General features: G+C 54.2%; 47 protein-coding genes, 1 tRNA gene and 8 pseudogenes (2 of these 56 running past the window's edge). 35 read left to right on the plus strand and 21 right to left on the minus strand.

Annotated elements, in window-relative coordinates:
• A protein-coding gene (locus BRW62_RS11980; protein WP_099799606.1) for an IctB family putative bicarbonate transporter crosses the window boundary here: on the plus strand, positions 1-1,047 show its 3' portion. It extends 315 nt beyond the left edge of the window; the window shows 1,047 of its 1,362 coding nt (coding positions 316-1,362); its start codon lies off the left edge, out of view; it ends in the stop codon at positions 1,045-1,047.
• Positions 1,048-1,104: 57 nt separating this feature from the next.
• Here the strand turns inward: BRW62_RS11980 and BRW62_RS11985 are convergent, their stop codons facing one another.
• Complete coding sequence (locus tag BRW62_RS11985; RefSeq protein ID WP_099799607.1) at positions 1,105-1,341, minus strand: hypothetical protein; 237 nt, start codon at positions 1,339-1,341, stop codon at positions 1,105-1,107.
• A gap of 685 nt (positions 1,342-2,026) precedes the next feature.
• Here BRW62_RS11985 and BRW62_RS11990 point away from each other — a divergent pair.
• Positions 2,027-3,127, plus strand: a complete 1,101-nt coding sequence (locus tag BRW62_RS11990; protein ID WP_099799608.1) for a Get3/ArsA fold putative tail anchor-mediating ATPase NosAFP — start codon at positions 2,027-2,029, stop codon at positions 3,125-3,127.
• 14 nt (positions 3,128-3,141) lie between these two features.
• On the opposite strand, the pseudogene BRW62_RS11995 reads toward BRW62_RS11990, so the two are convergent.
• The 4 genes and pseudogenes from BRW62_RS11995 to BRW62_RS12010 all read right to left on the minus strand — a co-directional run bounded on the left by BRW62_RS11995 (position 3,142) and on the right by BRW62_RS12010 (position 7,403).
• Positions 3,142-4,450 (minus strand): annotated as a pseudogene (locus BRW62_RS11995) (RNA-guided endonuclease InsQ/TnpB family protein).
• 113 nt (positions 4,451-4,563) lie between these two features.
• Positions 4,564-5,859 carry a histidinol dehydrogenase gene (gene hisD / locus BRW62_RS12000; protein WP_099799609.1) on the minus strand — a complete coding sequence of 432 codons (1,296 nt, stop codon included), beginning with the start codon at positions 5,857-5,859 and terminating at the stop codon, positions 4,564-4,566.
• A gap of 165 nt (positions 5,860-6,024) precedes the next feature.
• Positions 6,025-6,375 carry a hypothetical protein gene (locus BRW62_RS12005; protein ID WP_099799610.1) on the minus strand — a complete coding sequence of 117 codons (351 nt, stop codon included), beginning with the start codon at positions 6,373-6,375 and terminating at the stop codon, positions 6,025-6,027.
• Between the two features lie 14 nt (positions 6,376-6,389).
• On the minus strand, positions 6,390-7,403 hold the full coding sequence (locus tag BRW62_RS12010; RefSeq protein ID WP_099799611.1) for a zinc-dependent alcohol dehydrogenase family protein: 1,014 nt from the start codon (positions 7,401-7,403) through the stop codon (positions 6,390-6,392).
• 233 nt (positions 7,404-7,636) lie between these two features.
• Between BRW62_RS12010 and BRW62_RS12015 the strand changes: the two genes are divergently transcribed.
• The 3 genes from BRW62_RS12015 to sipA all read left to right on the plus strand — a co-directional run bounded on the left by BRW62_RS12015 (position 7,637) and on the right by sipA (position 8,732).
• Positions 7,637-8,254: a transposase gene (locus tag BRW62_RS12015; protein ID WP_157768370.1), complete on the plus strand. Its 618-nt coding sequence runs from the start codon at positions 7,637-7,639 to the stop codon at positions 8,252-8,254.
• The gene (locus BRW62_RS15390; RefSeq protein WP_376787922.1) at positions 8,239-8,376 is read left to right on the plus strand and encodes a DUF3122 domain-containing protein; all 138 of its coding nucleotides are present in this window, start codon (positions 8,239-8,241) and stop codon (positions 8,374-8,376) included. Before BRW62_RS12015 ends, BRW62_RS15390 begins: the two co-directional genes overlap by 16 nt.
• A gap of 140 nt (positions 8,377-8,516) precedes the next feature.
• Positions 8,517-8,732 carry a regulatory protein SipA gene (gene sipA, locus BRW62_RS12025; protein ID WP_099799614.1) on the plus strand — a complete coding sequence of 72 codons (216 nt, stop codon included), beginning with the start codon at positions 8,517-8,519 and terminating at the stop codon, positions 8,730-8,732.
• Between the two features lie 39 nt (positions 8,733-8,771).
• Here the strand turns inward: sipA and BRW62_RS12030 are convergent, their stop codons facing one another.
• Entirely contained in the window at positions 8,772-10,055 is a 1,284-nt protein-coding gene (locus BRW62_RS12030) for an RNA-guided endonuclease InsQ/TnpB family protein (RefSeq protein ID WP_099799615.1), read from the minus strand.
• A gap of 187 nt (positions 10,056-10,242) precedes the next feature.
• Here BRW62_RS12030 and BRW62_RS12035 point away from each other — a divergent pair, with 187 nt between their 5' ends.
• Together BRW62_RS12035 and BRW62_RS12040 are read left to right on the plus strand one after the other, a co-directional pair.
• A complete protein-coding gene (locus tag BRW62_RS12035) occupies positions 10,243-10,929 on the plus strand; it encodes a DUF3153 domain-containing protein (protein WP_198406042.1) in 687 nt (228 codons plus the stop codon).
• A complete protein-coding gene (locus BRW62_RS12040) occupies positions 10,926-11,969 on the plus strand; it encodes an AI-2E family transporter (RefSeq protein ID WP_099799616.1) in 1,044 nt (347 codons plus the stop codon). Before BRW62_RS12035 ends, BRW62_RS12040 begins: the two co-directional genes overlap by 4 nt.
• On the opposite strand, the gene fmt is transcribed toward BRW62_RS12040, so the two are convergent.
• Entirely contained in the window at positions 11,966-12,943 is a 978-nt protein-coding gene (gene fmt, locus BRW62_RS12045) for a methionyl-tRNA formyltransferase (protein WP_198406043.1), read from the minus strand. The two genes, BRW62_RS12040 and fmt, sit on opposite strands and share 4 nt — an antisense overlap.
• 99 nt (positions 12,944-13,042) lie before the next feature.
• Between fmt and lepB the strand changes: the two genes are divergently transcribed.
• The 9 genes and pseudogenes from lepB to BRW62_RS12090 all read left to right on the plus strand — a co-directional run bounded on the left by lepB (position 13,043) and on the right by BRW62_RS12090 (position 22,815).
• On the plus strand, positions 13,043-13,675 hold the full coding sequence (lepB, locus tag BRW62_RS12050; RefSeq protein WP_099799618.1) for a signal peptidase I: 633 nt from the start codon (positions 13,043-13,045) through the stop codon (positions 13,673-13,675).
• A gap of 76 nt (positions 13,676-13,751) precedes the next feature.
• Positions 13,752-15,754 (plus strand): annotated as a pseudogene (bchD, locus tag BRW62_RS12055) (magnesium chelatase ATPase subunit D).
• Between the two features lie 90 nt (positions 15,755-15,844).
• Positions 15,845-16,798, plus strand: a complete 954-nt coding sequence (locus BRW62_RS12060; RefSeq protein WP_099799619.1) for an SPFH domain-containing protein — start codon at positions 15,845-15,847, stop codon at positions 16,796-16,798.
• Positions 16,799-16,808: 10 nt separating this feature from the next.
• On the plus strand, positions 16,809-17,081 hold the full coding sequence (purS, locus tag BRW62_RS12065; RefSeq protein WP_099799620.1) for a phosphoribosylformylglycinamidine synthase subunit PurS: 273 nt from the start codon (positions 16,809-16,811) through the stop codon (positions 17,079-17,081).
• Between the two features lie 7 nt (positions 17,082-17,088).
• A complete protein-coding gene (locus BRW62_RS12070) occupies positions 17,089-17,694 on the plus strand; it encodes a hypothetical protein (RefSeq protein WP_099799951.1) in 606 nt (201 codons plus the stop codon).
• An 8-nt stretch (positions 17,695-17,702) separates the two neighbouring features.
• Positions 17,703-18,403 (plus strand): annotated as a pseudogene (purQ, locus tag BRW62_RS12075) (phosphoribosylformylglycinamidine synthase subunit PurQ).
• Between the two features lie 119 nt (positions 18,404-18,522).
• On the plus strand, positions 18,523-18,942 hold the full coding sequence (locus BRW62_RS12080) for a VOC family protein (protein ID WP_198406270.1): 420 nt from the start codon (positions 18,523-18,525) through the stop codon (positions 18,940-18,942).
• A gap of 109 nt (positions 18,943-19,051) precedes the next feature.
• Positions 19,052-22,060, plus strand: a complete 3,009-nt coding sequence (locus BRW62_RS12085; RefSeq protein WP_099799622.1) for a DEAD/DEAH box helicase — start codon at positions 19,052-19,054, stop codon at positions 22,058-22,060.
• Between the two features lie 131 nt (positions 22,061-22,191).
• Positions 22,192-22,815, plus strand: coding sequence for a DUF3727 domain-containing protein (locus tag BRW62_RS12090; protein ID WP_099799623.1), 624 nt, complete (start codon positions 22,192-22,194; stop codon positions 22,813-22,815).
• Here BRW62_RS12090 and BRW62_RS12095 read toward each other — a convergent pair.
• Entirely contained in the window at positions 22,812-24,218 is a 1,407-nt protein-coding gene (locus tag BRW62_RS12095) for an aminotransferase class I/II-fold pyridoxal phosphate-dependent enzyme (RefSeq protein WP_099799624.1), read from the minus strand. The genes BRW62_RS12090 and BRW62_RS12095 overlap by 4 nt on opposite strands.
• Before the next feature lie 58 nt (positions 24,219-24,276).
• Here BRW62_RS12095 and BRW62_RS12100 point away from each other — a divergent pair.
• The 4 genes and pseudogenes from BRW62_RS12100 (at position 24,277) to BRW62_RS12115 (ending at position 28,770) form a co-directional block, all read left to right on the plus strand.
• Positions 24,277-24,350, plus strand: a tRNA-Pro gene (locus tag BRW62_RS12100).
• Between the two features lie 56 nt (positions 24,351-24,406).
• Positions 24,407-25,051, plus strand: a complete 645-nt coding sequence (locus BRW62_RS12105; RefSeq protein ID WP_099799625.1) for a class I SAM-dependent methyltransferase — start codon at positions 24,407-24,409, stop codon at positions 25,049-25,051.
• A 36-nt stretch (positions 25,052-25,087) separates the two neighbouring features.
• A pseudogene (gcvP, locus tag BRW62_RS12110) lies at positions 25,088-27,954 on the plus strand (aminomethyl-transferring glycine dehydrogenase).
• Between the two features lie 9 nt (positions 27,955-27,963).
• Positions 27,964-28,770: a hypothetical protein gene (locus BRW62_RS12115; RefSeq protein WP_198406044.1), complete on the plus strand. Its 807-nt coding sequence runs from the start codon at positions 27,964-27,966 to the stop codon at positions 28,768-28,770.
• On the opposite strand, the gene BRW62_RS12120 is transcribed toward BRW62_RS12115, so the two are convergent.
• Together BRW62_RS12120 and BRW62_RS12125 are read right to left on the minus strand one after the other, a co-directional pair.
• Complete coding sequence (locus BRW62_RS12120) at positions 28,767-29,273, minus strand: alpha/beta hydrolase (protein WP_157768371.1); 507 nt, start codon at positions 29,271-29,273, stop codon at positions 28,767-28,769. The genes BRW62_RS12115 and BRW62_RS12120 overlap by 4 nt on opposite strands.
• A 163-nt stretch (positions 29,274-29,436) precedes the next feature.
• A complete protein-coding gene (locus BRW62_RS12125) occupies positions 29,437-30,606 on the minus strand; it encodes an RNA-guided endonuclease InsQ/TnpB family protein (protein ID WP_099799628.1) in 1,170 nt (389 codons plus the stop codon).
• A gap of 99 nt (positions 30,607-30,705) precedes the next feature.
• Between BRW62_RS12125 and BRW62_RS15470 the strand changes: the two are divergent.
• Positions 30,706-32,378: pseudogene (locus BRW62_RS15470) on the plus strand (DNA polymerase III subunit gamma/tau).
• A gap of 179 nt (positions 32,379-32,557) precedes the next feature.
• On the opposite strand, the pseudogene BRW62_RS12135 reads toward BRW62_RS15470, so the two are convergent.
• The 3 genes and pseudogenes from BRW62_RS12135 to mfd form a co-directional block, all read right to left on the minus strand.
• Positions 32,558-33,541, minus strand: a pseudogene (locus tag BRW62_RS12135) (IS110 family RNA-guided transposase).
• 293 nt (positions 33,542-33,834) lie between these two features.
• Positions 33,835-34,113 (minus strand): hypothetical protein, encoded by a 279-nt coding sequence (locus BRW62_RS12140; RefSeq protein WP_099799952.1) that lies wholly within the window; start codon positions 34,111-34,113, stop codon positions 33,835-33,837.
• Between the two features lie 106 nt (positions 34,114-34,219).
• Positions 34,220-37,648 carry a transcription-repair coupling factor gene (gene mfd / locus BRW62_RS12145; protein WP_099799629.1) on the minus strand — a complete coding sequence of 1,143 codons (3,429 nt, stop codon included), beginning with the start codon at positions 37,646-37,648 and terminating at the stop codon, positions 34,220-34,222.
• Between the two features lie 501 nt (positions 37,649-38,149).
• Here mfd and BRW62_RS12150 point away from each other — a divergent pair.
• Entirely contained in the window at positions 38,150-38,389 is a 240-nt protein-coding gene (locus tag BRW62_RS12150) for a hypothetical protein (RefSeq protein WP_099799630.1), read from the plus strand.
• A 20-nt stretch (positions 38,390-38,409) separates the two neighbouring features.
• On the opposite strand, the gene BRW62_RS12155 is transcribed toward BRW62_RS12150, so the two are convergent.
• The 3 genes from BRW62_RS12155 to BRW62_RS12165 form a co-directional block, all read right to left on the minus strand.
• Positions 38,410-39,396, minus strand: a complete 987-nt coding sequence (locus BRW62_RS12155) for a CHAD domain-containing protein (protein ID WP_099799631.1) — start codon at positions 39,394-39,396, stop codon at positions 38,410-38,412.
• A 281-nt stretch (positions 39,397-39,677) separates the two neighbouring features.
• Positions 39,678-40,127, minus strand: coding sequence for a type IV pilin-like G/H family protein (locus tag BRW62_RS14825; protein WP_099799632.1), 450 nt, complete (start codon positions 40,125-40,127; stop codon positions 39,678-39,680).
• 184 nt (positions 40,128-40,311) lie between these two features.
• The gene (locus tag BRW62_RS12165; RefSeq protein ID WP_198406047.1) at positions 40,312-41,355 is read right to left on the minus strand and encodes a hypothetical protein; all 1,044 of its coding nucleotides are present in this window, start codon (positions 41,353-41,355) and stop codon (positions 40,312-40,314) included.
• A 446-nt stretch (positions 41,356-41,801) separates the two neighbouring features.
• Between BRW62_RS12165 and upp the strand changes: the two genes are divergently transcribed.
• Genes upp through BRW62_RS13175 form a run of 3 tightly spaced genes read left to right on the plus strand, consistent with a single transcriptional unit; the run spans position 41,802 to position 43,563 of the window.
• The gene (gene upp, locus BRW62_RS12170) at positions 41,802-42,455 is read left to right on the plus strand and encodes a uracil phosphoribosyltransferase (protein ID WP_099799633.1); all 654 of its coding nucleotides are present in this window, start codon (positions 41,802-41,804) and stop codon (positions 42,453-42,455) included.
• Between the two features lie 37 nt (positions 42,456-42,492).
• On the plus strand, positions 42,493-43,401 hold the full coding sequence (gene thrB, locus BRW62_RS12175; RefSeq protein WP_099799634.1) for a homoserine kinase: 909 nt from the start codon (positions 42,493-42,495) through the stop codon (positions 43,399-43,401).
• A gap of 15 nt (positions 43,402-43,416) precedes the next feature.
• Positions 43,417-43,563 carry a hypothetical protein gene (locus BRW62_RS13175; protein WP_157768372.1) on the plus strand — a complete coding sequence of 49 codons (147 nt, stop codon included), beginning with the start codon at positions 43,417-43,419 and terminating at the stop codon, positions 43,561-43,563.
• Here the strand turns inward: BRW62_RS13175 and BRW62_RS12180 are convergent.
• Together BRW62_RS12180 and aroF are read right to left on the minus strand one after the other, a co-directional pair.
• Positions 43,560-44,480 (minus strand): 5'-nucleotidase, encoded by a 921-nt coding sequence (locus BRW62_RS12180; protein WP_099799635.1) that lies wholly within the window; start codon positions 44,478-44,480, stop codon positions 43,560-43,562. The two genes, BRW62_RS13175 and BRW62_RS12180, sit on opposite strands and share 4 nt — an antisense overlap.
• A gap of 7 nt (positions 44,481-44,487) precedes the next feature.
• Positions 44,488-45,518 (minus strand): annotated as a pseudogene (aroF, locus tag BRW62_RS12185) (3-deoxy-7-phosphoheptulonate synthase).
• Positions 45,519-45,808: 290 nt separating this feature from the next.
• Between aroF and BRW62_RS12190 the strand changes: the two are divergent.
• The 3 genes from BRW62_RS12190 (at position 45,809) to BRW62_RS12200 (ending at position 49,893) form a co-directional block, all read left to right on the plus strand.
• Positions 45,809-46,441 (plus strand): peptidoglycan recognition protein family protein, encoded by a 633-nt coding sequence (locus BRW62_RS12190; protein WP_099799636.1) that lies wholly within the window; start codon positions 45,809-45,811, stop codon positions 46,439-46,441.
• Positions 46,442-46,527: 86 nt separating this feature from the next.
• Positions 46,528-46,905 (plus strand): 30S ribosome-binding factor RbfA, encoded by a 378-nt coding sequence (gene rbfA, locus BRW62_RS12195; protein WP_099799637.1) that lies wholly within the window; start codon positions 46,528-46,530, stop codon positions 46,903-46,905.
• Between the two features lie 264 nt (positions 46,906-47,169).
• Entirely contained in the window at positions 47,170-49,893 is a 2,724-nt protein-coding gene (locus tag BRW62_RS12200) for a bifunctional acetate--CoA ligase family protein/GNAT family N-acetyltransferase (RefSeq protein ID WP_099799638.1), read from the plus strand.
• On the opposite strand, the gene BRW62_RS12205 is transcribed toward BRW62_RS12200, so the two are convergent.
• The gene (locus tag BRW62_RS12205; protein ID WP_198406048.1) at positions 49,890-50,105 is read right to left on the minus strand and encodes a DUF2949 domain-containing protein; all 216 of its coding nucleotides are present in this window, start codon (positions 50,103-50,105) and stop codon (positions 49,890-49,892) included. The genes BRW62_RS12200 and BRW62_RS12205 overlap by 4 nt on opposite strands.
• 199 nt (positions 50,106-50,304) lie before the next feature.
• On the opposite strand from BRW62_RS12205, the gene BRW62_RS12210 reads away from it, so the two are divergent.
• From BRW62_RS12210 to BRW62_RS12240, 7 genes and pseudogenes are all read left to right on the plus strand, one after another.
• Positions 50,305-51,114 carry a TPM domain-containing protein gene (locus BRW62_RS12210; protein ID WP_099799639.1) on the plus strand — a complete coding sequence of 270 codons (810 nt, stop codon included), beginning with the start codon at positions 50,305-50,307 and terminating at the stop codon, positions 51,112-51,114.
• Positions 51,115-51,200: 86 nt separating this feature from the next.
• Positions 51,201-52,190 carry a succinate dehydrogenase/fumarate reductase iron-sulfur subunit gene (locus BRW62_RS12215; protein ID WP_099799640.1) on the plus strand — a complete coding sequence of 330 codons (990 nt, stop codon included), beginning with the start codon at positions 51,201-51,203 and terminating at the stop codon, positions 52,188-52,190.
• A gap of 179 nt (positions 52,191-52,369) precedes the next feature.
• A pseudogene (locus BRW62_RS15395) lies at positions 52,370-52,579 on the plus strand (zinc ribbon domain-containing protein); the annotation flags it as partial.
• A gap of 126 nt (positions 52,580-52,705) precedes the next feature.
• A complete protein-coding gene (locus tag BRW62_RS14250; RefSeq protein WP_227517693.1) occupies positions 52,706-53,044 on the plus strand; it encodes a hypothetical protein in 339 nt (112 codons plus the stop codon).
• Positions 53,034-54,011 carry a stage II sporulation protein M gene (locus BRW62_RS12230; protein WP_099799641.1) on the plus strand — a complete coding sequence of 326 codons (978 nt, stop codon included), beginning with the start codon at positions 53,034-53,036 and terminating at the stop codon, positions 54,009-54,011. Before BRW62_RS14250 ends, BRW62_RS12230 begins: the two co-directional genes overlap by 11 nt.
• Positions 54,012-54,055: 44 nt before the next feature.
• Positions 54,056-55,738 (plus strand): dihydroxy-acid dehydratase, encoded by a 1,683-nt coding sequence (gene ilvD, locus BRW62_RS12235; RefSeq protein ID WP_099799642.1) that lies wholly within the window; start codon positions 54,056-54,058, stop codon positions 55,736-55,738.
• Positions 55,739-55,818: 80 nt separating this feature from the next.
• Positions 55,819-56,205 carry a hypothetical protein gene (locus BRW62_RS12240; protein ID WP_099799643.1) on the plus strand — a complete coding sequence of 129 codons (387 nt, stop codon included), beginning with the start codon at positions 55,819-55,821 and terminating at the stop codon, positions 56,203-56,205.
• 146 nt (positions 56,206-56,351) lie between these two features.
• On the opposite strand, the gene BRW62_RS12245 is transcribed toward BRW62_RS12240, so the two are convergent.
• Positions 56,352-57,146 (minus strand): hypothetical protein, encoded by a 795-nt coding sequence (locus BRW62_RS12245; protein ID WP_099799644.1) that lies wholly within the window; start codon positions 57,144-57,146, stop codon positions 56,352-56,354.
• Between the two features lie 115 nt (positions 57,147-57,261).
• Positions 57,262-57,671, minus strand: partial view of a hypothetical protein gene (locus tag BRW62_RS12250; RefSeq protein WP_157768373.1) — the 3' portion only. It continues 151 nt past the right edge of the window; 410 of the gene's 561 nt are visible here — the last part of the coding sequence; the start codon falls outside the window, past its right edge — the gene reads right to left on this strand; it ends in the stop codon at positions 57,262-57,264.

The following is a 57,671-nucleotide window of genomic DNA, read 5'->3' on the forward strand; positions in this document are numbered from 1 at the left end:
CTGTCACCGGTGCCACGGGCTGCTGTTGTGGGGTTAGGGAAGCTCAGCTTGTACGTGCTGTTTTTTGCTTTGGCAGAGCGGGTGATGCGTGATGAGCGGTGGCGATCGCGCCTGCTGACGGTTTATTTGTTAACGGCTTTAGGGGTGAGTGTCGAAGCTATCCGGCAGTGGCTGTTTGGGGCAGAGCCGCTGGCCACGTGGACGGATCCGGAGTCGGCGTTGGCAAATGTGACCCGGGTGTATAGCTTTTTAGGAAATCCCAACCTGTTGGCAGGATATTTATTGCCCAGTGTGCCTTTGAGTGCGGCGGCGATCGCGGTGTGGCGGGGCACATTACCGAGGGTTCTTGCAGTGGTGATGCTGGGGATGAATACGGCTAGCTTGATATTGACCTTTAGCCGGGGTGGCTGGCTGGGGTTGGCTACCGCCACGATTGTTGGTGTGGGGCTGCTGGGGTTTTGGTATTTACCGCAATTACCCTATCGGTGGCGGCGCTGGGGAGTGCCCCTCCTGCTGGGACTGTTGGTGGCTACTTTGGTGGGGAGTGTGGTGAGTGTACCAGCGTTGCGGGAGCGAGCGGGCAGTATTTTTGCTGCGCGGGGAGACAGTAGCAATAATTTCCGAATTAATGTGTGGATGGGGGTACAGCAAATGATTCAAGCGCGCCCGTGGCTGGGGATTGGCCCCGGGAATGTGGCGTTTAATCAAATTTATCCGCTGTACCAAGTCAATGTACGGTTTACGGCGTTGAGTGCCTACTCGATTTTTTTGGAATTACTGGTGGAAGTGGGCGTGATTGGGTTTGGCGTTTTCCTGTGGTTATTGCTGTTGGTGGGCGATCGCGCTTGGCAATGTTTAGGCCAATTACGTGCTAGGAACAATCCTCAAGGGTTTTGGCTGATGGCAACGGTGGCCACAATGGCGGGAATGCTGACCCATGGCTTGGTGGATACGATATGGTTTCGCCCGGAGGTTGCAACCCTATGGTGGCTAATGGTGGCGATCGTGGTTAGTTTTGTCCCCCAACAGGAAAATGCTGCCTCCTGATACCTCAAGGCAACCGGCCAAGTAAAGGGGGATTTATTTGTACTAAAGATTTTTGAGTTAGTCCTGTTGCCACTCTTGAAGACCTGCCGTAACGGCCGAACCTTGATCGTGCCAGCCACAGTGGGAGCAGTGGCACTGGCCAAGGGCAACATTGGAATGATGGATGGGTTGTCGACATTCGGGACAGCGCCCGGTGAAGTAAGGATGGTGCATTAGCATCCGAATTTGCTCAACAGGGGATAGGTGGCCAATAACTTGTTCGAGTGTGGCCGATTGACCATCGACGTATGACATCAGGGAATCCAAATAACTGACGAAATTTAAGCGATGAGGTCATCGTGAATTCAGTATGGCGGCGATCGCCCCGATGGGGGAATCGTAAAAATACGGAAAATCCTTGCGCCAACCTGTGGAAAACTCCAAAAAGCCTGTGGAAAAATCTGGGGAAAATCTGGGGAAAACTATAGAAAAACTCTGGAAAATTGTGGAAATCTTTTTATTCTTTTATTAAGCATTTAATCGCCTGTGGAAAACTACCCAATTTTTTCCACAGGTTTTCCACAGGAATGAATAGGCTCAAACCAAGTCAGGGTCAGGGGTTTACTATGTTTTTCCACATTTTCCACAGCCCCTACTACTACTATAAGAATATTTATAAGATCAGTAGTAGTAGAGATCTTAGAGATCTACGATAAAAAGTTCTGAAAAGAGGAAATTAAGCTAGGGAGCACTACACACCCCGGTTCACGGAAAGGGCTGATCAACCCTAAACATCCGTAAATAGCTACCAAAAGGTAAATGGCAGCCAAAGGGTTCTAAAACAGCCAAGAAGCAGGGTGAACCCATAAAGCTAGGGGATTTATCCTTCATGCCCTTTAGGGGGCTTTTAAGGGGATTCTGTGGGGCGCTAAGGGGAGTGTTCTATTGAACGTTTGCCGATACCATAGTCCAAGTACTACCCATCTCTTTCTAGGCTTCCATGACACGCATTGTCACTTTTTTAGGGTCAACCCCAGAGCAGCAAACGGCTCTTGGTCTAGCGGTTGCTCAGTGGTTTGCTGAACATCAGCAACGAACCCTCTTGGCGTTGCCAGCACCGGCAACCACATTGCAGTATTTAATTGGTGATGTATATAAAGAAACTGGGTCTCAAGCGGTATCTGTTGGCGATCGCCTTTGCGTAACACAACTGTTTGCTACTCAAAGCTTGGATATGGCTTGGGATGATCTCAATCGCCTTGTGGAGTCCTATTTACCGCCGGAGCTGGTCGGCAAGGTCTATGCGGGTGAACTGATGATTTTGCCTGGTATGGATATGCTGTTGACCCTAAATGCCCTACGGGTCTATTACAGCAGTGGCGAGTACGATGTGATTGTTTACGCAGGTGCGAATAGTCGAGATACGTTGCGGTTGATAGGATTGCCTCAAGGACTGGCTTGGTACTATCGCCGGTTTCGCCGATTGTTAGAGCAACTGGATATTAACAAAATTGCGACTGCTATGGGTGGGCCGATCGCCAGCGCCATTATGGCTGCGAACATTGATACCCAAAAAATTAATGAGCGACTTGCCCAAGCCAAGGAATGGGTGGATCGCGGTGTGACGATTGCTTCAGATGGGCAGCGGCTATCGGTATTTTTGCTAACCAGTCCTGCCGCGCTTGAGATTGCCCAGACGCAATGGTTGTGGGGGAGTGCTCAACAGGTGAATGTGCCGATTTCTGAGGTATTTTGTTTGGGAGAGGCAACCCCTGATGTCAATCAAGCCTTTGCACCGTTACGGATTTCAACCCTCCCGACCGACCTTAGAGCTTGGCAGTCCCTTGTACCCAGCTTGCCTGACTTTAACAACCTAGCGAGTGCCCCTGCTCCCCACGAATTTGATGAGGTGCAACAGCAGGTACGTATTTTTCTGCCCGGGTTTCGCAAGGAGCAAGTAAAGCTCAGTGAGTTTAGCGGTGAGTTAACGGTCGAGGCAGGAGACCAACGCCGCCACATTGAACTGCCCCCCAGCCTTAAGGGAAAACCTGTGCAGGGCGGAAAGTTTGAAGCACCCTACTTGATTGTGAACCTATCTTGACATACTCCCCCTGCCTAAAGGCAGAGGATTCTTGTTCTTGGTTCTGCGAGCGCACTTACTTCATCAGGTTTCCCCTCTAAAGCAGCGGTGCATCTCTCCCCAAGCGTTCCCCCTTGCGGGGCGGTTCCCTTATGCCCTAAGGTACCGTTTTGCCACTCCATTCCCAAGATGTTTAGTCCCTTCTTGAGGATGTTCAGAGCTGCGTTCTGGTCTCTGCCCATCTCAAACCCGCACTTAGGACAACTATGAGTTCTAGTGGATAGGGTTTTCACGACCCTATGCCCACAGTTACTGCAATCCTGCGTGGTGTACTGCGGCGGTACGCTGACTACTGCCTTGTCCCATACCTTACCGTAGTAGTCTAGCCAAGCAGTGAATTGAGACCAGCCAGCATCATGGATGGATTTGGCAAGATGATGATTCTTGACTAGGTTCTTCACCTGCAAGTCCTCATACACCACGACAAAGCGCTCCGCGCCGCCAAAGGCGAACGTTAGATGCCACTACGCACCGAGCAAGCTTGATTGCCCAGTCTTTACGTTGGCGTTGCACTTTCAGATGTACTTTGCCTAGTCGCTTTCTTTGCTTGTGGTAGTTCTTAGATTGGGATTTTGCCCCTTTCTTGAACTTCCGACTTAACCTGCGTTGGTGTTGCTTTAACCTCCGTTCACTACGTCTTAAAAACTTAGGACAATCGACCGTGTTTCCGTTCTGGTCGGTGTAGAAGTGTTTTAACCCCAAGTCAATACCGATGACATTGCCTGTGTATTGTCCTTGCTCTTTGCGCTCTACATCCAAGCAGAATTGAGCATAGTACCCATCTGCTCTGCGTACCACTCGCACTCGGTTGATTTTAGAGTTGAGGATATGCTGTCTTGCCTCTCCATTGCAGTACAAGGCAAATGTACCTGCATTGAAGCCAAAGGACTCCGTCCCGCTTACGCGAACGGTGAAGGTGATGGACAGTCCATCCGCTGATAGCTTCCAACCCGATAGCTTGTACTCTACAGAGCGGCAGTGCTTCTTGAATTTGGGGTATCCCTTCTTTGCCTCCTTGTTCTTGCAGTTGGTATAGAAGCGAGAAATGGAAGCCCAAGCTCGCTCTGCACTTGCCTGCCTTGCCGCTGAGTTTAACTTTTTAGCAAAATCAAACTCTTGAGCCAAGGTTTTGCAGTGGGCATAGAGGTCATTCCTGCCCACACCACGGTTGTCCATCCAGTACCGTACACACTTGTTGCGCACAAACTGTGCGGTACGGATGGCTTCGTCCAGAGACTGATATTGCTCCTGTGTGCCCTTTAGCTTGGCTTCTATGACTCTCATGGTTCCATTTTATCACAGACTCAGCTTGATAAAACAATATGCGCCTTATATCCCCATAGCTAAAGCTAGGGGCTTTACGGCATTTTTCGGTAAGCCATGCAACAAAAGGGGGGTTACGGTTCGATTCGCAGGCGGACAGAGTCGCGATGGGAGATGAGACCCTCGGTTTCGGCAAGGGTTATCACGGCTCCCCCCTGTTTCAGTAGGGCAGCAGGGGTGTACTGAATAATGCTGGAATGTTTGAGGAACGTTTCCACCCCTAGAGCAGAGGCATAGCGCGCAGAGCCGGAGGTGGGTAAGGTGTGGTTGGGGCCGGCAAGATAGTCACCGACAGCTTCGGGGGTGGCATAGCCTAGAAAAATAGCTCCGGCATGGCGCACCCGTTCCACAAGGCTCCATGGATCGTCAACTTCTAGTTCGAGGTGCTCGGGAGCGAAACTATTGGAGAGGTCGATGGCCTGCTCTAAGCTCTCAACGATGCCAATGAGGCCGTAGTGGGCGATCGCCTTCTCGGTGAGGAGGCGGCGAGGATGATCCGTAAGCTGGTCATTGACTGCAGCAACGACTGCTTGAGCGAGGTGCAGACTGGGGGTAAGGAGAATTGCGGCCGCTAGGGGATCGTGTTCCGCTTGTGCTAGCAGATCGGCGGCAATGTGAACGGGATGGGCATATTCATCCGCAATAATGAGGACTTCCGATGGGCCTGCAAGGGAATCAATGCCAACGCGACCATACACCTGTTTTTTGGCCAGCATGACGTAGAGGTTGCCGGGGCCGGTGATCACATCAACGCGGGGAATCGTTTCTGTGCCGTAGGCAAGGGCAGCAATGGCCTGCGCCCCACCCACCCGGTAAATTTCCTGAATCCCTGCTTCTTGGGCGGCAACCAGCACTGCTGGACTAACCCCCTTGCCTTGGCCGGGAGGGGTGACCATGACAATACGCTTGACCCCAGCAACTTGGGCGGGCACGGCATTCATGAGCACGGTACTGGGGTAGGCGGCTCGACCTCCGGGGACGTAGAGACCCGCGCTATCAACCGCGGTATAGCGTTTGCCAAGCACAATGCCATCTTCCCCAAACTGCACCCAGCTTTTGGGCACTCGCTGCCGATGGAACGCTTCGATCTGTTGCTTAGCAAGACGGATGGCATCGAGTAATTCTTTCGAGACTTGCTGATAGGCAGCGTCTAGTTCATCCCCTTTAATTCGTAGTGTTTCTGGGGTCAGGTCAACGTGGTCAAAGGTGCTGGTGTATTCAATGAGGGCGCGATCGCCCTCGGCAGCTACCCGCTGAAGGATTGTCGCAACGGTGGCGTGTTGCTGGTTCATCTCGCTACTGTCGGTGCGATCGCAAATGCGGCGCAGTTCAGCGCGTAGGTCTGTTAACTGAGTGATGATCCGCAACATGGTCGTTCACGTAGGGCAAGGCTGAAACAGGGGCAAAGGTTAAAAAACCTTAATCAACCCTATTACTAGCTTACAGTGATTTCTTAATTGCAGGGGCGGCTTACCCATCCCCTCAGGGCGCCCCACTCGTGAGCAATCGGGTTGTGACTGTTTCTAGGGAGGTGGTTAGAACTGCCCCTCGCTGAGAATGGCCTCCCCACTAAAGCGCTGGCCGCAATAGCTGAGGCGACCATTAAAAATATGGCAGGTGCGGTAAGCATTGTTCGCCCAAATCACTGTTTCACCAGTGAACCATGCGCCACAATAACTCAGCCGACCATTGAAGACATGACATGTTCGGTAGGCGTTGCGATCCCACAGTACCGTTTTGCCGGTAAACCAACGGCCACAATAGCTAACCATCCCAAAGTTAACGCGGCAGTATCGATAGGTGTGAGTCTGAGCCGTGTGGCCATACAGTGTTCCTGGCCAGAGGGGGGCAATGGTGAGGTTGAGGAGGAGCACGTGAGCCAGCATGGGCAATCCCCCAGCTAGAAGACTAACACTACCTTACCTTGGACTAAACGCTGACTCAGGTAGTGGTGGGCATCGGCAGCGGCACCGAGGGGAAAGGTTTTATCCACGACGACCTGAAGGTCGCCGCGATCCACGAGGGTAGCGACCTGTTCGAGGATCTGGCGTTGGTGGGCTAAGGCGCTGGGTATTCCCAACAGCTGAGGGGTGAGCATCAAGGTGAACTGAACCAGCAGGTTGCGCTGGCGAGCAAGTTTCCACGGGGTGTCTGCCCCTGGCTCCAATAGGGTAGAGAGGCTGCCATAGGGGCGTACGGCTCTAAAGGTGTCGCTAAAGGTGGCACCCCCTACGGTATCCAGTGCGATGTCAACCCCAATTCCTCCTGTCCATTCAAGGATGGCATCGACCCAATTTGTGGTGGTGTAGTTGATGGCCAAGGCTGCTCCAAGGCGCTCCACAAATTTGGCTTTGGCAGGAGAGCTAATGGTGGTGGCCACCTTCGCCCCAAACCGCTGCGCTAGTTGAATGGCGAGATGACCAACACCGCCAGCACCGGCGTGAATGAGGATGGTTTGAGCGGTGGAGAGTAGGTTGAGTGCCGGCACACCGCCGCGATCGCCTAGGGCTTCCCAAGCCGTAATGACCGCTAAGGGTAGTGCTGCGGCCTGAACGAAGGAAAGGGATTTAGGCTTGTGGGCAACAGCAACCTCTGGAACAACGGTATATTCCGCGTAGCAACCGCCGCGATCGCCCAAGCCGCCGTAGCAAAAGTACACTTCATCTCCCACCTTGAGACGCTGCACGGCTGAGCCAGTTTCCACCACAATGCCGGAGCCATCACAGCCCAAGATAGCGGGTAAGCGATCTGGGAAAAAGGTGCCCCGCTGCCGCAGCTTGGTATCAATTGGGTTGACACTGGCTGCCCGCAGTTGGATTTTAACCTCGTCGTTGGCTTCAATTTCGGGATCTGGGACATCCTGTAGCTTAAGAACGTCAGTAGAGCCAAACTCGGTGATGGCGATCGCTTTCATAAGCTCATCAACTTTTTATGTTTTGCCTTAACGAGTCAGGACAATGGACTCTCAACCCCATTGTGGCATCCACTCAACACCGACTGCTAGACCGTACAGTGCGAGCTTCCAGCAGACACCTGCCGATCGCCCTAGGCTTCTACTCTGAACTGAGTGGGTGCACGGATGACGACATCAGGGAGTTCTTAACGGCGGATGAGCAGCAGCGCCAGAAGCAGGAAGATGTGAGGCAAGTGCTTGAGGCATGGGGAGCAGCAGTACTCAATCAAATTATTGAGGTGAGCATTGACCTGTCTGGAAACTATAAAAGTTTGGTTCATAAACTCCTACCGAATGCTACGGTGGTTGCTGACCGATTTCATGTTATAAAAATTGTGAATCAGGAATTGGATAAGGCTCGACAAAGTATTTGTAAAGCGAATGAGCAGACGGTAAATGAAGTCCAGAAAGCCCAGATTGCAGCCGCGCTCAAACAAAGTAAATATGCGTTACTCAAGCCGGAGGAAAATCTAACTCAGAAGCAAAAAGCAAAACTGGAAGAAATTCGAGAAGTAGTGCCAAGTCTGGCTCGAATGCATCAGGAGAAGGAATCGTTTAGAGCCATCTTTGAGCAAGCAAAAGATTGGAAAGATGGAACCTTTCAATTGCTCGATTGGTTAGCTCAAGCTCAGGATTCTTTTCAAGAGAGCGTAAGAACAATTTGTCGGTGGTTTGGTGAAGTCACCGCCTATTTTGATAATCACACAAATAGTGGTGTTGTTGAAGGTATTAACAATAAATTGAAGCTGATCAAACGGATTCTGCCAATCCAGAACCAAATGTTGCTCAGTATGATTTGCAGCCTATTTTGATGCAATTAGACCCTGCGGTGCCACTGCGATTGGAAATTCCTAGCCTCCATCAATCAAGCATCATATTCAATGTTTCACCAATACTGATCCAAGAGTGGCGATCCTTAGCTGCTCAATCTTAATCAATTTAATCTCCATAGCTTGAATTCCCCGTCTGCTTGCAACGGGGGGAATGTCACAAAGTCAAGGAGAAATCCTCAGCTATGGGGGTGGGGTGGACAAGATAAGGAGTAAAGTAGAAGAAGGTCATACATCTAAAGCAATGGGACAATCGTTTTCTGTGGGCGATCGCGTCCGTTTGATTGAACTACCCGCCTATGTCAAAACCGCTGAACCGATGCCCATGCTCCGTCCGCCCAGTGTATTAACCCTTGGCGAGGAAGGGATCATCCTGGGGCAGCAGCCGGGCAATTACTGGGTTGTCCGCTTAGAGCGTGGCTCCTTTTTACTAGAGGCCAAGTATCTGGAGCGGGTTTAGCACGAACCGCAAAGTTTCAGGTTGACATACTCCCCATGCCTAAAGGCAGGGGATTCTTGTTACTAGTTCAGCGACAGCACTTACCATTTCAGGTTTCCCATCCATAGCAGAGGTGCTTATCTCCCCAGTCGTTCGGGATTTCTCCCCAGTTCCCTTTTGCCCAAAGGTACTGTTTTGCCACTCCATCCCCAAGATGCTTAGCCCCTTCTTGAGGATGTTCAAAGCCGCATTCTGGTCTCTGTCTAACTCAAACCCGCACTTAGGACAACTATGGGTTCTAGTGGATAGAGTTTTTGGCACCCTATGACCGCAATGAGTACAGTCCTGTGTGGTGTATTGCGGCGGTACTGACACTACTGCCTTATCCCACACCTTCCCGTAGTAGTCCAGCCATTGGGTGAACTGAGACCAACTAGCATCATGGATGGATTTGGCAAGATGATGATTCTTGACTAGGTTCTTCACCTGCAAGTCCTCATACACCACGACATCGTTAGATGCCACTACGCACCGAGCAAGCTTGATTGCCCAGTCTTTACGTTGGCGTTGAACTTTCAGATGTACTTTGCCTAGTCGCTTTCTTTGCTTGTGGTAGTTCTTGGATTGAGGTTTCGCCCCTTTCCTGAACTTCCGACTTAATCTGCGTTGATGCTGTTTTAACCTCCGTTCACTACGTCTTAAAAACTTAGGACAATCGACCGTGTTTCCGTTCTGGTCGGTGTAGAAGTGTTTTAACCCCAAGTCAATACCGATGACATTGCCTGTGTATTGTCCTTGCTCTTTGCGCTCTACATCCAAGCAGAACTGGGCATAGTACCCATCTGCTCTGCGTATCACTCGCACTCGATTGATTTTAGAGTTGAGGATATACTGTCTTGCCTCTCCATTGCAGTACAGAGCAAATGTACCTGCACTGAAGCCAAAGGACTCCGTCCCGCTTACGCGAACGGTGAAGGTGATGGACAGTCCATCCGCTGATAGCTTCCAACCCGATAGCTTGTACTCTACAGAGCGGCAATGCTTCTTGAATTTGGGGTATCCCTTCTTTGCCTCCTTGTTTCTGCAGTTGGTATAGAAGCGAGAGATAGAAGCCCAAGCTCGCTCTGCACTTGCTTGTCTGGCTGCTGAGTTTAACTTTTTAGCAAAATCAAACTCTTGAGCCAAGGTTTTGCAGTGGGCATAGAGGTCATTCCTACCCACGCCCTTGTTGTCCATCCAGTACCGTACACACTTGTTGCGCACAAACTGTGCGGTACGGATGGCTTCGTCCAGAGACTGATATTGCTCCTGTGTGCCCTTTAGCTTGGCTTCTATGACTCTCATGGTTCCATTTTATCACAGACTCAGCTTGATAAAACAATATGCGCCTTATATTCCCATAGCTAAAGCTAGGGGCTTTACGGCGTTTTTCGGTAATCTGGTCATATAGATTAAACGTGCTCCCCTAGGCGCTGATGCGCGTGGGGTTGACCTTCCATAGCCGAACAAAGCGTAAGGACAAGCATTGGTGATGCAGCGGTGGCTACTTTGGCTTTTACTTCCCCTCGTTGTTTGTTTCAGTGGCTGTGTACAGGCAGATTTAGCCATTGAGCACCACGGGCAAACCGGCGGTCAACTGACCTACAATGTCAACCTGCCGACAACCGACCCAAAAACAAGCAGGGAACTGGTACAACAGGTACAGCACCTTGGGGGCAAGGTCACACAGCGGAACGAGACCAGTGTGCGGGTGGCTATCCCCTTTGAGACCAGTCATGGGTTAGCCACCGCCCTTAGCCAGATCGTCAGCATTCCCTATCTTGCTGGCTCCTCAGCCCACGCCGAGATTTTTGATCAAAACTGGCTACTCTTTGTGCGCGAGCGTCTTCGCTACGACATTGATTTACGTCCCTTGGGTGTGCAAAGTAGCACCCAAGAGGTGTTGGTTGCCCCGCAAGCCCTGCTGGATTTTACCGTAAGCTTGAAAACCTTGTGGGGAGCACGACCTGTGACCACGTCTCCCTTGCGTGCCGATACGCTGGTTAATCCTAACGTCACTCGTCAGGGCGATCGCCTAAGTTGGCACTTGGTGCCTGGGTATTTGAACCACCTAGAAGCCGTTTATCTTTATCCTAGCCCCTTGGGCTGGGGAACCCTCGCTATTCTCGGCTTGCTCGCGCTAGGCTATTGGGGACGCGATCGCTCGCAAAAAATATGAGATGGTACGGCACACCTGGGAGTTGGCAACGTTACCTTAGCTATTTTTTTGTTGGCCCCCTTCTTGTGCTCAACCTCTGGGTAGTCGAGCAGTTTTACCTGTACTTTGAATACCTGATTAACATTTTGGTCATTGCCGCCATTTTGGCCTTTTTACTCAATCAGGTGGTCAAGCGGTTATGCCAGCGGGGGTTAAGCCGCCCCAATGCCATTGCCATCGTCCTAGCTATTACCTTACTTGTGGTAAGTATCCTGCTGCTGCTGCTGCTGCCCCTTGCGCTGCAACAGGCGGAGGAATTGCTGACACAACTACCAGAGTTGGCCAATACAGGCAACCAAAACCTGCGACACCTTGATAACGTTCTCCAGCGCTACAACTTCCCAGTGGGGGTCGATGACCTCACCGCAGAGTTTGTGGAGCAAATGAAGGGGTTGGCTGCCATTTTGCCGGGGGTTGCCATTACCACCCTAGGTAAGTTTGTGGATACGCTGCTGGTGTTGATTCTAGCGGTCTATATGTTGTTTTACGGCGGGCAAATTTGGCGTGGCCTTATCACCCTGCTGCCCCAAGAGTGGCGAACTGTGGTGGATCGCTCCCTACAGGTCAATATTCGCGTTTTTTTTTCAGCTCAACTCTTTTTAGGGCTATTTATGTTTTTAGCCTTAATTCCCTTCATGATTGTCTTGCAGGTCAACTTTGGCTTCCTTTTTGCCCTGATTATTGGTGTTGCTCAACTCATTCCTGTGGTGGGGGCAACCCTTGGCATTGGACTGGTTGTCCTGCTCATTTTGTTTCAGGATGCTTGGCTAGCCTTGAACATCCTAGTCATTGCCGTGGTGCTCCAGCAAGTTAAGGACAATCTCCTTTCCCCGAAACTAGTAGGGAATTTAATTGGCCTCAACCCACTGTGGCAGTTTATTGCCCTGTTGATTGGCGCACGAGTGGCTGGCTTTTTGGGCATTCTCTTGGCCATTCCTTTGGCAGCCACCGTGAAGACAACGGTACTCCATCTACGGGCAGGGGAGCAGGCTGCCTCTTAGCCCAAGGATGCCCCAGTGACCAGCCGCACACCATTGACAAAGTCCCAGCCAGACTGAGGTTTGCCGCCACTTAGTTGGACTTGACGCAGGAGCAGCCCTCCCGCTGCGGTTTGCACCACCGGCCCCCAGCCTTTAATGAGGGTAATGACGGTACCGTTGGCGGCGGCGGCGCTTGGTGGGGATACGTAGGCCTGAAGTTCCGAGGGGAGTGCTGCTTGAACTGCCGGCGTTAAGGGCCATGTTTGGATGACTTTGAGGGGCATACCCTGCCAGTAGGTAAAGGCGCGGGGGGTAAAGGCACGAACTTGATTGTGGAGCTCTAGTGCCGATCGCCCCCAGTCTAAGGCAAAATCATCTTTTTGCAGAAGCCGGGCATAGGTGGCTTGCTGCTCATCTTGGGGTTGAGGAGTTAACTGTGGCAGTTGCCGTAGGGTTTTGAGTAATAGCTCTGCCCCTAGGTGGCTGAGTTTGAGGGCAAGGGTTTGGGCGGTATCGTCGAGGGCGATCGCCACCGCACTACGCAGCAGGATCGGGCCTGTATCCATACCAGCATCCATCAGCATGGTCGTCACCCCTGTTTCCGTTTCGCCGTTGTAGAGCGCCCACTGAATGGGAGCAGCGCCGCGATATTTCGGCAGCAAAGAGCCGTGGATATTAATGCACCCTTGGCTAGGAATGGCCAGCACGTCAGGTGAGAGAATCTGGCCGTAGGCCACCACAACAAAGACATCCACCGCCAGCGATCGCAGCAGAGCGTGCAGATCCCTATCCTGTTTAATGCGCTGGGGCTGCCACACAGGTAAGCCATGGGCTAGGGCAACGTCCTTGACGGGCGAAGGAATGAGTTGACTGCCACGCCCCCGCCGCTTGTCCGGTTGCGTGACCACCCCCACAACCTCGACATCTGGTGCAGCCAGAAGGCGCTGCAGGGGAACAATGGCAAACTCCGGCGTGCCAAAGTAAATAATCCTCAAAGTTGATCTCCCCTGCCCTGTACCCATGGGAAACAATTCTCTCGGCTATAGTATCGTGTAGTGCAAGATTAATTATGTTCATTTGCGAGATTCCTTACCATGTCCGATGGCCAATTGCCGCCCACGAATGCCCCTGAACCTACGACGGTGACCCCCACCAAAGCACCGGAACCATGGTGGCTAGAAGTGGCGAAAACCCTTGGACTGGCAGCAGTACTGGCCTTTGGCATTCGCACCTTTGTGGCGGAAGCCCGCTACATCCCCACCGGCTCCATGGAAGAGACGTTGCTGATTAACGATCGCCTGATTATTGAAAAAATCAGCTATTATTTCCATCCCCCCGAGCGCGGTGACATCATTGTGTTTAACCCCACGCCAACGCTTCAGCAAGCTGGGTTTCGGGATGCGTTTATTAAGCGCATTGTGGGCTTGCCGGGCGATCGCGTCGAGTTGCGCCAAGGTCGCGTCTATGTCAACAATCAGCCCCTTGCGGAGCCTTACCTATCCCCCGGTACCTTTACCAGCATTGACACCTGTGCCGGAATGCAACCCTACCTTGCTCAGCCGCAGGTGATTCCGGCAGAGAGTTACTTGGTGCTAGGGGATAACCGCAACAATAGCTTTGATGGCCGCTGTTGGGGAGTCGTGCCCCGCAGCTATGTGATTGGGCGGGCGGCACTGCGCTTTTGGCCGTTGGATCGGTGGGGTAGCATTCCAGCTCCTCACAACTAGGTTTTATGGGACGATAGAGAGCAGGCCGCTTGGCTACAGTTTTCAAGTGTTGATTGTTTGAAGTGCTTAGTACCCCATGACGATCGCGATCGCCCCGTTTCCCATCACCGCTGTTGTTGGCCACGAAGCCATCAAGCTTGCCCTGCTGTTGGCGGCAGTGGATCCTGGCTTGGGGGGGTGATCATTGCTGGACGGCGTGGCACCGCTAAATCAGTCCTAGCGCGGGGAATCCATGCCCTTTTACCCCCCATTGAGGTTATTGATCAAGGCGATCTGCCCATCCCCATCATTGCCAACCCCGATCCCGCAAGGCCGCAGGAGTGGGATAGCCGGCTACAGGCATGGCGACAGGCTCATCCTGATGTTGAACTGCCCACCAAAGTCATCCCAGCCCCCTTTTTGCAAATTCCCCTCGGGGTCACCGAAGATCGGCTGCTGGGCGCAGTCGATGTGAGCCAATCGGTGCAGCGGGGCGAAGCAGTATTTCAGCCCGGATTACTGGCAGCAGCCCATCGTGGCGTGCTCTACGTCGATGAAATTAATCTTCTTGATGAGCAACTAGCCAATGTCCTGATGGCCGTCCTGAGTGCGGGACGCAACCAAATTGAGCGCGAAGGTATTAGCCTTGACCATCCCTGCCGCCCCCTGCTCATTGCCACCTACAATCCCGATGAAGGGGACGTTTCACCCCATGTCTTAGATCGCTTTGCGATCGCCCTTTCAGCAGATACAGTACTGGGGTTGGATGAGCGTGTTGAAGCCGTCGATCAGGCCACTCGGTTTGCTGACTCTCCCCAAGCCTTTCTAGAGCAGTACGCGGGTGAGCTAGAGGATCTGCGTACCCAAATTATTTTGGCGCGGGAATGGCTGAAGGAGGTAACGATTCAACGGCAGCAGATTGCTTACCTTGTTACAGAAGCGCTGCGAGGTGGGGTACAAGGGCATCGCGCCGAACTCTTTGCGGTGCGCGTCGCCAAAGCCCATGCGGCTCTGAATGGCCGCAGTGAAGTTACTGCCGAAGATCTGCGCCGTGCTGTTGAGTTGGTCATTGTGCCACGAGCCACCCAACTAGAGCCACCACCGCAACAGCCGCCGCCACCGCCGCCACCGCCAGAGAACCAAGAGGCACAGCCAGAAGACGAGCCGGAAGACCCCGATGCACCACCGGAGGAGCCGCAAGAGATGCCACCGATTCCGGAGGAGTTTGTCTTTGAAGCCGATGGCACCATCCTCGATGAATCAGTGCTCTACTTTGCCCAAATTGCCCAACGCCAAGGGAAATCTGGCAGCCGCAGTTTAATTTATTCCCAAGATCGCGGGCGCTATATCCGACCCATTTTGCCCCGTGGCCGGGAGGGACGCATTGCCGTTGATGCGACTTTGCGCACGGCTGCACCTTACCAAAAAGCGCGGCGATCGCGCCAACCCCACCGGCGGGTAATTGTTGAGAATAGCGATCTGCGCATTAAGCGCTTAGCCCGCAAAGCAGGGGCACTTATCATTTTTGTGGTTGATGCCTCCGGCTCCATGGCTCTCAACCGGATGAACTCTGCCAAAGGCGCTGTACTACGGCTATTGACCCAAGCGTACCAAAACCGCGATATGGTGGCGCTCATTCCCTTTCGTGGCGAACAGGCCGATGTCTTGCTACCCCCAACCCGCTCCATTGAAGCTGCCCGACGGCGCTTAGAAACATTGCCCTGTGGGGGTGGCTCCCCCCTAGCCCACGGCTTAACCCAAGCGGTACGGGTTGGTCTGAATGCCCGTCAAAGTGGCGAAATTGGCCAAGTGATGATTGTCGCCATTACCGATGGACGGGGAAATATCCCCCTCAGCCGCTCCCTAGGCGAGACGCTGCCGCCGGATACCAAACCGGATGTCAAAGCAGAAGTTCTGGACATCGCCGCCAAAATCCACAGTCTTGGACTAAAACTCTTGGTGATTGATACCGAGAGTAAATTTGTTTCAACAGGGATGGGCAAAGAATTGGCTCAGCACGCAAGAGGCAAGTATTACCATTTGCCTAAGGCCACGGATCAGGCGATCGCTCAAGTCACCCAAAATGCCCTGCAATTCTAAACGTAACAGAATGTAAAGATGAACTACTAGCAATAACGCCCAGCCCCTCAGCGACTAGAGTAGAAGTGAATTATTTTGGGAACGGTAATCATGGGTGAATTGTTCGGTTTACTCTTTTTACTGGTCGTGGGCGGATCGGGTATCGCCAGTTCTGTACGGATTATCAATCAGGGCAATATGGCGCTGGTAGAGCGGTTGGGTAGCTATAGTCGCCGCCTTGAACCGGGGTTGAATTTTGTACTGCCCATTTTGGATCGGGTGGTATATGAGGGCACGATTCGGGAGAGAGTGCTGGACATCCCACCGCAGCAGTGCATTACTCGCGATAATGTCTCCATTACCGTGGATGCCGTTGTCTATTGGCGGATTATTGATATGGAGCGCGCCTACTACAAGGTGGAAAACCTCAAGATGGCGATGGTGAACTTAGTGCTGACCCAAATCCGCGCTGAAATGGGCAAGTTGGAACTCGACGAAACGTTTACAGCGCGTTCCCAAGTCAATGAAACCCTGCTCAAGGATCTCGATATTGCTACAGATCCGTGGGGAGTAAAGGTCAATCGGGTTGAGTTGCGCGACATTGTGCCTTCGAAGGCAGTACAGGAATCCATGGAATTGCAAATGTCCGCGGAGCGCAAGAAACGAGCCGCCATTCTTACCTCAGAGGGGGAGCGCGAAGCCGCGATTAACTCTGCCCGCGGGAAAGCAGAGGCGCAGGTGCTAGCCGCGGAGGCTGAGCAGAAAGCAGCCATCCTCGCTGCCGAAGCGGATCAAAAAGTGGTGGTCTTGCGTGCCCAAGCAGAGCGGCAAGATCAAATTTTGCGGGCGCAGGGCACCGCTGAAGCAATGAAAATTATTGCCGCTGCCCTCAATGAGGATCCAAAGGCCAAGGATGCCTTGCAGTTTTTACTGGCGCAGGGCTACCTTGATATGGGGCGTACCATTGGCCACAGTGATAGCAGCAAGGTACTATTTATGGATCCGGGTAGTATTCCGGCTACGATTGAAGGTGTGAAGTCGTTAATTGATCAGACCCCCGGTTGAGGTGTTGCCCATGGCAGAGTTCAAGGCACGAGTTTATGTCACCCTGCGACCCTCAGTCTTGGATCCAGCAGGAGTGGCGGTGCAAGCGGGCATTCACCATTTGGGCTACACCAATGTGCACTCTGTACGCATCGGCAAGCTCGTAGAACTCACTCTTGAGGCAGAGGATCGCACCACGGCCGCTCATCAACTTGCGGCGATCGCCGATCAACTGCTCGCAAATCCGGTCATTGAAACCTTTCACATTGACCTCGATGATGTTGCTACACCGTCTGCGCTCTGAGGGTGTCATGTTTAGCTGGTGGGATGAGTTGTTGAGCAGTATTGAAGCGGGGATAAAGGCGGGGATTGAGTCTGGCTTACAGTCCATTGCCGACACCCTTGCCCCATTGCTGCAAGTGCCAGAGCCAGCGGCACCCTTTCAGCGGGTGGCGCTCTTTCGCCCAGGGATTGACCACCCCATTAGTGGCGCTGGGTTGAAAACCGAGGGGGCAGCATGGCGGATTGAGTCCCATTGGCCGCAGACGGTGCCCCTCTTTGAAATGCCTGAAGCCCATCTTTGGTTAGAGGTGCCTTCGGCGCAGGCAGGCGATCAATTGTTGCTGTGTCGAGCGTTGGTTAAAACGGCAGCGTTGACGGAGGGGGCGCAGTTGTTTCTCAGTCGTGCCCAAACCTTTGGCTGGACCTTTTCGCGTACTGTGTCCCTTGAAGGCGATCGCGACTGGCATATTTGTGAAGTGCCGTTTCATCTTAAACCAGACCCCCAGACGCCGGGCTTTATTAAAATTGGTGTGGAATTTATGGGGCGCGGGGTGATTTGGCTGCGGGATATTGAACTGCTCCATGCCCCTGCTAAGCTCACGCCAATCACTGATGTGATGGACAGACTGCTGTGAGAGATCAGTTGCGGGTTGGTATTGTTGTGTTTCCAGGCTCTAATTGCGATCGCGATGTGGCCTACGTCACTGGCGACGTGTTGGGTTGGCCCACTCAGTTACTGTGGCACGAAGAAACCCACATAGCAGACTACGACTTAATTGTGCTACCGGGGGGTTTAGTTTTGGCGATTATCTGCGCTGCGGGGCGATCGCCCGCTTTTCACCCATCATGGCAGCAGTGCAGTCTCATGCAGCGGCGGGTAAATGGGTACTGGGAATCTGCAATGGCTTTCAAATTCTAACCGAGGCCAAGCTACTACCGGGGGCACTGGTACGCAACCGCGATTTACACTTCATTTGCGATCGCGTTTATCTGCGTCTTGAGGCTAAGCACCGACCTTGGTTGCAAGGCTATGGCGACAGGGACGTCATCCAGTTGCCTATTGCCCACGGGGAAGGGTGCTACTATGCTGACCCCGATACACTGACAGAACTCGAAGTCAATCAGCAAATCCTCTTTCGCTACGCCAATGCCAACGGTGAGGTCACCGCAGCCAGTAACCCCAACGGATCGCTGAATAATATTGCTGGCATTTGCAATCGGGCGGGGAATGTAGTTGGTATGATGCCTCACCCAGAGCGGGCAGCGGATCCGAGCCTCAACCATTCGCCCAGTCGGCATACCGTAGATGGCCTGCAACTGTTTAAGTCCTTGTTAGGCTGCTAGAGGTGATTCTCACCAGATACTTGGGTATGGCCACCACTGGCGATCCTGTGTTCACAGATTTCCCAGATCAACTGCGTCCCAAGCAGCAAAGGAGCTAACCAAGGGAAAACGCGATGACCCTGCACCACGTATCCATTCGCACCGCTGATATTCACCGGGCGATCGCCTTCTACGAATGTTTAGGCTTCGAGATGGACACTCGCTTTACCACCGGCTATACTCTAGCCTGCTGGCTCAAGGGCTGGGGCACTCGCGTGGAACTCTTACAGGTACCAGAGCCGCACACCGCCCCTGATGCCTTTGCAGACGAGCACTATGTTGGCTACTATCATCTCTCCTTTGATCTGAGTGATCATCAGGAACCCCTAGATACGTGGCTCAGCCACCTAGAGGCGACCTTAACAACCCACAATCTTCCCTTTCAACTGCTCCTCAAACCCACCCAGCAGATTATTGGCACCTCCTTGTATCACATTGCCTTCCTGCGCGACTGCGATGGCCTGCCCCTTGAATTTCTGCAACGCCTTGGTACTTTCTAACTGACCCGATCTGTACCGTGCCCTGCGACTCGCTAGGTGGACACGACCGGTACTGAAAGGGGAGCTGCCGCTGCTGCACTTGACTGTGATGCCACAGTACAATGACTCTATGGCTGTTTTGCACGGAACGTGGCTCGGAACCCTCGCGCCACAATTCTTTTTATGGGCTGAAGAGTGGCAACCCTTGGCGCGCGTTACCACACCGCTGCAGATGGATAGCGTGCCAGTGTACCCCTACAATGCTCCTCTGACCCAGCCTCCCCTAAGCCATGCCACCCCTACCACGGTTACGTTTGGGTTGCCAACCCGCGTCTATGAGCATGTGCTAGTGCCGCCCCCCCTCAGCGAGGCAAATGGAGACCCCCTCTGCTTATGGCAGATTCATGGCTGGGCGATCGCCCCTGCCCACCTGCTGAGCCACCTTCACCAATTGGCAACGTCTCCCCCAGCGGGGCTGATGCTTGGGGATGATTTACGCTTCTGGAGCCATGTGGGGCGCTGGCTCTTGGATTTAATTGTGCGCGGCCAATACCTGCCCACGGTAACAGGCTGGCGCGTACTCTTGACCCACCATGGCGATCGCCAACGTTTCCGTCAGTTCTGTCAGCAGATGCCGGATCTCTGCCGCTGCTACCAAGCCGAGGGAACTGCCCTACGCCTTCCTGACACTGCTGGTGAGCTGCTGAGAGATTTCTTGGAGCATAGCTTAAGGGGCTACCTGCAACAGGTATTTGCTTCCCTTGAGTTACCTAAAGTGGGCTTAGCCAAAGACCACTACCGCTGGCTAACCGGTCTAAAAACGGGCACCCCCACTGACCTAGAACCAAGCCTCATCGAACGGCTCCACCGCTGGCAAGAGCCTTATCGTGAACTGTTGAGTCTGGAGCCGCAGTGGCGGCTGGCCTTGCAACTGCTGCCCCCAGACCAACCCCAAGGAGCATGGCAACTCACCTTTGGCCTCCAGAGCGAAGGGGAAACCGAGACCATGCTAGCCGCAGCGGAGATTTGGCAGTGCCACCATGATTCCCTCATCTATCGGGATCAGGTACTCCCTCACCCGCAAGAAACCCTGCTGCGGGGGCTTGGCTTGGCCTCCCGCGTCTATCCCCCCATCGAGCGCAGCTTACTGGAGCCGCGGCCAGTTCACTTGACCCTGCAAACTGTTGAGGTGTACGCCCTGCTACAGCACCACATGCATCGCCTTGAGCAACAGGGAATTGCCGTCATTCTGCCAGAAAGCTTGCGGCGCAACAGTACTCACCATCGCTTAGGCTTGCGTATTGCCGCTGATTTACCCTCAACCCCCTCAACGGGAGTTGGCTTAGATAGCCTCATGCACTTTAAGTGGCAGTTGCAGTTAGGACAGCACCGCCTCTCAGAGACTGATTTTGAGCAACTTCTGCGTCAAGACATCCCCTTAGTGTATCTCAATGGCGAGTGGGTGCTGCTGCGGCCACAGGAGATCAAGGCAGCTCAGGACTTTCTTCAGTCCCAAAGCCAACACCGCCACCTCTCCTTAGCCGATACCCTGCGGATTGCCACCGGCGATACCGTCACCGTCGCTAAGCTGCCCATTTTGGGGCTAACTGCTAACGATGCCCTGCAAGCCCTGCTGGATGCCCTCACCGGCAAGCAAACGCTTGAGCCAGTACCAACCCCAAAAGAGTTTGTGGGAACATTGCGCCCTTACCAAGCGCGGGGGGTAGCATGGCTGAGTTTTTTGGAACGCTGGCGATTGGGTGCCTGTTTGGCGGATGACATGGGGCTGGGCAAAACCATTCAACTGCTGGCGTTTTTGCTCCACCTCAAGGCGAGCGATCGCCCCTTTGCGCCAACGCTGTTAATCTGCCCTACATCGGTCTTGGGGAACTGGCTACGGGAAGCACAGCGATTTGCGCCAACGTTGCGCACCTACGTTTACCACGGTAGCGATCGCCCCAAAGGGAAGGCATTTGTGCAGCAGGTGAAGACCCATGATCTCATTCTCACCAGTTACGCCCTGCTGCAGCGAGATCTCACCACCCTCAAACAGGTGGCGTGGCAGCACTTAGTTCTAGATGAAGCCCAAAACATCAAGAACGTGAATACCCAACAATCCCAAGCCGCTCGCGCCCTCGCCGCCCAGTTTCGCATTGCCCTGACCGGCACCCCCCTTGAAAACCGCCTGAGTGAACTCTGGTCGATCATGGATTTTCTGCATCCGGGATACCTAGGCAGTCGTGCCTACTTTCAGCATCGCTATGCCCGCCCCATCGAACGCTATGGCGACACCACCTCCCTCAATGCCCTGCGCACCTACGTCCAACCCTTTATTTTGCGCCGCCTGAAAACCGATCGCAGCATCATCCAAGACCTCCCCGAAAAGCAGGAGATGTTGGTATATTGCGGCCTCACCCCTGAGCAGGTTGCCCTTTACAGTAGCGTTGTGGAGCAGTCCCTTGCCGATATTGCAACGAGCGACGGCATCCAACGCCGTGGCACTATCTTAGCTACCCTGACTAAGCTAAAACAAATCTGTAACCATCCGGCGCAGTTCCTCAAACAGCAGGATTATGGGGCGCACCGCTCCGGTAAGTTGCAACGCCTCACTGAAATGCTGCAAGAACTCCAAGAAGTGGGCGATCGCTCACTGGTCTTCACCCAGTTTGCCGAACTAGGCAAGCATCTCAAGCGCTATCTAGAAGAGGCGCTTCAGCAAGAAGTTCTTTTTCTTTCGGGGCAAACCCCCAAAGCCCAGCGGGAAGTGATGGTGGATCGCTTTCAGCACGATCCGCAAGCGCCGAGTGTATTTATTCTATCCTTAAAAGCTGGTGGGGTCGGGCTAAATTTAACCCGCGCCAATCATGTCTTTCACTACGATCGCTGGTGGAACCCCGCCGTTGAAAACCAAGCCAGCGATCGCGCCTTTCGCATCGGCCAACAGCGGAATGTCCAAATCCATAAATTTATCTGTAGCGGCACCCTCGAAGAGAAAATCCACGAACAAATTGAGCGCAAAAAGACGTTAGCAGAGATGATCGTTGGCACTGGTGAACAATGGCTGACAGAACTCAGCCTTGATCAGCTGCGGGAGCTGCTAACCCTTGACCGCCAGCGAGTCATGTCCATTGAAACCTGAGCCAAGTAGCGAACTATCGAGACCTTGCGACTGCAACTGCTGCCACAGAGATTACCCCACTGCGACCACCTGCATGGTATGCTCCATTGCCATAGGGAGTCTTTAATCGTAGTTGTTTCGACCGGAGTCGCATGGGTTCCAACTATCAAAACCGATACAACAGTGATGAGCAGCCTTGGGAAGAGGACGACTTCGATCGCGAACTAGAGCAAATCCGGCTCTACGATGAGCAAGGGCGGTTCCTAAATTGCTACATTGAGTTTCGTTTGACGGTGCAAGACGAAGTCTATGCCCTGCTGCGTCCGGTGGACTATCCCGTAGAAATTTTTGCTGTCATTGCCGAAGCGGATGACGAAGAAACCCTCGTCCCCCTCGATGAGGAGGAAATTGACCAAGTCTTTGATACCGCCCGAGCCATCCTTGAGGAGCAAAATCTCACCCTCAAACGTACCGCCCTGACCCTCACCGTGGCGGGGGATCTCCCCGATCTAGATGAAGAGGACATTCTCAGCGTTGAAGTAGACGCCGAAGACGATGTCACTATCGAGGAATATCAGCCCCTTGGCAGCAGCTTCTTTTCTGGGGTGCGTGAGTATAGTGTTTACACACCCCTCAGTCCAACCCTGTATGTCGCACGGTTAGTCCCAGGCAAAGAGCCAGAATTACTCTCTCCTCAAGATTTTCAACATTTGCAGCCACTCTTAGAGGAGCACCTAGTCAGTCACTTTATTGAGACTGAGGACTGGGATGATTAGGTGTCTGCTGGGGTCACAATCGTGATCTGATTCAACTGCGGATCCGTCGCGCCGATAATGGTGCCCCCCATGGCCTGTACCTGTTGTAGTTCAGCGACGGCAGCAGCGGTAATGACTTCCCCGGCGATGATGGTGGGAATGCCGGGCGGGTAGGGGGCAATGGTTTCAGCGCTAATGTGATCAATGGCGGCTGCTAGGGGCACCACTTGGCGCTGGCTAAAGTACGTGGTACGCGGCGAAAGGGCTGGTGAAGAGACCGCAGGCAACGGCGGCACTGCTATAGGCGGTAGCGACTGTACCGGCTGATAGGTCTGGTGAATGACCCACAAGCGCTCCGCCAAGGTTCTTAACATCTGCGCTGTGGTTCCCAAGCCTACGCAAAAGGTGAGCGATCGCCCACTGGGGAGTTCGGCAATGATGTCGGGTTGCAGTTGCGCCTCTAGATCAGCCCCCGTAAGACCCAACGGCCATGTGCCAAGGGTTAAACGCAGTGGGTCTTGGGGGATATCTAGCCGCTCTAGGCGGGGTAAGGGACTCTCAAACGCTGCAACCCATTGCAGGAGGCGATCGTAGATCTCGTAGCCTTGGTGAACCATTTGCCAGGCTGCCGCCTCTAAGGCACTCAAGAGCCAATAACTGGGGCTAGTGGTTTGGACAAGGGTCACGGCGTGGCTGACGCGTTCTGGTGCAACTCGCGTGCCTTGCAGGTGGAGCACCGCGGTTTGGGTGAGGGTGCCCAAGGTTTTATGCCACGACTGGATCACCAGATCAGCACCGGCGGCCAAGGCCGTGCTGGGAAAGCGCGGATGAAAGGCAAAATGACTGCCGTGGGCTTCATCGACAATGAGGGTCAGTCCCCGCTCATGAACGTGTTGGGCAATGGCCGCTAACGGAGAACACAGACCCTCGTAGGTTGGGCTGACAAGGACGACGGCTTTTGCGGTGGGATAGGCGGCTACCGCATTAACGACCGTTGCCAACGACACAGGTTCGGGAATGCCCCACAGCGAGTCCACGGCCACCCCCAAATATACGGGCTGAGCACCCGTTAGGATCAACCCAGAAATCACAGAGTGGTGAACATTGCGACCCACCAGCACCACATCCTTAGGCTCTAGGGTTGCCAACAGGGCAGCTAAGACCCCGGTAGTGGCACCATTCACTAAGCACCATGCGCGATCGCTCCCTGCTGCTGCGGCAATGGCAGCTTGAAGGTCGGCAAGCGCACCGGTGGGTGCAGCTAAATTGTCGAGACCCGGGATCTCGCTTAAATCCTGCGCTAGGGCAGTGCCCCACAGTGCCCGTAAAGGAGCTGCCATGCCTCGACCCCGCTGATGACCGGGGGTATGAAACGGGCAGGAGTGCTGTTGCTGCACTAGGATATCCAAGAGAGGATGAGTCATAGGGCGATCGCGATGGCTTTCAGAAGCGTCGCCTGCAATGTTATCTTAGGTAAGTTATCGGGATGTAGCGCAGCTTGGTAGCGCACTTCGTTCGGGACGAAGGGGTCGCAGGTTCAAATCCTGTCATCCCGATTGGCTAGGAAGCCACCTATTTCTAGGGGTTGCGAGGATTCTTAAACTGAGTATCTATGGCAACTATCCTCCGCACTTGGAGCTATCAGTTTCCGTGGCTCTACGACACCATTAGCAGCATTGCCGCTGTTGCTGTGGGGGGGCGCGATCGCCTCCATCGTCTGGCATGGCAAGGCTTAGAGCTACCCCGCAGTGCGGTGGTGTTGGATTTGTGTTGCGCCCATGGCATTGTCACTGAGTCCTTAACCGCTGCCTTTGATCAGGTCACTGGCCTAGATGCCTCCCCGAAGGCGATCGCCCGGGCACGACAACGAGTGCCCCAAGCCACCTACGTTGAAGCCTTTGCTGAGGCCATGCCCTTTGCCGCCGAGACCTTTGATCTGGTGCACACCAGTATGGCCTTACACGAAATGCAACCCCAACAACTCACCGCCATTGTGGCGGAGGTGTGGCGGGTACTGAAGCCCGGTGGCTGGTTTGCCCTGATTGACTTTCACCGCCCCCACATCCCGCTGTTTTGGCCAGGGCTGGCGCTATTTTTCTGGCTCTTTGAAACGGAAACCGCATGGCAGCTCTTGGACACCGACTTAGCAGAGGTACTGCACGCGCAAGGGTTTGAACTCGCACAGCAGGACTACCGCTTAGGGCGAAGCTTGCAAATTATCCACGCCCGCAAACCTGTTTTGGCCGTCAGCCATTAAGATATATGAACAATTGACAGACGCTGTGATGCTTGTATGGTAAGTTCGCCACCCCACCTGCAAACGCCTTTAGATACCTCTGCTGAGTTTGTGGCTCGGCATATTGGCATTACGCCAGAGGATCTACCCGCCATGCTCAGCACGCTCGGGTACACCACCCTTGGGGAACTCATCGATGCCGTGATTCCGGCAGATATTCGTTTGGCGCGCCCCTTAGCCCTGCCGGAAGGGTTGAGTGAATCGGCGGCACTGGCCAAACTACGGGCGATCGCCCAAGCTAACCAAGTTTGGCGCAGCTACATCGGCATGGGCTATACCAACTGCATCACACCGCCCGTCATTCAGCGCAATATTCTTGAAAACCCCGGCTGGTACACCCAGTACACCCCGTACCAAGCAGAAATTGCCCAAGGTCGCCTAGAAGCCCTCCTCAACTATCAAACCCTTGTTACGGATCTAACCGGCCTAGAGATTGCCAACGCCTCCCTTTTAGACGAAGCGACTGCGGCGGCTGAGGCCATGACCCTCAGTTTTAACGTCTGCCGCCAGCAGGCGGCACGCCGCTTCTTAGTGGCGCAAGACTGTCACCCCCAAACCCTTGCCGTCTTAGAAACCCGTGCTCAGCCCCTCAATATCGAGATTGTGCCCATTGATCCCGCGGCGAGCGATCTGCCTTGGCAAGGAGCGTTTGGCCTGCTGCTCCAGTATCCAGCCACCGATGGCGCGATTCGGGATCCCCGTGCCCTGATTGCGGCGGCTCATGCCCACGGCCTACTGGTGACGATGGCCACCGATCTGATGGCACTGACCCTGTTAACCCCACCGGGGGAACTGGGAGCTGACATTGCCGTAGGTAGCTCTCAACGCCTAGGGGTTCCCTTGGGCTACGGGGGACCCCACGCCGCCTTTTTTGCCACCCGCGATGCCTTCAAGCGGCAGTTACCTGGCCGGTTGGTAGGGGTCTCCCATGACGCCTTGGGGCAACGCGCCCTGCGGTTGGCATTGCAAACCCGCGAGCAACACATTCGCCGCGAAAAAGCCACCAGTAACATCTGTACGGCGCAGGTGCTGTTGGCAATTGTTGCCAGTATGTACGCCGTCTATCATGGGCCAAGGGGCTTACGCCAGATTGCCGAGGGAATTCATCAGTTGACCCGGCACTTAGCCCAAGGGCTGGAAGATGCAGGGTATCGACTGCGGCACCCTGCCTTTTTTGATACGCTGCGCATTGATCTAGGCAGCCGTTCTGTAGCCGAGTTGCAACAGCACGCCAAAGCCGCAAAGATTAACCTGCGCTATTTTGCGGATGACAGTGTGGGCATTACCCTAGATGAGACAACCACCGCAACCGATGTGGCGGATCTCTTAGCGCTCTTTGCAGCCGTTATCCCCACCACACCGACCTCATCGGCCTTGCCCAAGGAGCTAGAGCGCCAAACCCCCTATCTTCAGCACCCTGTTTTTCATCAGTACCACAGTGAGCATGGGCTGCTGCGCTACCTCCACCGCCTCCAGGCCAAGGATCTCTCCCTGACAACCTCCATGATTCCCCTTGGCTCTTGCACCATGAAGCTGAACGCCACAGTGGAAATGGTACCCATTAGCTGGCCAGAGTTTAATCAGCTTCACCCCTTTGCCCCTGCCGAGCAAGCCCAAGGGTATCAGCGGCTGTTTGCGGATCTCTCGGACATGCTGGCAGAGATTACTGGCTTTGCGGCTATTTCGCTGCAACCGAATGCCGGATCTCAAGGGGAGTACGCGGGGTTGCTGGTGATTCGCCAGTACCACCATAGCCGAGGTGAGTGCCAACGGGATGTGTGTCTGATTCCCACCTCTGCCCATGGCACCAATCCTGCCAGTGCGGTGATGGCGGGGATGCAGGTGGTGGCGGTCAATTGTGATGCCCAGGGCAATATTGATGTGGCGGACTTAGCCCTCAAGGCGGCGCAATACCAAGAGCGGCTAGCGGCGCTGATGATTACCTATCCCTCAACCCACGGGGTCTTTGAAACCGAGATTCGCCACATTTGCGAGATCATCCATCGCCATGGAGGTCAAGTGTATATGGATGGCGCCAATATGAATGCCCAAGTGGGGTTGTGCCGACCGGCGGATTTTGGTGCCGATGTTTGCCATCTGAATCTCCATAAAACCTTTTGCATTCCCCATGGTGGCGGCGGTCCCGGCGTGGGACCCATTGGTGTCAAGGCTCACCTTGCGCCCTTTTTACCCACGACTCAACTCTATCCGCATGAGACGGAAATAGGACCGGTCACCGCAGCACCGTGGGGCAGTGCCAGCATTCTGCCCATCTCGTGGATGTACATTACCCTGATGGGGGGGTGGGGCTGACCCGCGCCACGGCGATCGCCATTCTTAATGCCAACTATATTGCCAAGCGGCTCGAGCCGTACTATCCGGTGTTGTACAAAGGGGCGCAGGGGCTAGTGGCGCACGAGTGCATTCTGGATGTGCGGCCTCTAAAAAAATCAGCCGGTATTGAGGTCGAAGATATTGCCAAGCGCTTAATGGACTACGGCTTCCATGCTCCGACAGTTTCGTGGCCGGTGCCCGGAACCTTGATGATTGAACCAACAGAAAGTGAAACCAAAGCAGAGCTAGACCGCTTCTGTGAGGCGATGATTGCCATCCGTGCCGAAATTGCTGAAATTGAAGCGGGTTTAAGCGATCGCCAACATAACCCCCTCAAACAGGCTCCTCACCCTGCCTTGATGGTCTGTAGCGATGAGTGGCCGTATCCCTACTCGCGACAGGTGGCCGCCTACCCAGCCCCGTGGCTCCGCGAGTATAAATTTTGGCCTGCGGTTGCGCGGATTGATAATGCCTACGGCGATCGCCATCTGGTGTGTAGTTGCTCAACCAATCTGTTCGATCAATCGTGAGGAGGCCACATGGGCAGGAGACGAGCCATGGGCTATTGGTTAGGGGCTTATGCACTGCTGGCAGGGGTTAGCCCCCTACAGGCGCAACCCTCCGTGCCGCCAGCAGAACTCGTCCAGCGGGCGATCGCCGCCGCCGCTACTCAGTTTGGGGAAGAACCCACTCAAATTACTGTAGCGAAAGTGCAGCCCCGAGTCTGGTCCGATGGCTGTTTAGGGCTGGGGGGTCTGCGCCCCAACTGCCCCGAACGCCTCACCCCAGGGTGGGAAATTACCCTCACCAACCCCAATGCGCCCTATCCCCAGCAATGGGTGTACCGCACTAATCAAAGTGGATCTCTGCTGCTGTGGGATGCGGCAGGAAGCCAGATGATAGGTACCCTCATTCAGCGCCCCCAGCGGCTTGCCCCAGACGACCAACCACCAGCCTTACCTGAGTCAGCGATCTTTCGAGTGATTCGCCAAACCACCTTAGATCGTCCCCCCCAAACCACCCTCCTGTTTAGGGATGGCCGCATTGTTCAAGAAACCCCTACCCAACGGGGAGACACCCTAAGCCGCACCCTGCGCACCATCTCGCCAGCGCTAGTGACTGAGTTCACAACGTTGTTAGAGGAACGCCGATTTCAACGGTTTGACGGGATTGATTTTGTTGCCCCCAGTACAACGGTGCCCGTGGCCAGCAATATCATTTCCACCCCAACAGCAACCGTCCGGATTGCCGAAGCTAACGAATACCGCCTCGCATCTGACCTAGTCGCAGTGCTACGGGCATGGGAAATGCTCATCGAGCGGGGGCAGTTGCCTAAGAAGCCCTAGTTTGCTGGTTGTTGCTGACGGGACAAGTACTGCTCCATCAGGGGTTTGTTCGCCTCTAAAATGGCCTGCATCTGCATAATATCAATTGTCATGGTTGACTCAGGATAGGCGTCTAAAAACGCTAGCAACGTTAGGCCGCCTTCTGCCTCAAGACCTTTCATCATCGCTGTTTTCAAGGCGGCAATGCCTTCACTGTCCGGTCGCAGGGTTGCTGCTGCTACAGCTTTTAGGAGGTCTTCGCCCTTATTGTTGCTAGCAAGGGTTTGGAGTTGCTCGGCAGTAACCGGAAACGGTAAGCTTAAGAGCTGCCGAAACTCTGCCTGCTGTTCAGGTGTAGCCATCGACAGCATGAGCTTGAGGTTGCCGCTGGCTGTCCCTGTTTCAGCGTAGGCACGTAGATCGGCCACCGGAATTTGAATTCCCTGTTGACTTTGGGCACCAAAAACGAGGTTTAGGGTCTCCGCTGCCAACCCCGGGGCGATCGCCCCGATAGTGACAAGCACACTACTCAGCAAAACTGATGATATCCAATAGCGCATCCCACATTCACTCCAGCAAGCAACATCTAAAACGCCGACAATGGTACTGAGGCCACGTAATCGTGGCTTACTCTTAAGACAATCTAACGCTGAAATAGTTGCCTGTGTAAACTTCCCCTGACTTCAGTCAGGGGCTTTCAGTAGCCCTGAGCCTGTTATGTTCTGCAAGAGAACAAGACAAGCCCGAACCTCTAGGCTGGTTTACAACAGCCCCCAAAAGCGCAATTACGCTAGCACCATTGAAATCTGCGTCTCCTGTCCAGCCACAATGCCTGCACTTAAACTGCTTCCCAGTGCGATAGGACTGCTTTGGGTGGGGGTAAATATGCAGGCATCTGTGGCAAGTTTGACTACTGTAGCGAGGATTAACTAGCACTATTCCCACACCTGCTTTGAGTGCCTTGTAGCTAATGAAGCTACGCAGTTGGTAAAACGCCCAACTGTTGGCACGCCTACGCTCTGTTTTAGAACGAGGTACTTGATTAGTGCGCTCCCGTATCCCTGTCAGGTCTTCCAAAGCAATAACACTGCCCGTTGCTTTTGCCCTTGCCACAATGGTCTTAGAAATGCAGTGGTTCACCCATGCCTGAAAGCGTCTCTCCCTGCCAGATAGCCGTTTCACCAGTTCCCGACATCTACGCCTAGAACTGCGTGTGCCTTTACTAGCCTTGTGCTGGAGTACCGCCCTCAGTTTGGAGTAGTGGTCTCGTACCTTAGTTAACTGCTGTCCATGCCAGTTGTCTCCTTCCGATGTATGTGCAATGTCTGTCCTACCGAAGTCAACGCCCAAAACCCCATGTCCAGTCTGAGGTTCTGGCACTTCTTCCTTTACTTGGATGTGGATATAAAACTTACCATCTTTGCGTTTGCAGAGAGTGGCAGAAGTAGGCTTCTTGCCCTTGAGTTTTTCTATCTGGTAGTTACCCACCACTAAGGGAATGCGTTCCCGTCCGTTTAGGGTGGAGAGGCTAACGCATTGTTCTTTCGCTCTGTAGTCAAACAGGCGAGCATCATAATCCACAGAAGTAGCCCTGAATCCCTTAACCTTTCCCACCTTGCGGTTAGCGGCAACTCTGGCACAAGCCCTGACAGCCAAGTTAGCGGTTAAGCCGAATTGCTGTCGTACTGCTCTGTAAACTTCTTTCTGAATACGGTTCTTGTTAGTAATGCTGGGGCAAATGGTACTGTTGATGTATCTGCAAGCCTCAGCGAAGCCCTGCAGAACTTGGTCTAGCTTGACAATTTGCTCTGCAGTGGGATTTAGTTGACAGACAATGGTCAGTATTTGCTGTGGCATGAGTTCATTTTATGCGCCTAAATGGTAATATGGCAACTGAAGTTGCTAAAGAGGCTTTCCTCCCCGCACTGAAGTACGGGGCTTCCAGTCCTACCCGTTGTGAGTTACGAGCCGCTACACCACAAGTATCGTCCCCAACGGTTTGCTGATCTCGTCGGGCAAGGGGCGATCGCCACTACCCTCAGCCAAGCCCTGACCCAAGAACGAATTGCCCCGGCCTACCTGTTTTGCGGGCCACGGGGGACGGGTAAAACTTCCAGTGCCCGTATTCTGGCGAAATCCCTTAACTGCCTGCGCCATCCTAAACCAACCCCCACTCCCTGCGGTGAGTGTGACGTGTGCCGCCAAGTAGCCAGCAGCAACAGCCTTGATGTCATTGAAATCGATGCTGCCAGCCATACGGGTGTGGATAATATCCGCGAACTCATTGAAAAAGCCCAATTTGCCCCCGTTCAGTGCCGCTACAAAGTGTATGTCATTGACGAGTGCCATATGCTCAGCAGTTCGGCGTTTAATGCCCTGCTGAAAACCCTTGAGGAACCGCCGCCCCACGTAGTCTTTGTCTTAGCCACCACCGACCCACAGCGGGTTCTGCCCACCATTATTTCCCGCTGTCAACGCTTCGACTTTCGGCGCATTCCCCTTGCTGAGATGGTGCAACACCTCAACTACATCGCTGCCCAAGAACATATTGATATTACGCCGCAAGCGGTCACCCTTGTTGCGCAGTTATCCCAAGGGGGCTGCGGGATGCGGAAAGTATGCTGGATCAACTGAGCTTGTACCCAGAGCAAATTACGGTACAGCACGTGTGGCAACTTGCTGGAACTGTGCCTGAGCAGGATTTGTTGGCACTCTTGCAGGTCATTGCCCGCCAAGATGCGGTTGCCGTTGTGGAGCACACTCGCCAACTGCTAGAGCGTGGACGAGACCCACTCACGGTTTTGCAGAACTTAGCAGCAATGTATCGTGATTTATTGTTAGCGAAAACCGTGCCGGAACGCCATGATCTAGTGGCATTGACCGAAGAGACATGGCAAGCCTTGACTGTAATTGCCCAGCAGTGGAGCACCGCCAACATTTTGCAGGCACAGCAGCATTTGCGCACCTGCGAAGGGCAAGTGAAACAGAGCAATCAACCCCGCCTCTGGCTGGAAGTGAGTATTTTAGGACTGCTCTCCTTAGCCCCCCTGCCGGATGCGCCAGCGGTGGCGATCGCCCCTACAATGCCACCCCTGCCTGCCCCACCCGCCCCCTCAACGCCTGTGTCTCCGGCGGCTGTCCCAACGGTACCAGAACCATCCCCGCCAGAACCCGCTCAAGCACCGATGGCTAAGGATGATCACCTGTGGGAAACCGCACTGCAACAGATCCCAGTGAGTACCCGTGCCCTCCTCTCACAGCACGGCCATCTCCGCCGCGTTACAGAAAAAGAGGTGCGGATTGGCATTGTCAGCCAGCCGCTGCTCAATATGACTCAAACGAATCACGCCAAAATTGAAGCGGCTTTTAGGCAAGTCCTCCATCAACCAGTGAAGGTGATTCTGGAAGTTGCTGCTCCGCCAACCACCACTGCCGTATCGGAGGTACCCCCACCTCAATCTCCCCGTTTAGAGAGCAGCCATCCCTCAGCACTTCAGCCTACCGTTAGCCCCCCTGCCACCCCTAACCCAACTGCGAGTGAACTGTTACACGAATCAGCACAAAAACTGGCTCGCTTTTTTAATGGGGTTGTGATCGATGCGCTAGATGAGGCGCCCACAGCAGATTAAATTAACGTCAATTAGATGAATAGATAAATAGGCTCTAATACCATTCTTGGGCGTTGCTGAATAGACGTATGATTTTCGGGTTTGAGTCTTTTGCCGCCCTCACCCTAGTCCTCTGCCAAAGGAGAGGGAACACGACTCTTAGCTCCCTTCTCCCCAGGGAGAAGCGATTATCTTAAAAGTCAAGCAAATGATGATGCTGGAACAGCCGATGGACTCCCATCTGAGTTGGACGGCTGCCAGTCCGTACCATGGTTGAGCATGGCATTGAGAATTGTTAATAGCTTATGCATACAAGCCACTAACGCTACTTTGGTAGCCTTGCCCTTCGCTAATAAGCGGTGATAGAAGACGCGAATCACTGGATTATGGCGCACCGCCACCCAAGCTGCCATGTACAACAGTTGACGCACAGCAGCACGACCACCAAAGATGGCGCGTTTGCCTTGCTTCTGCCCACTATCTCGGTTGAATGGGGCAACGCCCACCAGCGTACTGATTTTTCGAGTGGACAACTGTCCCAGGTCTGGCAACAGGGCTAACAAGGTCGCGGCGACGACCTTGCCCACCCCTGGAACCGTCATCAGCCGCGTCTGTTTTGCCTGCCAGGGCTGACATGGATGGATTTGGGTGTCGATCTGCTCGTCTAGTTGCTGAATGCGGTCTTTGCGCCATGCAATGTGAGCTGCTATATCTGCTTGGGCTGTTCCGCGTAAGCCTGACAAGCGGTTTTGTTCAGCAGTCAGGAGGTCTACCAGTTGCCGCCTGCGGGTGACCAAGTCCTGAAGTTCTGCGTCCGCTTCGCTGGCCAATGAGCGAATCGGCGGTTTCATCGCTTCGCCAAACTAGGCTAAAATCGCGGCATCGACCGGATCGGTTTTAGCCAGTTGATTGGCAGCTTTGGCAACGTTTCGCGCTTGCCGAGCATTAATCACGACCACGGGATAGGCTAGCGTGGACAGCACCAACGCCACTGACCGCTCATAGCCGCCAGTGGATTCTAGAATCACCCGAGCGACCGCCTCAGGCGGACACAAGTGAGTCAGAAGTTCGCGAATCCCACTCGCGGTGTTGCTCACGCGAAAACTCTGCTTCTGGGGACGTAGATGTACATCTAGCCACCGCTTACACACATCAATGCCAATCCATTGTTCTTGATCCTGCATATCACTTTTGCGCCTGTCTGGGGGTAAATCAGGTGTTTACTCAACCTTGCGTCATGCGGGTTCTACTGTCCCAACCGATGATTCGAGTTTGACCTGTTGCATCAGAGAGATGACCCTAGCTTCTCCATGATGTCTCGCATCTAAGGGGTGACGGTCTGTCTCTCTAGTTTTAAGATACAAGGGAGCTAAGAGTCTTGTTCCCTCTCCGTTGGGAGAGGGCTAGGGTGAGGGTAGCAAAAGACTCAAACCCGAAGGTCATACTTAATATTCAGCAACGCCTCTAGTGGCTAGGATCAGCGGTTATCATCGGTGCTGAGGCGACTTTGTAGATCGTCCACAGCTTCGTTAATTTGGGCGATTTTTGCCTCTAGTTCAAGCCGCATGGATTCCATGAGGGTTTCATCACTACTGTTTAGATCCCCTGCTTTTGCGCCCTTGAGGGGGACAGCATTAGTCGTGCTGATTTCAGTGAGCTTTTCTTTCAGAAGTAGGCTAATAAGGGAGCCAGCAATGCCGCCAAACAGCGCACCAGCTAGAAAACCCCAGCCAAAGCGATCGCCACGATTATCCATAGAATCAGCAAACAATGATTAGGCGTTACTTGACCTCGTGCGCCCTCAATAGAATCGCACCCGGTAATCAGTCTTCAAGCTACCACCAATCTAGCAGATTCGCACCTCAAACGGTTTCCTGCTGCCTGATGCTGACTTGCATCTGGCTGAACCAGTCAATGAGCTGCTCTATTTGCTTTTCAATGGGTTGCACCCCTAAGCCCCGGATGGTGACTTTGCCTTGGCTATAGATAAAGCGGCTGTGGAGATGGCTGGGTAATTGCTCTTGTAAGAGTTTCCATGCCGGTTCAGCCATGGGCGTTTCTAGGATCACATGCTGCTTGCCTTCAGCACGAATGCGGCTAATCCCACACTGTCGCGCCAGTTGCTTCAGTTCAACCACGCGCAGGAGTTGTTGAACGGATTTGGGTAATGCACCATAGCGATCGCTCCAGTCCGCCGCCAACTGCATCAATTCTGCCTTGGTGGTGGCCGCAGAGGCGGCTCGATAGGCGGCCATTTTTTGCTCTAAATCGGGGATATAGTCGGCAGGGATAAAGGCGGTGACGTTGAGATCAATTTGCGTATCCTCGACGGTGGGAATGTCTTGCCCGCGAATGTCGGCGATCGCCTCCTCTAGAAGCTCAACGTACAGATCAAACCCCACCGTTTCCAGCTGGCCGTGCTGCTCTGCCCCAAGGAGATTCCCTACCCCCCGAATTTCCATATCCCGCATCGCCAATTGGTAGCCTGAGCCAAGCTGCGTAAACTCCTGAATCGCTCGGAGTCGCTGCCGGGCTGCATCGGTCAGCACCTCTTGGCGGGGATAAAAGAGCCATGCATGGGCTTGAATTCCAGACCGACCTACCCGACCCCGTAGCTGGTACAACTGCGCTAAGCCAAACCGCTGGGCGTCTTCCACCAAAATAGTATTGACACGGGGGATGTCTAAGCCAGACTCAATAATGGTCGTGCACACGAGGATATCCGCCTCACCATTGCTAAAGCCAAGCATGGTGGATTCTAATTCGCCTTCTGCCATCTGGCCGTGGGCAATGAGAATCCGGGCAGAGGGCACCATTGCCTGCAGTTTGCTGCCTACCTCCTCAATCCCTTCCACTCGGGGCACCACGTAAAACACTTGGCCACCGCGATCTAGCTCTTGGCGGATGGCACTGCGTACTGTTTCGGCATCGTAGGGAGCCAGATGGGTTTGAATGGGGCGGCGGGACGGGGGCGGCGTTGTAATCAGGCTCATCTCGCGCACCCCAGATAAAGCCATATAAAGGGTACGGGGAATGGGAGTGGCGCTCAGGGTGAGTACATCCACTTGGGTTTTCAGGGCTTTAATTTTTTCTTTTTGGTTGACTCCAAACCGCTGCTCTTCATCCACAACGAGCAAGCCCAAATCTCGGAACTTCACTGCTTTCCCTAATAGTTGATGGGTGCCCACAACAACATCAAGCTCACCAGTTTTGAGCTTTTGGAGAATCTCTTGGCGTTCACTCTCACTGCGAAAGCGATTCAGCAATCCCACTTGGATGGGGTAGGGGGCAAACCGTTCTTTGAGGGTGTGGTAGTGCTGCTGGGTAAGAATGGTGGTGGGTGCCAGAACGGCTACCTGTTTACCGGCCATCACGGCTTTGAAAATAGCCCGAATCGCCACTTCGGTTTTGCCAAAGCCCACATCCCCACACACCAAGCGATCCATGGGGCGATCGCTCTCCATATCGGCTTTGACCTCTTGAATCGCCTTGAGTTGATCTGGTGTGGGCTGATAGGGAAACGAGTCTTCGAGTTCCTGCTGCCACGGAGTGTCGCCAGCGAAGGCAAACCCCCGCTGCTGTGCCCGTTGGGCGTAGAGTTGCAGTAAATCCACAGCCACTTTTTTTACGGCTTTGCGAACACGCTCTTTGGTGCGTTCCCAAGTTTTGCCGGTGAGCTTATTCAGTTGCGGTGGGGTCTCACTTTGCTTACGGAACCGCGAGAGGGTATTCAGTTGGTCAGCAGCGACACGGAGCACGCCATCGGCATACTGTAAGGCCAGATATTCGCGGGTTTCATTGTTGATGGTTAGGGTTTCGAGGCGCAGAAACTGGCCAATCCCATGCTGGCGGTGAACAACATAGTCCCCCGGTTGTAGTTTGTTAACATCCACCTGCTTCGCAGCAGCCCGACGGCGTTTGCGCACATAGCCCACGTTGATCAGGCTCTGCTGGCCAAAAAACTCGCGATCGCTGACGAGCACCGTGCGAAAGGTCGGTAGAATAAACCCCGATAGCTCTGCTAGGCCTGTGGCCTTCAGGGCAATGGGGACTCGCTGCTGTTGCAGCTTATCAATGGCCGGAAAATCTCTAGGGTTGGGAACAAACTGTGCTGGACAATCGTGCTCCTGCAGCAGGGCAACAGAACGACTCGGCTGGGCTGAGACTAACCAGACAGTGTAGCCTTTGTCACGCTCGTCCCGGAGGATACTGGCTAGCCGGCCAAACTGGTGGGGAATCGCCGGTACGGGTCGAGCCGCCACGTTCAACCCTTGCCCCTCACTGGCTAATTCGTAGAGGTCTAGGCGCGGAAACCGCTCGAGGGCTTCAGCAGTAACAGACCAGGGTTGATGAATCGGGGGGGGTGGATCGCTCAGAGTTTGCCAATAGCTCTGGCAGTGTTCCCACCAGCGATCGCTGTGGGCGGCACACAGGGGCGGTTCATCCACAGCCACTAAGGTATTGATCGGTAAGTAATCCAGTAAGGAGGCGGGCTGAGGAAAGGCAGTGCCCAAATAGCGGCGGGCATCTTCGGCAGGGGGAGCCTGACCCTTCGCCGCAAGGGCTGCCGTGATCAGGGGGGTAAAGCTAATGGGGGTGAGGGTGACCTGCGCGAGGGCATCCAGACGATCTCCCTCAGAGCGCAGTGACCGTTGGCTCACCGGATCAAATTCGCGAATGGCTTCAATTTCATCGCCAAACCATTCCAGCCGCACCGGCAGTTCGGCAGCCACAGGAAAAATATCGATGATGTCTCCACGGCGGCTCCACTGTCCTTCTGTTTCTACAAGGGAGACCCGCTCATACCCTAGGTGTGCCAAGTCGTTTGCTAGGGCAGTTAAGGATCGCTCGTCCCCCACCCGCAAGGTCAGACATGCTGCATGAAACACCGCCGGCGGTGGCAAGTGAGGTTGCAGTGCCCGTTCGGTCGTAACAATGGCCATGGTACCGGCGGGGCGATCGCTCTCTACTAGGGCTTGCATTTGCCCCCAGACCATTTCTGCTTCGAGATCAAAGGGATCGTAGGGAGAGGCTTCTGAGGTGGGATAAAACAACACGGTGTCCCACCCCATCAACTCCAGTTGTGTTGCCCAGCGCGCCCCCTCCTCAAGGGTAGAGGTCACAATACAAAGCGAGTGCTGGCAGTGTTGGGCTAGCGTAGAGGTGATTAACCCTTTGACCAGCCGTGGCATCCCGGTCAGTGTTAGGGATCGCTGCTGCTGGAGCTTACTGAGTAGTTCAGCCGTCAGCGGTAGTTTCGCCCAACTGCGGCAAAGCGCAACCAAGGACATAGGCTATTGGTTCACAGATCACATTTCTTTATTATCCACGCAATACAAAAGCTGGACATTTTGCCTACTGATGAATCAGGTAAACTTCCCCGCCCTAGAAGAGCGAGGCTTGGCAACCTCTGACTTTGGAAACGTTGGATTGCTAAGCCAAGTAGAATGAGTCTTTACTCAATAATCAAAGTCAATAATGAAAGGATCAATGATTGTGTTATTTTGTGATTAACGAGAATGTTCGAAGCTCTTTATATATTTTATGATCCTATAAAAACAAATCAGAAATGCAAAATGTTATACATTGCAAAAGATCGGTAAATTTTTATCAACATTTGCGATTCTGTCCCGGTTCTTAACGGCAATCAACGCACAGAATAAACGTAGGAGCCTAGATCGCTTATGTCAACGTTTGCAAAGAGAGCCATTGCGTAGAGGCTTCAGTGCCTTGGGATAGCGGCATATGCTGTAGGGCACACCCAAGGTGAATACTCATTTTGCGAGGTTACGATGGAACGTTATCAACCCAATGCCACCCCGCTGACTGAGGCAGATAAAGCCGAGTTACAACGGCTCAAACAAATTCTTGAGCGAGCTGTTGCGGATGGTGTCCTCACTGCGGAGGAAATGACCCAAATTAAGCGTCAAATCAATGCCGACGGTAAAGTAACCTTCGAGGAATTAGAGCTTTATCGCCAGCTGGTGCAAGAGAAAATCAATGAAGGAATTTTAGTCCGCGAAATCACCTGAACTGGGGTTGATTCAATGGACTAGTTCACACTAATGGTGCCTGCACTGGCCATGCCATTCAGGGCAAGGGGGGTGGGTGCAATAAGTAATACCTGACGCACGTGATGTCGCTTGGCAGGGGTAAGGTAGTCTTGCTGGTGCGATCGCCACAGTTGCCATTGCCGAGTTTGCTCTAGGGCAATCATTTCTGCAAGGCAGGGGGATGCCTCTCGGAGGTTGAGGCCTAATTGACGTTGGAAAAATTCATGGAGGACAACCCCATCGTGCAGGGTTCCTAAAAGTTCCTGTAGTTCGGCAAAAGCCGACACTTGGCAGGCAAAATCTTCGCCATAGACACGACTAAATAACTCCATTTGGTAGCGCACGCGCTTGGTTTGCTTACGCAGATCGTGGAGATCTTCCCCCGATTTTTGGAGGAGTGGCGCTGGGTCACTGATGGCCAAAAACGTGGGGCGATCGCCCTGCCAGTCCACCGCTACCTGCCAGCCGGGGTGTAGTAACAGATGGCACACAAGGGGCAATAAAATATCGGGAGCAATGAGAGTAATGGGCAAATTGGCAATGGGGCGATACTGGGGCTGAGCTAACCATTCGCCTAAGCCCTGTTGCAGTTTACGGTAGCGATCGCCCCGCAGCAGGTGTAGAGCTTTTTGTAGAGCCTCCTCGCGCTGCTTATCCAGCTTTTTAATTAACTTGGCCAGTTGCTGTTGCTCGCTCCGCGGTAAATGGGGGTAGTACTGCTCCTTCAGCGCCAGCATCATCACATCCAAGTCCCGCACAGGACTGAGGCTGCTTGCCACCGCGCGCACCCGCTGAATCGACACGCCCTTCGGAAACCGCACCGTTTGGCTAAACACTTCAAGGGCAGTACGGAGCCGCCGTAAGCCTACTCGCATTTGATGAATGGCTTCGGGATCGCGATCGCGCAGTACACCAGGTTCGTGCTTACTAATTTTGCGGTAGTATTTTTCAACCGCTTCGTAGGCGACCTGACCTAGGGTTTCCATCGTGTCCCCCTGAATTGTCGTCTTTTCTAGGCTACACCATCGACCCTCAGCCGCTCAGGTGTAGCAATTGCGGTATGCTAAGCTAGCTCTCGATCCGAGGCTAAGGTAAAGTCTAACAACAGCTTAGCTTTTTAGCTCTCACCTTAATACTAGCTTAACCGTTTCAGAACATGGGCAACAAAAATACGACGGTAAATTGCAGTCGCGGTAGCTAACTTGGCACAAAAAAAAGCCAAGGGTTTCGCCTTGGCCGGTTGAAAAAGATTGTGTTTAGCAGTTAATTAGCAATTGGGAGCAGCATTACTGGTCCCTTCTTTAACAGTGGAGGTGGTGATGCCACCGGAGACGGTGACACAGCCGGTCACCCCTGTGCCTGCGGGATCGGTGGCACTTGTTTTAGCAATTGCACTCGTACCGCCAGTAGTACTGATATCGGGCGTGCTGTAACCATCAGGTGTAGAAACGCCTAGTTTTAGGGTAGTGACATCAGGAGCGAACGTTGTACTCTCAAGGCGGTAGGCTTGCTGGGCACGGTTAATGGCACCGATGGTATTTTTGGCGCTAGAGAGACGGGCTTTGGCGGCTTGGTTCAGCATGGAGGGCAGCGCAATGGCAGCCAGAATACCAATGATGATCACCACCACGAGTAGCTCGATGAGGGTGAAGCCTTCGTCGGCTTTTTTCTTGGCGAGCAGGTGCTGGAGGAATTTAGCTTTAAGCTCAGTTTTCATAACGATGCAACTCCTTGAATTCGAGTAGGGCATGACAGACTGCCTCTAGAGATCAACATACCCATGCCAAGGGGGTAAATTAACAGGGCATCCAAAAAGTTCGAATTTTACGGTTCAGGTTCTTTCGTGTCGTTGGCTTGAGACGCTGGTTCGGCGGCGGGTGGTGAGGCTGGGCGCGGAGCCACTAAAACGGATCCGGAGTTTTGAGGGGGCTTAGCAGCGCCAAACCGTTGCCAAAAGGGCTTAGGCGGGGGTGCAGGGGTTGTGGCGGCCGCTGGGGGTTCGGGAGGGGCTGGGGGGCTGAGTTCTGGTTCTGGAGCCATGGGTTCGGCTGGCGGGCTAGGTTCCGGTTCCACATTGGGGGGGGTGGTAATTGATCGGGAAGGCTGGGGCTGAGGCTACTTTGGAGGTTTTTGGCGGCCAGTTCCCCCCGCAGCAGCCGTGAAAGGGCGTCATTGCCCCCTAGGTGGTAGGTAACAAGGCGCGTGATGGTAGTATTGCCGATGGGCTGGCCATTGCTATCGAGTAGATCTAGGCGAACCCAGTTGTCTCCGGGTTTGAAACCTGTGAGATAGTAGGCTTGCCAACGATTGACTGTGAAGGATTGACCATTGATGGTGCAGCGAACCTGCCACGTGGGGCGATCGGTGTCAACAGGCACATTGCTGAGGTAAAAGTCTAGCAACATGGGTTCAGCGCCATAGACGCCTTGAGGTTGGTTGTAGGTCAGCAACGGAGTTGTGGGGCGATCGCCAGTAGCAGTATAGAGGTGAAAGGTACGCTCGGCATAGGCTAGGGGGCTTTTGATGCTTTCTCCCCATGGATAGACAATGAAGGCGCGCAGCAGGTGGGTGCCGGGTTGCAGGTCACTAAATTCAATGGGTTCCTTCAGGTCATACACCGAACGGCTGGGGCGATCGTCGAGCACCACTTCAACGTGGGGGCCTAGGCCAGTGCGTGGATCCTGAAAAATGTTTAGCCCCTCAACCTGAAGGGTAACGGCAATGGTTGTGGCCTCTAGGGTTTGGTTGGGCTGGGGGCTAAGAATCTGCAGGCGTGGTTCGTAGCGGTCAAACCAGCTCTTCAGATCCTCGATAGCCACTGGTGCTGCTACCTCGGCAAGCTCACTCCCTGACTTTGCCCATGCGATGTCCTCGATTCCCCAAAACAGAGCAAGGCAGAGGAAAAACACTACAGTGCACTGCACCAACCGTTGCCAACCGTTCATGCTGATCCCATCTGTTGCGGTACCACCGACCATTGTCTCAGACCGCTGTATCCTTGCCAATTAGTATGGAGGTGCTCTGGGTGAGCGGCTGTCTCACTGGATAATCCTAGGTCGGATCGCTTCCAACTCGGTTCACCCCCACAAGCGTGGGGACAACTTTCCGCCCGCCTCAGCTAGTCATTATCTATCGGGCGGTTCACCCCTACAGGCATGGGGAAAACCTTCTATTATTCACACTATGACTGGGTTTTGGCAAGGGGATCCCTCTCTATGTCTTCAGACTCTATTTGCGGTTAGCTTGTGGGGGTTCGGGGGTAGATAAGCCCTGCACTGTCCCCCTTGCGGTCGGGCACAGGAAGATGTCATCCTGTGCAAGGCGGTGGTTTCACCCGACAATAAATTAAAAGGCATCTAGAGCTTATTTTCCCCCTCCTTGGAGTGTTGTTGTGACCTTACAGTTGCGCATTTACGTTCCGCCCCATCCCTTGATCAAGCACTGGCTTACTGTTGCACGGGATGCAAACACTCCCAATTCCCTTTTTCGAGTTGCAATGGCTGAATTAGGTCGGTGGCTCGCCTACGAAGCGGTGCGCGACTGGTTACCAACGATAGAAACGACTGTAGAGACTCCCCTTGCTGCCACCTCTGCTGTGGTGATTGACCCGCAGGTGCCAGTTGCAGTTGTGCCGATTTTACGGGCGGGGTTGGCGTTGTTGGAGGGAGCGCAGGGTGTTTTACCCACGGCAACCATTTACCATCTGGGGATTGTCCGCGATGAGTGTACCCTGATGCCCTCCTGCTATCTCAACCGCTTTCCTCAGCAATTTGCACCGCAGACACGGGTACTCATTAGTGAGCCCATGCTGGCCACCGGTGGCTCGATTATGACAGCGATGACGGAACTCACTGAGCGGGGGGTCAATCCAGCACTGGTGCGGATTATTTCAGTGGTGAGCGCCCCGCCAGCCCTGCAAAAACTCAGTGCTCACTTTCCGGCGGTACAGGTCTATGCAGCTACGATTGATGAGATGGTCAATGAGCAGGGGTTTATTGTGCCTGGGCTAGGGGATGCGGGCGATCGCGCCTTTGGCACCGCCTAAGCGCTCGCCACTATGGGTCAATGCACGAGGAATTTCAATGGTAACAGTAGTCACCGTACCCGCAACAACCGCCAATTTGGGACCGGGGTTTGACTGTTTGGGCGCTGCCTTAACCCTTACAAACACCTTTACCTTTTCCGCCAGCGATCGCCCCTGTGTTGTGATTCGGGGGGCTGAAGCAGCCGGGGTAGCCAGTAGTACAGATAACTTAGCCTATCGCGCCTATTGCCGCCTTTACGAGCACCTTGGACGCGAAGCCCCGCCTGTCTATTTAGAAATTGAGTTAGGGGTGCCCCTCGCTCGCGGGTTAGGCAGTTCAGCCACCGCCATTATTGGCGGCTTGGTGGGAGCCAATCGGCTGGCAGGGTTCCCCCTCAGCCATACTGAGGTTTTAGAGTTGGCGATCGCCCTTGAAGGTCATCCCGATAATGTAGTTCCGGCGTTGCTGGGCGGCTGTCGTTTGGCAGTCCGGGAAGAACACTCCGGCACGTGGCGTTGGTTAGACGTACCGTGGGATAGTGATGTAGTGCCTATTGTTGCCATTCCTGATTTCGAATTAGCCACCGAGACCGCCCGTCACGTCTTGCCTGCGACCTGTAGCTATACAGATGCCATTTTTAACATCAGTCATCTGGGAGCGCTGCTGCGGGGGCTAGAAACGGGTCACCGCGACTGGTTACAGGTTGCCCTGCAAGATCATCTGCACCAGCCCTACCGTCAGTGCCTCATCAAAGGGTATGCCGACCTCCATGCCGCAGCGTTGGCCGCTGGAGCCTATGGTTTGGTGATCAGTGGAGCTGGCCCCACCCTGTTGGCGCTTGGGGATCCGGTTAACGCCATGGGAATTGCCAGTACCCTTAGGGACACGTGGGCGACCCTAGGGGTGCAAGCACGGGTTGAGGTATTGGCAGTGCAGCAGGAAGGAACCACCGTACAGGATCGCTAGTCAAACCACAGGTAAATGTTGCATTTATCCGCCTGTAAACCTGCTGTGCGCAATGGCACGCTGAAAATGGGCAGCACCATCGCTGCCAGCGGTGAGCTAGATCGAGGCGATCGCGAAATGGATGCTAAAGTGCGCATGGAAAATCGGCAAATCTGCCCCTAATTGCGTACCCCAAAGGGCACATGCACAGAGGGAATATCCCCTGCTGCTGATTCAATATGGGTGAGCTGATCATCAAAGAAAATATGGGGTTTTAACTGCCGGAGAACTCGAACTTTCTCAATACCGCCCAAGAAAAAGGTTTCATCCGGCGTGACCCCCCAGCTATTCAGCGTCGTAACCACCCGCTCACTGGCGAGAATATTACGCGCCGTTACAATGGCAATTCGTAGTAAGCGGCAATAGTCGGGGTTCTGTTGCTCACGAGTCATCTCCAATTTTTGAAACGCCGCCAATTTCTTAAACAGATCACTGAGGGGGCCGGGGTTGTGCGGTACAGTTGCATGTTGAATTTCGTGGGCATGGAACTGCTCGAGATCGCCATCGCGAAACACGGTTTCTGCTTCGTCATCGGCAATCACCCCATCAAAGTCAAAGGCAATGCGTAGCTCCCCTTCTTCCTCTGTGTCCGTTACACCGGAAGGGATGACAATTCCGGCAGGGTAGCCCGCGGCGATCGCCTGGCGCACATCCTCAGCATTCGCCGAAAGAAACAGTGAGACATTAAAGGCAGGGATGTAGGGATGAGGGGACTTGCCCCCCAAAAACGCCGCACGGGTAATATTCAGGCCGTAGTGCTGGATCGAATGGAACACCCGCTGCCCAGTATCAGGGTCATTTTTCGAGAGCAGGATCACCTCCACTGGCTCTTGGTCAGGATAGGCGCGATTCAGGTTAAGAAACCGGCGAATAAAGGGGAATGCTACGCCTCGAGGCAAAACATCGTACTTTTTTTGCCGCTGAAAATGGCGATAGGCTTCTTCCCCGTGATGGCGAAACACCGCATCGGACTCAGTGAGATCAAATAACGCGCTGGAGGCAACAGCGATGACCAATTTGTTTTCAATCGCGTAGCCCATGACCCGCCTAAGAACGCAGGGAAACAAGGGGTCGCTGCAATGCCTGCATCAAGGCATCAAACTGATCCGGTGTGAGGGATTGGGCACCATCCGAGAGGGCTTTGGCGGGGTTCGGGTGCACTTCAATCATGAGGGCATCGGTACCTGCGGCTACGGCTGCCTTCGCCATGGCCGGGACAAACTCTGCCCAACCAGTGCCATGGCTCGGATCAATCATGATCGGCAGGTGGGTCAATTTCCGCAAAACGGGAATCACCGATAAATCTAGGGTATTGCGTGTATATTCCCGGTCAAAGGTGCGAATGCCTCGCTCACACAGGATCACGTTGGGGTTGCCCGCCGCCAGAATGTACTCTGCGGCCATTAACCATTCATCAATGGTGGCAGACATCCCCGCTTGAGGAGCACGGGTTTGGGTTGCGCCCCCACCCGCTTCAGCAAAGAAAAGTTTTGCATATTGCGGGCACCAATTTGCAGGACATCGGCCACTTCGGCAATTTTATCGAGGTCTGCGGCATCCATGACTTCGGTAATAATGCCTAAGCCCGTCACCGCTTTGGCAGCGGCCAGTAAATCTAGGGCGCTCTCCCCATGGCCTTGGAAGGCGTAGGGGGAGGTACGCGGTTTATAGGCTCCCCCCCGCAGAAATTTAGCCCCTGCTGCCTTAACCCGCTGCGCCGTTTCAATGATCATGGCTTCGTTTTCCACAGAGCACGGACCCGCCACCACCACCAATGCATGGCCTTCGCCAAAAGACACAGCACCGTTTGGCGTGGGCACCACCACTTCACTGGGTTCACCGTGGCGATACTCACGGCTAGCCCGCTTGAAGGGCTGCTCTACCCGCAGCACATGCTCAATCCACGGACTGATTTCTTGAATTTGCAGGGGATCCAGTTCGGCAGTCTCCCCAACGAGGCCAATGACAACTTTGTGTTTGCCGACAATTTTTTCGGGGGTCAGTCCCCAAAGGCGCATTTCGGCACCCACCCGCTCAATTTCCTCAGAGGGGGTGCCACTTTTTAGAACGATAATCATCTGCTTGCTGATCCCCAGTAATTGGCTTAGGGTTTGATTGTATTGTGCCAAATTGATTTCGTTCTGCCTATGCTGCGTCCCTCGGATGGGTTGCGTTTTACAATTTCCCTTGCAATTGCGGCAGTCGTTATCCTGTCGCTTTGGGGGGTCATGATGGGGTCAATGCCTAAGACGGATCCGCCCCTCAATTTGACCGGGGCGATCGCCATCGATGACCCACGCGTGGAAGCAGATCTCAGCCCCGCCAGTGCCCCCTACTCCCAAGCGATTCCCCCACTCGCTTTGTTCCTTTGCAGCCCAGTGATGGCGCTGTTTACCAGCGGTTATTTGCCCAAGTGCGGCAACAGCATCAACAGTGTGCGAGTGCGCCGCCTTGGTACAGTGTCCCTGCCCATAGCACCAACTTTGGCGATCGCTTCCGTACCGATATCCATGGCAACCTGCTGCAACAGGAGCCAATTATTGTGCTGCACGAGACCGTGGCCTCAGCCCAGTCAGCCCTCAACTTTTTTCAGACTTCCCACCCCCGCGATGAGGATCAGGCCAGTTACCACGAACTCATTACCCTCAATGGCTGGATATTGCACCTTGTCCCGTGGTCAAAGCGCGCCTATGGTGCTGGGAACTCCACGTTTGGCAGCGAAACCGTCCAGACGAACCCCCGCCTTGCTCCTTCAGTCAATAACTTTGCCCTGCATATTTCCCTAGAAACCCCGCCCCAAGGTCGCCACAATGGCCAGCACCACCAAGGCTACACCCCTGCCCAGTACCAAGCCCTAGGGTGGCTAATTGCGCAGACTGGCATTCCCCCAGCACGAGTGACCACCCACGCCGCCGTAGATCGATCGGGAGAGCGCATCGATCCGCGCAGTTTTTCCTTTGCCACCCTAAATCGTTACTGGCAAACCGATCGCCCCTGCTAACGCCGTACTGTCTCGGGGTAGCTAGCCACAAGCGATTAAGATAGAACAAGAAATAGCATCTGCAATAGACAGAAAGGAGGCCAGCCATGGCAACAGAACGGCGGGTCGCACGGGTTGCGGAATTAATTAAGCGAGAAGTCAGTCAGTTGCTGATGTACGAAATCCGCGACGAGCGGGTGGGTGCTGGCATGGTGAGTGTCACCGATGTTGAAGTATCTGGCGACTTACAACACGCTAAAGTGTTTGTCAGCATTTATAGTACCGATGAAGTACGCCGCTCCACGATGGCAGGGCTGAAGGCCGCCTCTGGCTTTGTACGCCACGAACTGGGACAGCGCATTCGCCTACGGCGGACACCAGAGGTGGTGTTTATTGAAGATCGCTCCATTGAGCGGGGTAACCGGGTACTGTCGCTGCTGAACCAACTGGAGCAACAATCAAAATCAGCAGGTACCAGCGAATAGACCTTAAGGGGTTGCTGAATAGACGTATGATGTTCGGGTTTGAGTCTTTTGCCGCCCTCACCCTAGCCCTCTCCCAAAGGAGAGGGAACAAGAATTTTAGCTCCCTTCTTCTTGGGGAGACGGGTTGGGGATGAAGGCAATTCATAGCCACATTCAGCAACACCGACCTTAAAACAGTTGTAAGAATTCCTCGTCTGCCTTGCAGCCCTCGCTAGAGTAGAGGAAAGGGGGTACAGCGCGACTACTATTCGTGAGGCGACAATTATGGCGATGTCTCATGCCTACGATATTTTGCGAGCTGGTCATCAGCCCCTGCGCCCTCTGTTTGCCCCCCGCAGTGTGGCTGTGGTGGGAGCCACCGAAAAAGACGGTAGTGTCGGGCGGACTCTGCTTTGGAATTTAATTCAGTCTCCCTTTGGCGGCACTGTCTTTCCGGTGAATCCACGGCGCTCCTCGGTGTTGGGGATTAAAGCCTACCCAACGGTTGGGGCGATCGCTGAGCCAGTGGATTTAGCGGTGATTGCTACCCCTGCTGCCACGGTGCCTGCGGTGATGCAAGAGTGTGCAGCGGCAGGGGTCAAAAGTGCCATTATTATCTCCGCTGGGTTTCGGGAAATTGGAGCTGCTGGCTTAGGGTTGGAAGAAGAAATTCTAGCGATCGCCCAGAAGGCACGGATGCGCGTCATTGGCCCCAACTGTTTGGGAGTCATGTGTCCGCCGACGGGGTTAAACGCCACCTTTGCGGCAACCATGGCGCACAGTGGCCATGTGGGTTTTATTAGCCAAAGTGGTGCGCTGTGCACCTCAATTTTGGATTGGAGTCTCCAAGAAAATGTTGGCTTTAGTGCCTTTATCTCGATTGGCACGATGCTGGATGTGGGCTGGGGCGATCTGATTTATTACCTAGGCGATGACCCCCAAACCCGCTGCATTGTCATCTATATGGAGTCGCTGGGGGATGCCCGCTCTTTTTTATCCGCTGCCCGGGAAGTGGCCTACGTCAAGCCCATCATTGTGATTAAAGCCGGGCGTACAGCAGCAGCGGCGCAAGCTGCCGCCTCCCATACCGGGGCGCTGATGGGGTCAGATGCCGTGTTTGATGCGGCTCTACAGCGGTGTGGGGTGCTGCGGGTGGACACGATTGCCGATCTCTTTGATATGGCGGAGGTACTAGATAAACAAGCCCGGCCTAAGGGGTCACGCCTGACGATTCTGACCAACGCGGGGGGGCCTGGGGTGTTGGCTACCGATGCCCTGATCCGTGCGGGGGGGCAGTTAGCGCAGCTATCCACCGAGACCGTGGCGGTATTAGATCAGCTCTTGCCTGCGGCGTGGAGTCATGGTAACCCTGTGGATATTTTGGGGGACGCCACCCCCGATCGCTACCTCAAAGCCCTACAACACTGTGAGACGGATCCCAACAGTGACGGGTTATTGGTGGTGCTGACCCCCCAAGCCATGACCGATCCGCTGGCGATCGCCCAGGATCTGGCGCACTATGTCCAAACCCGCACCAGCAGTACCAAACCTATTCTGGCCAGTTGGATGGGCGGCCAAGGGGTTAAAGACGGCGAGAGGCTGCTCAACCAAGCGGGCATTCCTACCTATGCCTACGCCGATACCGCCGCCCGTATTTTTAGCTATATGTGGCGCTACAGCGACCACTTGCAGGCTCTCTACGAAACCCCTGTGCTGCCACGCACCCTTGGCACCAATCATCCAGACCGAGAGCATGTAACCCAGTTATTGACCCAACTACGCCAAGAGGGACGCACCCTCCTGAACGAGTGGGAGGCAAAGTCAGTACTAGCAGCCTACGGGATTCCCGTGGTTGAGACCCACATTGCCACCACTGAAGCCGAGGCCGTTACTGCTGCTGATCGTATGGGCTATCCAGTGGTGCTCAAACTCTACTCCCCCACCATTACCCATAAGACTGATGTGGGCGGGGTTGCGTTGAACTTACCAGATGCAGGGGCAGTGGCCACGGCCTACCGCACCATTCAAACTAACGTTGCTCAAGCTGTCGGCGCCGAGCATTTTGCAGGGGTCACCGTTCAGCCAATGATTCCGTGGAAAGGCTTTGAGTTGATTTTAGGCTGCTCCACCGATGCCCAGTTTGGGCCGGTGATCCTCTTTGGTACCGGTGGCCAACTGGTGGAGGTACTGGAGGACACGGCGATCGCCCTGCCACCCCTAAATACCACCTTGGCACGGCGGCTACTCCAACAAACCAAAATTGCCCGCGCCTTTGCGGGAGTACGGGGTTGGCCCCCCGTTAACTTAGCCATTCTTGAAGATCTACTGGTGCGCTTCAGCCTCTTAGTCGTAGAGCAACCTTGGATTCAGGAAATTGACATTAACCCGCTGCTCGTTGCCCCGCCAGAGCGGGTCGTGGCTCTAGATGCGCGGATTGTTCTCCATCGAAGCGAAGCCGTCATCCCCAAGCCAGCGATCCGTCCCTATCCCAGTCAATATGTCTCGCCGTGGCAGCTACGGGATGGTACACCGGTGCTCATTCGTCCGATTCGCCCGGAGGATGAACCCCTCATGCGGCAGTACCATGCCACCCTTTCAGAGCAGAGTGTTTATTTGCGTTACTTTCATCTGATGAAGCTCTCGCAGCGGGTAGCCCACGATCGCCTCGTCCGCATCTGTTTTGTCGATTACGATCGAGAAATAGCCTTAGTGGCAGAGCGTCAGACCCCAACAGGCTCAGAAATCATCGCTGCTGGCCGCCTCAGTAAAGATCACGTTGGCAATACGGCCGAATTTTCGATGCTTGTAAGCGATCCGTGGCAGCGGCAGGGTCTAGGGACAGAATTAATGCACCGCCTCATTCAAATTGCCCGGGATGAAGGCTTAAGCGCACTCCATGCCTACGTCCTCAAAGATAATGAGGGGATGATCCGTATTTGCCGCCATTGGCACTTTGAGTTTACCCCCGGGGATGATCCTACCGTGTGGTTTGTGCGGTTGTGCCTCTAGTGCTCGAATTGGCGATCGCCACGGCTTGCATCTAGCCACTCAAATAAACTGTCCAGTTGCTCTAGGCTAATGAGACCATACTGCCAAAGGATGATGGGCAATGATCCTTGCTGCTGCTGCCACTGCCGCAGTGCCATGGCAATACTTTCTGGTGGCAAGGCCAGATCGCGTTCAAGGTAGTGGAGCAACTGGGGAGAATAGCGCATGGTCATTTAGAGGATAGCGGTGGCCAACTGTCAAGAGGAAACAGCGCAACATAAGACCTGAAGTATAGCAGCCTGATTCTAATTGAGGGATGTCTGTAACAAAAACAGCATATTTCTGAGAATTGTCTGCCGCCGGATTGCAATGTTTCGCAGCATACCCTTAAGATAATTAAAAAACCCGCTCTTTTTGTAAATTTTTATTACAATGTTTCAGCAGACGTCTCAGTGGCTGCGGCAATTCGCCTTGGTATTCGTCCTTTCTACCCTGTGTTGGCTGGGGGCGATCGCCCCGGCTCACAGCTTTAACAACCCTGAGTTGCTACCCGCCCAAGCCACCAACATCGTGGACCTAGCGGGCATTTTAACCCCGGTGCAAAAAGAGCGCCTCGATGCAGAGCTAGCGGAGTTTGAAGCCCAAACCGGCTGGAAGTTGCGAGTGCTCACCCAGTACGATCGCACCCCCGGGCTAGCAGTACGGGACTTTTGGCAGCTTGATGACCGCAGTATTTTATTAGTGGCAGACTCCCGTGGCGGCAATATCCTTAACTTTAATGTGGGGGATACCGCCTACCGTGTTCTCCAGCGTACCTTTTGGGTCGAGTTGCAAACCCGCTTTGGCAATCAATACTTTGTGCGGGACAACGGCGAAGATCAGGCAATTCTCCAATCCCTTGCCGCCATTGAAACCTGCCTTGCTCAGGGCGGCTGCCGTGCTGTACCGGGGTTGCCAAAAGAGCAGTGGATTCTCACCTTAGCCACCTCCGTCTTTGGTGGTCTCATTCTGGGATTTGTGGCGCGTCCTCGCCGTAGCGATCAACTCATTGCCTGGAAATGGGTGCTGCTCTTTTCACCCCTGTGGGGAATGCTCTTTTTTGCCTTTGGCTTAGGCCCCGTCCTAGTGCGTACCCATGAATGGCTGCCCCTATTGCGTAATGTGGCTGGGTTTGCCTTAGGCTCGATTGTGGCCTTTTTAATTCCCTTCCCCACCGCCAGCCCACCAGTGCTTGAAGAGTGATCTAGCCTTCCTAGCGGGGGCAATAGTTTTGCGCCTAGGATAGAGATGCCCTGGGCAGTTCCGATGGCCATCTTGCTACGCCTACTATGAGCACGACTACTTTTGCTATCCGTCGCCAAGCGCCCCAAGGAGACCCTTACTGGCAGACCTTTGCGCTTGAAATTGATCCCGGTCAAACGGTTCTGGATGCCCTCAACCAAATCAAGTGGTATCACGACGGCACCCTCAGCTTTCGTAAGAATTGCCGTAACACCATTTGTGGCAGTTGTGCCATGACGATTAATGGCCGCTCTGCCCTTGCCTGCCAGCAGAGTGTCCGCGCCGAGTTAGCCAATAGCCTCACCCCCAACCAGATTGCGATCGCCCCGTTGGGGAACTTACCTGTACTGCGGGATCTAGTGGTGGATATGACCGACTTCTGGCAAAAATTAGCCGCCGTGGATCCCTACGTCAGCACCGCCGCCCGCCAGATTCCAGAGCGGGAATTTCTGCAATCCCCCCAAGACCGCGATAAGCTCAATGCCGCGGGCAACTGTATTCTCTGTGGTGCTTGCTATGGTGCCTGTAATGCCGTGGAGGTCAATGCAGCGTTTGTTGGCCCCCATGCCCTAGCCAAAGCCGCTCGCCTTGTGGCCGACACCCGCGACAGCGCCACCCCAGAGCGCTTAAGCCAATATAACAATGCCGAGAGTGGCGTATGGGGATGTACCCGCTGTTTTAACTGCAATACGGTGTGTCCAGTGGGGGTGGCTCCCCTGGATCGCATTAGTGAGGTCAAGCAGGGGATCTTGGCAACAGCACCCGTGGCCAGCCGCAATCAAGACCGTCCCCTACGCCACCGCCAAGTCTTGGTAGAACTGGTCAAGGAAGGGGGCTGGGTGGATGAGCGCAAATTTGGCCTGCGAGTTGTGGGCAATCGGTTTCGGGATGTAGCAGGCGTAACCAGTATCATCCCTTTAGGTTGGCGGCTCGTGCGACGGGGTAAGTTTCCGCTGCGATTTGAGAAATCTGCTGGCCACGCCCAGATAGCAGCAGTGATAACGGCGGTGCAGCGATCCAGCCAACTCGCTAGATAATCCCTACGGTGTGGAATGATGCACTGGCATTGATTACATCAACCCCAAAAGGGGAGACATGGCTGAGCATCGCTGAGTTGCAGAAGGTCTGCATCACCTAGGCGAAGACGACTGATGAGCGGAAATGCTTGTCTGAAGTCAGCTCTGGTATGGTCACGAATCGTCGGTTCGCCAAGGCTATGAGTCGAGCTGGGTGGCGACAAATCAGAACCATGGGTGAGGCTAAGTCCAACATGATTGCAGACCGGGACGTGAGAGTCATCAGTCGATGGGATCCCACCTCTCAGATCTGCTCCTGTTGCAGTTATCGGTGGGGGAAGTTAAAATTTTCTATTCGGTCTGTGCTGCGCCTCAACTGTGGGGCTGAACACGATAGAGACGAGAATGCCAGCAACAATATTTTGGTGGCAGGACGATGCCGGCCGAATGAGCGCGTGAGTCAGTGTCAGACCTCCTTGGAGGCAGTTGGCGATGATCCGCTTATCCAGTCCGCTTATCCATCAGGAGGGTGCTTAATGCAACCAGACTGGGAATCCCCGTCTTTTAGGACGATGGAGGATGTCAAAACTCCCTCGGCTCCCTCTGAGCAGTTAACGGAACTCGCCCTCAGGATTCGCACTGCGGCACAACAGGCAGCGGGGGATGTGGTTGAGTTGCTGGCGCTGCTGCGGCTGCTTGAAGAGCTGCACCGCGATATTTGTGACAATCAGTTTCAGGCGGTACTGCCCACGAACCGCCAAGCTCTGTACAAGCTCCTCAGGGAAATCGAACGCAACGGCGGCTGGCCCTATATTCCCCGCAAGAAACTGGAAGCCTTTTTAGCGGCGATGGATGAGACACCCGATGAATGTTGAGCGCTGGTTGATGCGGCAGGAGGCACAGTGGCTTGAGCTAGAGCAATTGCTCAACCGGGCTGAGACTAAGGGGATTGGCGCTCTGTCTGCTGCGGACATTTGTCGCCTGAGTCAGCTGTACCGCTTGGTTAGCGCGGATCTGGCACGGGCAAAAACCCGACGGCTCGGCAGTCATCTTGTCAACTATTTGCAAGGTCTGACGCTGCGCAGCTACAGCCAAGTGTATCAGGGAAGGCAGCCGGAAGACTGGCGTAAGGTGCTCTGGTTTTTTCAGCGGGGGTTTCCCGACGTGGTGCAGCAAACGTGGCCGCAAACAGCCGTGGCCGTTGGTGTATTTATGGTGGCGTTGGCGATGGGTTGGTGGTACACATGGGCCGATCGCCAATTTATGGAACTGGTGGTGCCCCCGAACATTATTTCCTTGGTGGAGGATCAAGGCAAGTTGTGGATGGGGTCTATTGTGGGCATTGAGCCGTTGGCCTCTAGTTCCATCATGACCAATAACATTAGTGTGGCCGTTGCAACTCTTGCGGGGGGGATTTTCGGCGGGTTGGGCACCCTCTACATTCTTTGGACGAATGGGATTCACATTGGGGCGATCGCCGCCTTTGTGGCACAAAATGATCTCTCGTATCCCTTTTGGGCGTTTGTCAGCCCCCATGGTGCCCTTGAGTTGCCAGCGATCTTTCTGGCGGGGGCGGCGGGGCTGCTGCTGGGGCAAGGACTGCTTTTTCCAAGGCGGTATCGTCGCTTTAGCGCCCTGAAACGCAATGGTACCTTGGCCGCTCAACTGATGTTTGGGGTGGTGCCTCTCTTGGTTATTGCTGGGATTATTGAAGGCTTCTGGTCACCCAGTCCGCTCATTCCCAATAGTTTGAAGTACCTTTCAGGCTTAGGACTGTTTTTGGCATTACTCTTTTATTTGGCTTGGCCACTGGAGCGATCGCCCACCCGTGGGAGAGAATAAAACAATATCCAACTGAATTTTTGCAAGCCGATCGCAGGAACACCATGGCAGACAATTGGCGCAGTCGTATTATTACTGAAGGCATTCAGCGCACCCCCAACCGAGCAATGCTGCGAGCCGTTGGGTTTGGCGACGAGGATTTCAGTAAGCCCATTGTTGGCGTTGCCAGCGCCCATAGCACGATTACCCCCTGCAATATGGGCATTGCCCCCCTCGCTAGTCGTGCCGAAGCAGGGATTCGCGCCGCAGGGGGGATGCCCCAATTATTTGGCACCATCACCGTCAGCGACGGGATTTCGATGGGCACCGAAGGCATGAAGTATTCCCTCGTCTCGCGGGATGTCATTGCCGACTCCATTGAAACCGCCTGTAACGCCCAGAGTATGGATGGGGTGTTGGCAATCGGCGGTTGCGACAAAAATATGCCGGGCGCGATGATCGCCATGGCACGGATGAATATTCCAGCCATTTTTGTCTATGGTGGCACCATTAAGCCGGGTCAATGGCAGGGGAATGATCTCACCGTGGTGAGCGCCTTTGAAGCGGTGGGGCAGTACAGTGCTGGCAAAATGAGTGATGCCACCCTCCACGCTATTGAACACCATGCCTGTCCGGGGGCTGGCTCCTGCGGCGGCATGTTTACCGCTAATACGATGTCCTCTGCCTTTGAAGCCATGGGGATGAGCTTGATGTATTCCTCCACCATGAGCGCTGAGGACGCAGAAAAGGCTGACAGCACGGAACTGGCTGGTAAAGTTCTTGTGGAGGCCATTCGTCAAAACCTACGCCCCCGCGATATTATTACCCGCCAGTCTATTGAAAATGCCCTCAGTGTGATTATGGCGGTGGGTGGCTCAACCAATGCAGTTCTACACTTTCTGGCGATCGCCCACAGTGCCGAAGTGCCCTTAACGATCGATGACTTCGAGACCATTCGCCAGCGGGTGCCCGTCCTGTGCGACCTCAAACCCTCCGGCAAATACGTCACCGCCGATCTGCATCGAGCGGGGGGAATTCCCCAAGTCATGAAAATGCTGCTCAACCATGGGCTGCTGCACGGCGACTGCATCACCATTACCGGCGAGACCATTGCCGAGCGACTGCGGCATGTGCCCGACACGCCTGACCCTCACCAAGATGTGATCCGTCCCTTCGAGACACCGCTCTACTCCACCGGCCACCTGACTATCCTCAAAGGCAACTTGGCCACCGAAGGGGCTGTTGCTAAAATCTCTGGGGTCAAGAACCCCAAAATCACTGGCCCTGCGCGCGTCTTTGACTCTGAAGAAGCCTGTTTAGATGCAATTTTAGCCAACACGATCAATCCCGGCGATATTATCGTTATTCGCTACGAAGGTCCAGTGGGCGGACCAGGAATGCGGGAAATGCTTGCCCCTACCTCCGCCATCATTGGCGCTGGCTTAGGCGATAGCGTTGGCCTCATTACCGATGGCCGCTTCTCAGGGGGAACCTACGGCATGGTGGTGGGGCATGTTGCGCCAGAGGCAGCCGTCGGCGGTACAATTGCCCTTGTGGAAGAGGGAGACTCAATTACCATTGATGCCCATCAGCGACTACTTCAGCTCAATGTCAGTGAGGCGGAACTCGCTAAGCGGCGCTCAGCGTGGCACCCCCCCGCACCGCGTTATACCCGTGGGGTGTTGGCAAAGTATGCCAAGTTGGTCTCCTCCAGTAGCTTGGGGGCGGTGACCGATCGCTTCACCTAGAAACGGGTGGCCAGCGGCAAACTGCATAAAACAACGGCAACCACCGTAGGACGCTACCAAGCCGCATCCCTTTTGTTGCTATGCCTTATACCCTTGTGCAACGCTTTGTCAGCCTTGGTCTGCTCATGGCCGGTGTCGGTCTTGCTCCCGGTGCCTTTGCCCAACGCTTGCCCCGCCTACGCCAAGGGATGAACTATCCAGAGGCGCGTGAGCAGTTGATTGCCCGCGGGTGGCAGCCTGTTGTCAATCCAGTTATGCTAGAGGTCACGAATACCACTCCCATTGTGGCTTATCTCATTAGCCAAGGGTTTAGTGAGTTGATTGGCTGTCAGCCCTTTGGTGTGGATGTCTGTGCCTTTCAGTTCCGTAACCGCCACGGCCATATCCTAGAAATTGCCACCGTGCATTTGGGGGTGACACCGGGCGGTACCATTACCAGTTGGGTTGTGCGGCGCAATACGCCTTGAGCTAGGTTCTACAAACGCATTTGCTAGGGGCAGGTGATTTGGCTAATGCGATGAAGGTATTGCGTTAACAGCGCCTTTACGAGTTCGTTTGTGGACTACGTAAGAATCCCCCGACGTTAGTCGGTGGGAGTGTCAACAGACATTGCCTAGACATCTGGAATGAGCGCCAAATTAGCAGTATCTACCGTGTAGAACCCTGCCGGCACCGCAGCGGTAGGGCGGGCACAAATAACACTGTCGGACGGTCCAGCAATGACAACTAAATTAGCACTAGTTGAGCACGGGACTTGCACAAGTTCATAGCTGCTCAGGAGTTGGCCGCCGGGGCTATTATTCACTACCACCACCTGTGGGTTGTTATTAGCATTAGCAATACTGCCTGCCACTGCGCCAGCGACAGCGGCAGAGGACAGCCCAATGGCAAGGTTGCCCCAAAAGCCACCCCCCCAGTAACGAGGTGTTGGATACCATGGCCGATTCCCATTCCACCACCAGTGGTTCCAGCCCGGTCGCCAACGTGGGTTCACAATAATGTTGTTATTGTTCCAGCGATTATTTCGCCAGCTGCGATTATTAATATTAACGTTATTCCAATTGCGGTTACGCCGGTCAACATTGATATTATTCCAGTTGCGATTACGGCGATCAATGTTAAGGTTTGTCCGATCAATGTTGCGAATACTATTCGGGCGATTATTGCGGTTGCGAATGACATTCCGGTTAATGTTGGCGTTGCCCTCAAGATTCCAAAGGTTGTTGCGGTTTACACGATTACTAAGGTTGCGCTCACGGTTAAGCGCCCCGCCAAGGTTGCCCCGCCCGCCGCCGCGATTGGCAAGGGCAGGCAGCGGATTAACCAGTGCTGCCAACAGCAGCGTAATGAGCACTCCTCGCCCAACAGCAAGGGGATAGTTGAGGAGTGAGAGTGAGTTGCGCATCATCCAGTCATCCTTTAAGATACAGAGCTAGGGGGTCTATCGGCTTAGGCACCAGCCGTTACCCCGCGTGATGGGACGTTGGGACAGGGTTATTCTTGATCCAAACACCAAACATGACTTACTGCGGCACAAGGGATAGCGTTTCTGGATCAACAATATAGACACCGCTGGGTACCATAGCGGTGGGTTGGGCACAAATGACACTCCCTTCTGGCCCGCGGATCACTACTAAGTTGGAGGTGTTCGCGCTATTACAGGGTACCTGCATCAAACTGTAGCTAGAGAGCAACTGCCCTCCTGGACTGGTCACAACTACAGTGGGTTCCGACTGTTCTGCTGCCACGCTCCCAGCAACTGCTCCGGCAACGATACCCCCCCAAAAGCCCCCGCCCCAATATACCCGATTGGGATACCAAGGGCGACTCCCATTCCACCACCAGTTGCCTAAGCCTGGATTCCAGCGGGGATTAACAATTGCGTTATTGTAGCGGTAGCGTGGCGCTGCCGGGGTGACATCTACACCGCCAC

The organism is Thermostichus lividus PCC 6715, assembly GCF_002754935.1.
Taxonomy (GTDB): Bacteria; Cyanobacteriota; Cyanobacteriia; order Thermosynechococcales; family Thermosynechococcaceae; genus Thermosynechococcus; species Thermosynechococcus lividus.

Excerpts from the sequence above, each read along its gene's own strand:
- BRW62_RS11985 (WP_099799607.1), bottom strand. The coding sequence starts at position 1,341 with ATGTCATACGTCGATGGTCAATCGGCCACACTCGAACAAGTTATTGGC.
- BRW62_RS11990 (WP_099799608.1), top strand. The coding sequence starts at position 2,027 with ATGACACGCATTGTCACTTTTTTAGGGTCAACCCCAGAGCAGCAAACG.
- hisD (WP_099799609.1), bottom strand. The coding sequence starts at position 5,859 with ATGTTGCGGATCATCACTCAGTTAACAGACCTACGCGCTGAACTGCGC.
- BRW62_RS12005 (WP_099799610.1), bottom strand. The coding sequence starts at position 6,375 with ATGCTGGCTCACGTGCTCCTCCTCAACCTCACCATTGCCCCCCTCTGG.
- BRW62_RS12010 (WP_099799611.1), bottom strand. The coding sequence starts at position 7,403 with ATGAAAGCGATCGCCATCACCGAGTTTGGCTCTACTGACGTTCTTAAG.
- sipA (WP_099799614.1), top strand. The coding sequence starts at position 8,517 with ATGGGACAATCGTTTTCTGTGGGCGATCGCGTCCGTTTGATTGAACTA.
- BRW62_RS12030 (WP_099799615.1), bottom strand. The coding sequence starts at position 10,055 with ATGAGAGTCATAGAAGCCAAGCTAAAGGGCACACAGGAGCAATATCAG.
- BRW62_RS12035 (WP_198406042.1), top strand. The coding sequence starts at position 10,243 with ATGCAGCGGTGGCTACTTTGGCTTTTACTTCCCCTCGTTGTTTGTTTC.
- BRW62_RS12040 (WP_099799616.1), top strand. The coding sequence starts at position 10,926 with ATGAGATGGTACGGCACACCTGGGAGTTGGCAACGTTACCTTAGCTAT.
- lepB (WP_099799618.1), top strand. The coding sequence starts at position 13,043 with ATGTCCGATGGCCAATTGCCGCCCACGAATGCCCCTGAACCTACGACG.
- BRW62_RS12060 (WP_099799619.1), top strand. The coding sequence starts at position 15,845 with ATGGGTGAATTGTTCGGTTTACTCTTTTTACTGGTCGTGGGCGGATCG.
- purS (WP_099799620.1), top strand. The coding sequence starts at position 16,809 with ATGGCAGAGTTCAAGGCACGAGTTTATGTCACCCTGCGACCCTCAGTC.
- BRW62_RS12070 (WP_099799951.1), top strand. The coding sequence starts at position 17,089 with ATGTTTAGCTGGTGGGATGAGTTGTTGAGCAGTATTGAAGCGGGGATA.
- BRW62_RS12085 (WP_099799622.1), top strand. The coding sequence starts at position 19,052 with ATGGCTGTTTTGCACGGAACGTGGCTCGGAACCCTCGCGCCACAATTC.
- BRW62_RS12090 (WP_099799623.1), top strand. The coding sequence starts at position 22,192 with ATGGGTTCCAACTATCAAAACCGATACAACAGTGATGAGCAGCCTTGG.
- BRW62_RS12095 (WP_099799624.1), bottom strand. The coding sequence starts at position 24,218 with ATGACTCATCCTCTCTTGGATATCCTAGTGCAGCAACAGCACTCCTGC.
- BRW62_RS12105 (WP_099799625.1), top strand. The coding sequence starts at position 24,407 with ATGGCAACTATCCTCCGCACTTGGAGCTATCAGTTTCCGTGGCTCTAC.
- BRW62_RS12115 (WP_198406044.1), top strand. The coding sequence starts at position 27,964 with ATGGGCAGGAGACGAGCCATGGGCTATTGGTTAGGGGCTTATGCACTG.
- BRW62_RS12125 (WP_099799628.1), bottom strand. The coding sequence starts at position 30,606 with ATGCCACAGCAAATACTGACCATTGTCTGTCAACTAAATCCCACTGCA.
- BRW62_RS12140 (WP_099799952.1), bottom strand. The coding sequence starts at position 34,113 with ATGGATAATCGTGGCGATCGCTTTGGCTGGGGTTTTCTAGCTGGTGCG.
- mfd (WP_099799629.1), bottom strand. The coding sequence starts at position 37,648 with ATGTCCTTGGTTGCGCTTTGCCGCAGTTGGGCGAAACTACCGCTGACG.
- BRW62_RS12150 (WP_099799630.1), top strand. The coding sequence starts at position 38,150 with ATGGAACGTTATCAACCCAATGCCACCCCGCTGACTGAGGCAGATAAA.
- BRW62_RS12155 (WP_099799631.1), bottom strand. The coding sequence starts at position 39,396 with ATGGAAACCCTAGGTCAGGTCGCCTACGAAGCGGTTGAAAAATACTAC.
- BRW62_RS14825 (WP_099799632.1), bottom strand. The coding sequence starts at position 40,127 with ATGAAAACTGAGCTTAAAGCTAAATTCCTCCAGCACCTGCTCGCCAAG.
- BRW62_RS12165 (WP_198406047.1), bottom strand. The coding sequence starts at position 41,355 with ATGAACGGTTGGCAACGGTTGGTGCAGTGCACTGTAGTGTTTTTCCTC.
- thrB (WP_099799634.1), top strand. The coding sequence starts at position 42,493 with ATGGTAACAGTAGTCACCGTACCCGCAACAACCGCCAATTTGGGACCG.
- BRW62_RS13175 (WP_157768372.1), top strand. The coding sequence starts at position 43,417 with ATGTTGCATTTATCCGCCTGTAAACCTGCTGTGCGCAATGGCACGCTG.
- BRW62_RS12180 (WP_099799635.1), bottom strand. The coding sequence starts at position 44,480 with ATGGGCTACGCGATTGAAAACAAATTGGTCATCGCTGTTGCCTCCAGC.
- rbfA (WP_099799637.1), top strand. The coding sequence starts at position 46,528 with ATGGCAACAGAACGGCGGGTCGCACGGGTTGCGGAATTAATTAAGCGA.
- BRW62_RS12200 (WP_099799638.1), top strand. The coding sequence starts at position 47,170 with ATGGCGATGTCTCATGCCTACGATATTTTGCGAGCTGGTCATCAGCCC.
- BRW62_RS12205 (WP_198406048.1), bottom strand. The coding sequence starts at position 50,105 with ATGACCATGCGCTATTCTCCCCAGTTGCTCCACTACCTTGAACGCGAT.
- BRW62_RS12210 (WP_099799639.1), top strand. The coding sequence starts at position 50,305 with ATGTTTCAGCAGACGTCTCAGTGGCTGCGGCAATTCGCCTTGGTATTC.
- BRW62_RS12215 (WP_099799640.1), top strand. The coding sequence starts at position 51,201 with ATGAGCACGACTACTTTTGCTATCCGTCGCCAAGCGCCCCAAGGAGAC.
- BRW62_RS14250 (WP_227517693.1), top strand. The coding sequence starts at position 52,706 with ATGCAACCAGACTGGGAATCCCCGTCTTTTAGGACGATGGAGGATGTC.
- BRW62_RS12230 (WP_099799641.1), top strand. The coding sequence starts at position 53,034 with ATGAATGTTGAGCGCTGGTTGATGCGGCAGGAGGCACAGTGGCTTGAG.
- ilvD (WP_099799642.1), top strand. The coding sequence starts at position 54,056 with ATGGCAGACAATTGGCGCAGTCGTATTATTACTGAAGGCATTCAGCGC.
- BRW62_RS12240 (WP_099799643.1), top strand. The coding sequence starts at position 55,819 with ATGCCTTATACCCTTGTGCAACGCTTTGTCAGCCTTGGTCTGCTCATG.
- BRW62_RS12245 (WP_099799644.1), bottom strand. The coding sequence starts at position 57,146 with ATGATGCGCAACTCACTCTCACTCCTCAACTATCCCCTTGCTGTTGGG.